Raw genomic sequence first — 57671 nt, 5'->3', positions numbered from 1 at the left:
GGCGGGGGCGCAGGTAGGTGTTGCCGTTCGCGTCCTTCTCGACCACGAACTCGTCCTGCAGGTCCTGGTACCACTGCTTCGTCTGCTCGCTGGGCTGGTCCTGGCCCCGGAGGTCGCGGGGACTGCGCACGGCGGGCCCGTAGAACCGCATGGCGAAGTCGTCGAAGCGCCGGAACAGGCTGCGCCGGGGCTCGTCGTCGGCGTGCTGGTGCTTGCGCATGGTGTCCTTCCGGGTGGCGGGCCGGGCCGTCTCTTCCCATGATCTCCCGCCGGACCGCGGAAGGCGAACCCGGAACGGTGCGGGAGGAGCCACAGCCGGCGGTACGGGGCGACGACGGCCCACGGGGCGACCGGGTGGGCGGCCTGTCAGGAGAACGCCCGGACGTATTGACGATCATCGATGCTGGTGGCACTCTTCCACATAGACGGACGTCGATACCAAGGAGCGTTCGTCGCACCCGGAAGGAACCCGTCATGTCCAGAGTCCAGCTCGCCCTGCGTGTGGCCGATCTCGAGCGCTCCATCGAGTTCTACTCCACCCTGTTCCGCACGGCCCCGGCCAAACGGCGCCCGGGCTACGCCAACTTCGCCATCGCGGAGCCGCCGCTGAAGCTCGTGCTGCTGGAGGGCGAGCCCGGTGACGACACCCGCATGGACCACCTCGGCGTGGAGGTGGAGAGCACCGAGATCGTCGAGGCGGCCGCGCAGCGCCTGGCCGACGCCGGCCTGGCCACCCGCCCTGAGGAGCAGACCACCTGCTGCTACGCCGTCCAGGACAAGGTCTGGGTGACCGGACCGGGCCGGGAGCCGTGGGAGGTCTACACCGTCACCGCCGACGCCCGGCCCAACCTTGAGGGCAGGACCGGCCGGGAGCTCTCCGAGGTGGGCGGCGACGGCTCGTGCTGCACCTCCGACCCTCGGCCGGAGCCCGTCAGCCCGTGACGGCCCCGCCGCGGTCGGCGACTCCTGCGGGAGCCGCCGACCGCGGCGGACGCAGGGCCGCCCTCGCCGCACGGCCGGAGCGGTGACCGGGACAGTGGCCGAGGCGGTGGCCGGGACAGCCCCGTGAACCCGGCCGTCCGGTGACGTCACGAAAGGGAACGCCGCTGGTGACCGCCTGGTTGCAGGAGTAAACTGGCTCCCTCAGCTGTTGCGCCTCGGCGCCGGGACGTCGTTCCCGGTGCCACCGGTTCCCCGGAGGCGCACCGCGTCCCGGGGGACGTCTCCCGGTCGGCCGGGGGCCGACCGAGGACTCCGGCACGCGCCACCGGCGCCCGTGCCGACGATCCGTCTCATGATCTCGGGGACCCGCCATGAAACACCCACTCCTCTCGCGCGTGCTCACCGGCGCGTCGGCCACCGTGCTGGCGACCGCCGGGCTCGCCGTGGGCGCACCCGCCCACGCCGCGACCGCGCAGCCCGTGTTCTCCTACGCCCAGGGCTGGCGCACCGACCAGCACGTGCGCGAACTCGCGGACGTCAACGGCGACGGCCGCGCCGACGTGGTCGGCTTCGGCAGCGCCGGCGTCCAGGTCGCCTTCGGCCGGGCCGACGGCACCTTCGGCACGCCGCGCATGAGCGTGCGCGACTTCGGCACCGCGCAGGGCTGGTCCGGCGCACGGCACGTGCGCACGCTCGCGGACGTCGACGGCGACCGCCGGGACGACATCGTGGGCTTCGGCGACGCCGGCGTCCACGTGGCCTACTCCCAGGGCGACGGCAGCTTCACCGCGCCGCAGCTCAAGGTCCGCGACTTCGGCTGGAACCAGGGCTGGCGCGTCGACCGGCACCCGCGCGAGCTCGCCGACCTCAACGGCAACCTGACCGCCGACATCGTGGGCTTCGGGCACTCGGGCGTCACCGTCTCCCACGGACTGTCCAACCGGACGTTCACCGGGACCGGCAAGCGCATCGACAGCTACGGCTGGGACCGCGGCTGGCGGGTCGACAAGAACCCGCGGATGCTCGCGGACGTCGACGGCAACAGCACCGCCGACATCGTGGGTTTCGGGGACGCCGGCACGTACGTCTCCTACTTCTCGGCGCTCGGGGACACGTTCACCCAGCCCGCGCTGGAGATCCGCAACTTCGGCTACGCCCAGGGCTGGCGCGTGGGCCAGCACCCGCGGATGCTGGCCGACGTCAATGTCAACCCCGCCGGCAACGCCGCGGCGGACATCATCGGCTTCGGCTACTCCGGGGTCTCCGTCGCGCATTCGCTGAACGGAGGGAACTACACCGGCGTGGCACTGCGGGTGAACGACTTCGGCCAGGCCCAGGGGTGGCGGGGCGACCGGCACCTGCGGACCCACGCGGACATCAACGTCGACGGCATCCAGGACCTGGTGGGCTTCGGCAACGCCGGGGTCTACGTTGCCCACGGCCGGGCGGACGGCACCTTCGGCCCGGTGTACCTGAAGGTCGCCGCCTTCGGCTACGACCAGGGGTGGACGGAGGACCGGTATCCGCGCCTGCTCGGTGACGTCAACGGCGACGGTCGTGACGACGTCGTCGGCTTCGGGCACTCGGCCACGTACGTGCAGCTCTCGTGAGCCCGCCGGCCGCGATCCGTCGCGGCCGGGCCACGGCGCCGCCCCCGTCCGCACGGACGGGGGCGGCGCCGTGCTACGTCACGGGCTTCGGCTCCGCGCCGCGCTCGTGCACGTAGGCGGCCATGGTGATCACGGTGACGAGCTGCACGGCGACCACCACGAAGGTCCAGCCGCCCTCCGCGACGACGTAGACGGCGGCGGAGACGGCGAGCCCCAGCGGCAGGACGCGCGACACGGCGAGCGCGCGGCCGGACTCGCCGGGGGCCCCCGGCGGGTCGGGGCCGGGGCCGTGCCCGGCGGCCGGCTCCGGGGGCTCCGGGGCGGGCGCGGCGGCGGGCTCGGTCCGTCGGCGTCGCGCGGTGTGGACGGTGCTGACCAGCACCGCCACGTAGAGGGCCGCGACGAGACCGGTGACGAACAGCATGACGGTGCCGTCGTCGTCGCCGACGCACAGCCCCACGACGAGACCGAGGGCCACCGGCAGGAGCCAGAGCCCCAGCAGCAGCCTGTCGCGCACGGTCAGCACGAGGCCTCCCCCCGTTCGACGATCCCCGTGACCGCATCCTCGCACCCGGCGACCTCGCGTGTCTGACCCCTCATCCGGGGATGGCGCGGCCGGGGCCGCCGGGCACGGGGAGCACGGTCCCGCGCCCGGGACGGCCCTCCGCCCCGGGGTGCGTCCCGGACGGTGCTGTGACCTCCGGCGTCACACACGCGGGGGTCGCCGCCCTCTGCGGCGCGCCGTGCGGTGCCGGACGGGCACCGGACGTAGAACAGGAGGGTGCCTCGCGCGATCCCCCGACGCGTGCCCTCCCCCAGGCGCACTTCCTCTCGTCCCCCCAGGAGCACCATGCGCAACACCCTCTTCCCCTCGTCCGCCCCGGGGGCGGACCCTGCGTCCCGCCGCGGTGTCGCCGCGGGCAGGTGGATCGTGGCGGGGCCGCTGCACCTCGTCCTGGCGATCGGGCTGGTGGCGGGCTGCGCGTCCAGCACCGCGTCCACCGACCCGGCCGCCGGCCCCGTCCCGGGGACGGTGACGACGGTGCCCGCCGCCCCCTCCCCGAGCGCCGAGCCCGGCAGCACGCCCTCGCCGACGGCCTCGAGGACCCCGGGGACGGTCACCACGGTCACCCCGTCGCCGAGCTCCGCCCCGGAGCCGTCGGAGACCCCCGTCCGGGCCGTCGCCCCGCCCTCGGGGGCGTTCCTCGCCCTGGAGGACCTGCCGGTCGCCGCCGCCGGGACGATGTCCGACTACGACCGCGACGCCCTGTTCGGCGGGTGGATCGACGCCGACGGCGACTGCGAGGACTCCCGCAACGAGGTCCTGGCCCGGGACCTGACCGGCATCACCACCGCCGACGGGTGCAGGGTCGACACCGGTACCCTCGCCGACCCGTACACGGGGGCGTCCATCGACTTCGTCCGCGGGGTCGCGACCTCCGCCGACGTCCAGGTGGACCACGTGGTCTCGCTCGGCAACGCCTGGGTCACCGGGGTGCGCCGGCTCTCCCAGGCCGACCGCGTGGCCCTCGCCAACGACCCGCTGAACCTGCTGGCGGTCGACGGCCCGGCCAACGGCTCGAAGTCCGACCAGGACGCCTCGCGGTGGCTGCCCCCGAACCGGGCCTTCGCCTGCGAGATGGTGGCCGTCCAGATCGCGGTGAAGACCCGCTACGGCCTGTGGGTCACCGCCCCGGAGAAGACCGCCATGGCCGAGGTGCTCACCGGCTGCCCCGACCAGCAGCTGCCCGGCAGTACGCCGTTCGGCGACATCCCCGGAGGCGCCGGGGCCGCTCCGGCCCCCGCCGAGGAGGCCCCGGCCGGTCAGGCTCCCGTGCCCGCGGACGTGCACTACGCCAACTGCGGCGCCGCCCGGGAGGCCGGCGCCGCACCGCTGCTGCGGGGGGAGCCCGGCTACCGGGAGGCCATGGACGGCGACTCCGACGGCGTCGCGTGCGAGTAGGACGACAGCGGGACGGGGATCGGACGACGGACGCCACCCGCTGCGCCACCGCCCCCACCGCCCCCGCGGCCGCCGCCGGCCGGCGCCGAGGACGCGCGGCCGCGCTCAGCCCTGCCAGGCGGTCCGACCACCGGCGCGGCGGGCGAACTCCGCGGCGCGGCGGTGCGGCAGCGCGTCCCACAGGGACCCCGCCGCCATGCCCACGAACCACAGGCACGGGAACCACCAGCGCCCGCCGCCCAGGTGCAGATAGCACGACACGACGAGGACGAGGGTCAGCGCGATGTTGAGGAACATCAGCGTCATCTGGTGCGGCACAGCGGCCCCCTTCACAGTTCTGCGGCATGCCCTCCGCATCGTGGCACGGCCCGCCCCTCCCCGTCTGACCCCTCTTGGGTGGGCAACTCTCCGGCGGGCCACCCCGGTTCGCCGCCCGGCCCGCCTACAGTGGGAACCCCGCCCCCCAGCGAAGCAGAGGCACCCCATGAGCACGAAGGCCGTCGTCACCAGTCTGTTCCTCGCGTCCGGTCTCGCCCTGGCCGGCTGCGCCGGCGACCCCCAGGTCCAGGAGGACACCCCCGCCGCCCGGACCTCGCCCTCCCCCTCGGGCACGGCCCCGGAGACGACGCCGGAGGCGACCTCCGAGTCGACCCCCGAGCCCACGGAGCCCCCGGCGTCCGCGGAGCCCGCGGAGCAGCCCGACGACGCCGACGAGGAGCCGGGCGAGGAGTCCCCGGCGCAGCCCGCGCCCGCGGAACCCGTCCTCGCCGACGCGTGGTCCGCGTTCTCCACGACGCCCGAAGGACAGCCGTACGCCGGGACCGTGTCCGGGATCGAGCAGCAGGCGGCCCCGGGCGGCGGTCTCGTGCACCGGCTCACCGCGGACACGAACGACCGCGCCGTGGCCGTCGAGATCTGCCGGGCCTACCAGGCCGCGATGAGCACCGGCCAGGACCGGATCGACGTCGTCGACACCGTCGGGCAGCTCCTCGCCTTCGCCCCGGGCGGCCCCGGCACCTGCCAGGTGCAGGTCAGCACGGACGTCGGGGCCGTGCCCTTCCCGGCGAAGTTCAGCTACGAGGAGGCACTGGCCGCGTGGCGGAGCGGGGTGCCCTACTACGACGCCTTCTGCATCAACTACGACCCGGTGACGGAGGCCGGCGCCGCCCAGTGCACGGGCATCGAGAACGGCACCGTGGACAGCGTGACCGGGGAGTACATCGGCGGGTGATCGGCACCCGCACGGGACGCCGGGGCATCGACGGCGCCCCGTACGGGGCGTACCCTGCCCATCATGGGGGACACTGTGCAGCGGGCGGTCTTCACCACCCGTGACCCGGCCCAGGCCCTGGCCAAGCTGGACGAGGTCTACGCCCTGCGTGACGTGCAGTGGATCACGGGCGGGGACTTTTCCATGTCCCTCACCTCGACCGGCGCAGGACCGGTGAACTACGGGCGGCTGCGGCTGGGCGGCTCCTCCGTCCTGGGCACCACCGGGTGCGCCGAGGTGGTGCGGATCGGCCATGTGCTGGACGGCGTGCTGAGCACCACCAGCGGCCCCGACCGTTTCCCACGCCGGGGCCCGTTCCTGTTCCCTCAGCTCCCGTGCACCAGCTACTGGGCGGACCTCGACATGTTCAGCGTCTCCGTGGACGGCGCCGCGGTGGTGGAGCAGGCCAGGCAGCTGCTGGGGGCGGACTCCTTCCGGCTGCAGTTCACCGGCACCCGCCCCGTCAGCCCGGTCATGGCCCGGTACTGGTCGAGCACCGTGGCCCACCTGCGGCGCGACCTGCTGCCCAACACCCAGGTGATGAGCAGTCCCCTCGTCCGGAGCGAGATGACCCGGTTCCTGATCACGGCGCTGCTGCACACCTTCCCGAACACCTTCCTCCAGGGTCCGCCGGTGCTCGATGTTCCCGCTCCCCGCCCGGCGGCGCTGCGCCGGGCCGTCTCGTTCGTCGACGCCCACCTGAGCGAGGACATCGGGCTGCCGGAGATCGCCGCGGCCGCGAGGCTGAGCCCTCGCGGGGTGCAGGCGGCGTTCCGCCGCGAGCTGCACACCACCCCGACCGCCTATCTGCGCTCCGCCCGGCTCGAGGCCGTCCACCGTGATCTGCTGGCCGCCGACCCGACCACCGGGACAACGGTGGAGGCGGTCGCCGCCCGGTGGGGCTTCACCCACCGCGGACGGTTCGCCACCGCCTACCGGGACAGCTTCGGTCAGGCCCCGTCCACCACCCTGCACTCATGACGGCGTCGCGCCCGAGGAGGAACTGACGTGACGGAGCCGCTGCCCATCCGCCTGCGCGTGGCGACCACCGACCCCGAGGTCGCCAACGACAGGCTCCGGCAGACCTACGCGGGGGCAGAGATCCGCACGCCCCGCGACGACCCCGCGTTCGCCTACCGCCAGGACGTGGACGGGGACGCCGAGCTGAGCCTGGGTCGGTTCCACTTTAGGGGCCGTGGCCGGGTGAATCTGGTTCTGGAGGACACGCTCACGGTGGTCCGACGCCGCACGGGCGCCCACCGCTGGGAGGTCGACGGCCGTCGCGGCACCGGCCTGATGGTCATCCAGCCGCACGAGGACTACCGGGCCGAGCTGGAGTTCCTGGAGGTCGACTCGCTGAACCTGCACCTGCCCGCCCTGCAGGACACCGCCCGGGCCGTCCACGGCGACCTGGATCTCGAGGTCGCCTTTGACCATCCCCGGCCCGCGTCAGCCGCGCGCGCGAAGTACTGGGCCGACACCTACGAGCACGTCCACGAGGCCCTCACGGATCCCGCGATCGCCACCGTCCCCCTGCTGCGGGCGGATCTGCGGCGCCGCATGTCGGTGGCCACCCTGGAGGCGTTCTGCCTCTCCGGTGACCCGAGCACCCGGCGGACCTCGGTCGCCGCCCGGCAGACCGCCCACCGGAAGGCCGTGGAGTTCATGCACGCGTCCCTGTCGCTGCCGATCACGGTCGAGGACGTCGTCCGCCACGTGGGCCTGAGCACGGTCGAACTCACCGAGGTGTTCCGCTCCCGGACGGGGATGACCCCCGCGGACCACCTGCGCGGTCTGCGACTGGCGGCCGCCCACCAGGACCTGGTGCGCGGTGCCCCGGCTGATGGTGAGACGGTGCGCGCGATCGCCCTGCGCTGGGGCTTCCTCCACGCCGGGGACTTCGCCCGCCGTCACCGGCAGGCCTACGGGGAGAACCCGGCGCGCACCCTGCACGGATAGGCTCGGCGCGAGCCCGACGGCCCCCGGCTCCGGCGGCTGCTCAGCTCCCGCAGCGTGTCGTGCAGGCCCCGAAGCCGTCCGGTGGCCGGCGCCTCAGGTCCCGCAGTAGGTCGTGTAGGCGCCGAAGTCCTCCGGGGGGCCGGCGGCGTAGCGCTCCAGGCCCGGACGCTCCTCGTAGGGGGCGGTCACCGCCTCCAGGAGCCGTCCCAGCGGGTCGAGGTCGCCGTCCACGGCGGCGGCGAGGGCCTCCTCCACGAGGTGGTTGCGGGGGATGTGCACGGGATTGACGCGGTCCATCGCCTCGGGGTCCGGCCCCACGGCGAGCCAGCGCTCGGCCCAGGCGTCGAACGCCGGCAGGTCGAGGACCAGGTCGCGCGCGGCGGTCGCGCCGGTGCGGGCGGTCCCGGCCAGGGCGCGGAAGAACGAGGTCCAGTCGACGCGGTTCTGCTGGAGCAGCACGAGCAGGTCGTCGACCAGGAACGAGGCGACCTCGTCGTCGAGGTCCTCGGGCAGGCCGAGCTTCGACCGGATCCCGGCGGACCAGGCCGCGCTGTACTGCGGCGCGAATGCCCCGAGCGCCCCCTCCGCCAGGGACACCGCCCGGTCCTGGTCCTCGTCGAGCATCGGCAGCAGGGCCTCGGCGAGCCGGGCGAGGTTCCACTGCGCGGCGACCGGCTGGTTCCGGTAGGAGTAGCGCCCGCCGTGGTCGATCGAGCTGTAGACCGCGGCCGGGTCGAAGGCGTCCAGGAACGCGCACGGCCCGTAGTCGATGGTTTCCCCCGAGATGGTCGTGTTGTCGGTGTTCATCACCCCGTGCACGAACCCCAGGAGCATCCACCGGGCCACGAGCGAGGCCTGGGCGGCGACGACCGCCTCGAACAGCGCGAGGTACGGGTGCTCGGCGGCGGCGGCGCCGGGGTGGTGGCGGCTGATGGCGTGGTCGGCGAGCCGGCGCAGGAGGTCGGGGTCGCCCGTGGCGCGGGCGTACTGGAAGGTGCCCACGCGCAGGTGGCTGCTCGCCACCCGGGCGAGCACGGCCCCCGGCAGCAGGGTCTCGCGGCGCACCTGCCGTCCTGTGGCCACCACGGCCAGGGACCGGGTGGTGGGGACGCCCAGGGCGTGCATCGCCTCGCTGACGATGTACTCGCGCAGCATGGGCCCGATCGCCGCGAGACCGTCGCCGCCGCGCGCGAAAGGCGTCCGCCCGGAGCCCTTGAGGTGCAGGTCCCGCCGGCGGCCGCCGGCGTCCACGATCTCGCCCAGCAGCAGGGCGCGCCCGTCGCCGAGGCGCGGGGAGAACGAGCCGAACTGGTGCCCGGAGTAGGCCTGCGCCACCGGTGTCGCCCCGGGCGGCACGAGGTTGCCGACCAGCAGGCGTGCGCCCTCCGGGCCGCGGAGCCACTCCGGGTCCAGCCCCAGGTCGGCGGCCAGGGGCTCGTTGAGGACCAGCAGCCGGGGCTCGGCGACGTCGTCGGCCCGCCAGGGCACGGACAGCTCCCCCAGCTCCTGGGCGAAGCGGCTCTCGAAGGTGACGGTGGACAGGGCTGCGGTGCTCACGATGTCCACGCTACCCCGCGAACCCGGCGCCGCCGAGGGGTCGGCGGGATCAGGAGTGCTCGGCGGTCCGCAGCACGGCCACGAGGAAGTCGCTGTCCTCCCGGAACGGGCGCAGGTCCCAGGTGGAGAGCAGCACGTCGGGCACGAGACCGGCCCGCTCGGCGTCCTGCAGGAACTCCGCGAACGGGTAGCCGCGGCCGGCGCCGAAGCCCACGGCCGCCCGGCCGTCGGCGGCCAGGTGAAGGCGGAAGCGGCGCAGCACCTCGAGGCGCGTGCTGGGGGCCAGGAAGGCCATCACGTTGCCGGCGCACACCACGGCATCGAAGGGCTCCGGGACGCCCCGGGCGGGCAGGTCCAGCTCGGCCAGGTCCCCCACGAGCCACCGGGGACCCGGGTGGTCCTCCCGGGCGGCGGAGACCAGCGCGGGGTCGACGTCGACCCCGACGACGGTGTGCCCGCGGCGGTGCAGGTGGCCGCCCAGCCGGCCGGGACCGCACCCGGCGTCGAGGATCCGGGAGCCGGGCGGGACCATGGCCTCGACCAGCCGCGCCTCCCCCACGACGTCCTCACCGGCGGCCGCCATGGCCCGGAACCGTTCGACGTACCACGACGAGTGCCCGGGATCCGCGCGCACCTTCTGCATCCACATGCTCTGCTCGACCACACGGCCAGGGTACCGCCCGCCGGTCGGGTGCCCGTGCGACGGCGCTGCGCTGCGCGCCGGCTCGTTCAGTCCGCGACGACGGCCTCGACGTCGACCGGTTCGCTGATGAGTCCGTGCTCCCGCATCTGCTCCTCGGTGAACTCCAGGGACTCGACGTCGATCTCGGACTTCCACTGCGGGAGGGTCATGGACCCGGCGACCTCGGGCGTCACACGGGCCAGCTCGGGCAGCGCGGCGCGGAACGCGTCCGGGTCCTCCGCCACGGACGCGGCGGTGGCCTCCAGTCCGTTCCGGAAGGCCTCGATGACCTCGGGGTTCTGCTCGCGGTACTCCTGGGTGGCCAGGAAGGACCCGACCATCAGGCCGGAGCGGGCCTCCACGTACGGCCACAGGACGGGCCGGGCCCCGGACTCCGCGCCGATGGTGACGAACGGCTCGATCTCCCACGCCGCGTCGATCTGTCCCCGCTCGAGAGCGGGGATCATGTCGGGGAAGCCGATCTCCACGAACTCGACGCCGGCCGGATCCACCCCGTGCTCCTCCAGCGCGGCGGAGATGGTGACGTCGCCGATGTTCTCGAGGGTGTTGACCGCGATGGTGCTGCCAGCCAGGTCCGCCGGATCGCGGATGTCGCTGTTCTCCGCGACGAGCACGGCCGAGAAGTCCTCCCCCTCGGTCTCGGAGCCGAAGGTGCCCGGAGCCACCATGGTGATGGGCAGGCCCTTCTCCACGGCCAGCAGGGCGCTGACCGTGTTGGAGCCGGCCAGCTGCAGCCCGCCGCTCATCAGTCCGGGCACGGCCGCCGCCCCGCCGGCGCTGACGTCGACGGTGACGTCGAGTCCCTGCTCCTCGAAGAAGCCCTGCTGCACGCCGTAGTTCAGGTATGCGGAGGGAACGCCGGCGGTCTCGGCGACGTTGACGGCGACGGGTGCGGCCGGGTCCAGCCCCTCGGCCTCCGGGGACTCGGTCCCGGCCCCGCATCCGGCCAGCAGCAGGGCTGCGGCGGCCGCGCTGACGAGTGGCGTGCGCTTCATCGTGGACTCCTTCGTCGTGTGGTCGTGCGGTGCATCGCGGTGGTGACGTGCCCGGTGTCCGGGGCGTACGGGGCGCGCGGGGCGCTCAGCCGGTCCGGTCCGGGCCGTCCGCGGCCCGGAGCTCGTCGAGGCTGTAGCCGGCGATCTGCTGGTACCGGCGGGAGATCGCGGCGATCTCCTCCGCACTGATGACGTCCTCGATCCGGTCGAAGGGCCGGTCCCCGGTGCGCTCCCACACCTCGCGGATGATGGTGTCCGGCGGGGACGTCCGGTTGGCCAGGACCACGGCCGACGTCCGGGGCAGCCGCTCGGCCTCGTAGTCGGCGAGCGCCTGCAGCGGGCCGGTGCCGGCGGCCAGCAGCTCGGCGAGCCGGTGCGCGTCGAGGACGGCCTGGCCGGCGCCGTTGGACCCGCGCGGCACCATGGGGTGGGCCGCGTCGCCGAGCAGGGTCACCCGGCCGAAGGTCCAGCGCGGGAGCGGGTCCTGGTCCACCATCGGGTACTCGAGCACGGTCTCGGCGCCCGTGATGAGCGCGGGGACGTCCAGCCAGTCGAACGTCCAGTCCTGGAAGACGCCCAGGAAGTCCTCCAGGCGGCCCTCCCGCGTCCAGTCGCGGCGAGCCCGCTGCGGGGCCTCGAGCTCCGCGACCCAGTTGACGAGCTGATTGCCGTCGTAGTCGACGTCGCGGATGGGGTAGACCACCATCTTGCCGCTGGCGAGCCAGCCGATCCGCGCCATGCTCGCCCCCGTGAGGAAGGGCGGCGCCACGGTCGTGCCGCGCCACATCGTGACCCCGGAGTACCGCGGCTCGCCCTCGTCCGGGTAGAACTGCCGGCGCACCGCGGAGTGGACGCCGTCACAGGCGACGACGACCTCCGCGCGGACGTCAGGCAGCTCGGCGCCGTCGCTGGTCCGGGTGAAGCGGGCGACGGCGCCGGCGCCGTCCTGGTCCACGGACTCGCACCGGTGGTCGGTGACCACCGCGTCCTCGCCCAGTCGCTCGCGCACGGCGTCGAAGAGCACCTGCTGCAGGTCTCCGCGGTGGATCGAGAACTGGGGGCTGTCGTACCCGGCGTGACGCCCCGCCGGCTCGGCGTGGATGAACTGCCCGAACCGGTTGTAGAAGACCGCCTCCCGGGTGGTCACCCCGACGGCCGCGAGCGCGGGTTCGAGGCCGAGGCGGCCGAGCACGGCCGTGGCGTGCGGGAGCAGGTTGATCCCCACACCGAGCGGCCGGAGCTCCGGGGCTGCTTCGTAGACGCGGCACGGGATGCCCACCCGGTGCAGCTCAAGGGCCAGGACCAGACCCCCGACACCGGCGCCGACGACCGTCACCCGGGGTGCCGGGCCCTGCCAGGGCCCGGCGGCCGCCGGGCCCTGCTCCGCTCGTGTCATGTTCTGCTCTCCCTGCCCGCACCGGGCGCCGCCGCCCGGTGTCCTGGGGAGTAACGCTAGGCAGGTGTTGCGCAGAGAAGGATCGTTCCGTCAGTCTTTCTTCCATGCAGAACAAACCGGAGCTGCCGCCGTACGCCATCGAGTCCGTCTCGAACGCCCTGCGGCTGCTGCTGATGCTCCGCGACCGCGACTCCCTCCGGGTCACGGACGCCGCCGCGGAGCTGGGCGTGGCCCGCTCCACGGCCCACCGGCTCCTCATGACCCTGGCCCACGAAGGATTCGTCCAGCAGGAGCGCAACTCCCGCGCCTACCGGCCGGGGCCGCAGCTGCTCGAGTTCGCGCTCTCCTCCGCCAGCATCCCGGAGCTGCGCCAGGTCGCGCACCCGCTCCTGGAGACACTCTGCGCCGCCCTCGAGGAGACCGTGAACCTCATGGCCCTCGAGGGGCCGAGCGTACGGTTCGTCGACAGCGTGGAGTGCGACCGTCCCGTGCGGGTCAGCGGACGGACCGGCGCCCTGCTCCCGGTGCACGCCACGGCCGGCGGCAAGGTCCTCCTGGCCGCGGCGGACCCGGCGGCGGCTCAGGCCCTGCTCGAAGCCGGCCTCCCCCGCATGACCGGGCGCACCACCACGAGCCCCCGGATCCTGCGCGAGGAGCTGGCGGACATCCGGCGGTCCGGCTACGCGCTCAATCTCGGCGAGAGCCTCGACGGCCTGCACGCGGCGGCCGTTCCCGTCACCGACGCCGCGGGCAGGGCCCTGGCGGCGCTGGCCGTGAGCGTCCCGGCCGATCGGGGCGGCCTCTCGGGTCTGCGGCGCCACGTACCCGCACTGCAGGAGACGGCGGGCCAGATCAGCGGACTGCTCTGACCGGCGGTGACCGGGCCCGTCCACTTCCCTCCGTTTTCAGGCTACAGCGCGGCGGGGGGCTTGCGGCAAGACCCCGGTCGCGCCGCAGAATGCTCGGGCCGGGAGCGGCACCTGCGGACGGAGGGGCAGCAGATGGACGAGCACGAGGTGGTGGTCGTCGGCGGCGGGCCGACGGGTCTGATGCTGGCGGGAGAGCTGGCGCTGGCGGGGGTCGACGTCGTCGTCCTCGAGCGGAGGACCGGTCACGAGCTCGTCGGCTCGCGCGCGGGCGGGCTGCACGCGCGGACCATCGAGGTCCTCGACCAGCGCGGCGTCGCCGACCGGTTCCTCGCTGAGGGCACGACCGCCCAGGTCGCCGGGTTCGCCGGCACCCCCCTGGACATCAGCGACTTCCCCACCCGACACCCCTACGGTCTCGCGCTGTGGCAGAACCACATCGAGCGGCTCCTGGCCGGCTGGATCGGCGAGCTGGGGGTGCCGGTCCGCTACGGGCACGAGGTGACGGGCGTGGCCCAGGACGGCACGGGCGTCGACGTCGAGCGGCCCGACGGCCGGCCGCTGCGGGCGCAGTACGTCGTCGGGTGCGACGGAGGGCGGAGCCGGGTCCGGAAGGCGGCGGGCATCGGGTTCCCCGGGTGGGACCCGACGACGAGCAGTCTGCTCGCCGAGGTGGAGCTGACCGAGGAGCCGGAGTGGGGCATCCACCAGGACGCCGTCGGCAAGCACGCCTTCCGCCGGCCCCAGGACGGAGGGCCGGCGGGGGTCATGGTGACCGAGCGCCGCGTGGGGCCCGGCCGTGAGCCCACCCTGCGCGATCTCCGCGCGGCGCTCGTCGCGGTGTACGGGACGGACTACGGGGTGCACAGCCCCACCTGGATCACGCGGTTCACCGACACGACCCGGCAGGCGGCGTCCTACCGGAACGGGCGCGTCCTGCTGGCCGGCGACGCCGCGCACGTGCACGCCCCGGACGGTGGGCAGGGCCTCAACACCGGGGTGCAGGACGCGGTGAACCTGGGCTGGAAGCTGGCCCAGGTCGTCGGAGGGACCTCATCGGAGGATCTCCTGGACAGCTACCACGCCGAACGCCACCCGGTGGCCGCCCGCGTGCTGCGCCTCACCATGGCGCAGGTCGCGCTGCGCCGCCCCGACGACCGCGTCCGGGCCGTGGGCGGGACGGTCGCCGAGCTCCTGGCCATGGACGAGCCGCGCCGGCGGTACGCGGCGACGATGTCCGGCCTGGACATCCACTACGACCTCGGCGCGGGACACCCGCTGCTCGGGCGGCGCGTGCCGGATCTCGACCTCCGCACGGCCGGCGGCCCGGCGCGGGTCTTCGCCCTCCTGCACGCGGCACGTCCGGTGCTGCTCGAGCTCGGCACGCCCGGCGGTGTCGACATCGGGCGCTGGGCGGACCGCGTGCGACTGGTCACCGCCGCGCACCACGGCCGCTGGGAGCTTCCGGTGCTCGGGCCGGTCACCCCGCCCACCGCGGTGCTGATCCGGCCGGACGGGCACGTGGCCTGGGTGGGCGAGGGCGACACGTCAGGGCTCGAGGCCGCGCTCACCACTTGGTGCGGTCCGCCGGCGGGGGCCCGTGCCGTCAGCGCAGATCGAACCGGTCGAGCTCCATGACCTTGACCCACGCGGCGACGAAGTCGCGCACGAACTTCTCCTGTGCGTCGTCGCCGGCGTAGACCTCCGAGATCGCCCGCAGCTGGGAGTGCGAGCCGAAGACCAGGTCGGCGGCGGTGGCCGTCCACCTGAGCTCGTCAGTGGCGAGATCGCGGATCTCGAAGACGTCCTCCGAGGACTCCGCCGCCCTCCACTGCGTGCCGGCCGCGAGGAGATTGACGAAGAAGTCGTTGGTCAGCGCCTCCTTCCGGTCGGTGAGGACGCCGTGCTCCGACTGCCCGTGGTTCGTCCCCAGGCTCCGCATGCCGCCGACCAGGACCGTCATCTCGGGGGCGGTGAGGTTGAGCATGTACGCGCGGTCGAGCAGCAGCGTCTCGGGTGAGAGCCGCGCGTCGGACTGCACGAAGTTCCGGAAGCCGTCGGCCTGCGGCTCCAGCACGGCGAAGGACTCGACGTCGGTCTGCTCCTGCGCGGCGTCCGTGCGCCCGGGCCGGAACGGGACCTGGGCCGGGTGGCCGGCGTTCCGGGCCGCGCGCTCGACGGCCGCGCAGCCGCCGAGCACGATCAGGTCGGCCAGCGAGATCCTCGTGCCGTCGGACCGACCGCCGTTGAAGTCCTTCCGGACCTGCTCGAGGACGCGCAGCACCTCGGCCAGCCGCTCCGGCTCGTTCACCTCCCAGCCGCGCTGCGGCTCGAGCCGGATGCGGGCGCCGTTGGCCCCGCCCCGGTTGTCGGTGCCCCGGAAGCTCGCCGCGGAGGCCCACGCGGTGGAGGCCAGCTGCGCCACGGTCAGCCCCGAGCCGAGGAGGGTCTCCTTCAGGGCGGCGACATCGTCGTCCCCGACGAGCTCGTGGTCGACCGCCGGGACCGGGTCCTGCCACAGCTGCGGCTCCGGGACCCACGGCCCCAGGAAGCGCGTGACCGGGCCCATGTCGCGGTGCAGAAGCTTGTACCAGGCCTTGGCGAACGCCTCCGCGAACTCGTCCGGGTGCTCGTGGAACCGCCGCGAGATCTTCTCGTACACCGGGTCCGCCCGGAGCGCGAGATCGGTCGTCAGCATCGTCGGCCGGTGCTTCCGCCCCGGGTCGAAGGCGTCCGGGACAGTCTCGGTCGCGTCCTCGGCGACCCACTGGTGGGCCCCGGCGGGGCTCTCGGTCAGCTCCCACTCGTGGCCGAACAGGTTGCCGAAGAAGCCGTTGCCCCACTGGGTCGGGGTGCTGGTCCAGGTCACCTCCAGACCGCTGGTGATCGTGTCCGGCCCCTTGCCCGTCCCGTAGCTGCTCCTCCAGCCCAGGCCCTGCCCCGTGACCGGACATGCCTCGGGCTCGGGGCCCACGTGATCGGCGGGCCCGGCTCCGTGGGTCTTCCCGAAGGAGTGCCCGCCGGCGATCAGCGCGACCGTCTCCTCGTCGTTCATCGCCATGCGGCCGAACGTGTCGCGGATGTCCCGGGCCGACGCGAGCGGGTCGGGGTTTCCGCCGGGGCCCTCGGGGTTGACGTAGATCAGCCCCATCTGGACCGCGGCCAGCGGGCCCGAGAGCTCGCGGTCACCGGCGTAGCGCTCGTCGCCGAGCCAGGCGTCCTCCGGGCCCCAGAACATCTCCTCGGGCTCCCACACGTCCTCGCGCCCGAAGCCGAAGCCGAACGTCCGGAAGCCCATCGACTCGAGTGCGACGTTCCCGGCGAGCACCAGCAGGTCGGCCCACGAGATCTTCCGGCCGTACTTCTGCTTGACCGGCCACAGCAGGCGCCGGGCCTTGTCCAGGTTGGCGTTGTCCGGCCAGCTGTTGAGCGGGGCGAACCGCTGGGCGCCCTCCCCGGCACCCCCGCGGCCGTCCGCGATCCGGTAGGTGCCGGCCGAGTGCCAGCTCATCCGGATGAACAGCCCTCCGTAGTGCCCGAAGTCGGCTGGCCACCAGTCCTGCGAGGTGGTCATGAGCTCGACGAGGTCGCGCTTGAGCTCCTCGACGTCGAGCGTCGCGAACTCCTTCGCGTAGTCGAAGTCGGGGCCCAGCGGGTCGGTCGTGGTCGAGTGCTTCCGCAGGACGTTCAGGTCCAGCTGGTTGGGCCACCAGTCCTGGACCGTCCGCGGCTGACCGGTCTTGGGGGTGGGCGCATCGATCGCCGGGTTCTCGCTCTCGCTGCCGTGCACGGGAGCATCAGGCGCCTGGGACATGGGTCTTCCTTCCAGGATGGCGGTACCGGTCCGGGGCCGGCGGCGGGCGGGTGGGGTGCTGGGCCAAGGAGCGCCGCTCGGGTGACCGAGCCGGTCTCGCCCCGGCTACCAGCACATGATGGCGGTGTCCCCGGACTGTCCTGCCCATGCGAGCCTGACGCGGACGACGTACCGCCTCTCCCGGAAGAGCTTCGCCGACAGGGTGGAGTTGCGGTCCTCCCCGCTGTCGTCGTCGCCGGCGAGGAAGCGCAGCTCTCCGTCGACCTCCTCGAAGAGCACCAGGGTGGTGTCCGCCGTCCCGAAGGTGGCGATCTGGTGCTTCCGCGACAGGTCGGGGGTGATCTCGAAGTCCGCCTGCTGCCCCGGGACCAGGGTCAGGGGCGTGGACCGGAATGGCTCGAGCGTCGGGAGGACGTCCGGCAGGACTGGGTAGAACTTCCGCGCCCAGTCCTGGTCCTTGGCTGACAGGCCGCCCGGAGGGCTGATGCCAGGTTGGTAGCGGGCGGGTTCCTTGATGAGGCCTCCGGGGAAGGAGTACTGCATCACCGAGTCGGGGTCCCAGGTCGAGCCCTCCACCTCGTCCTGGCCCAGTTTGCGCAGGACGTTGTGGTGCGTGGTCTCCGGGGACCAGTGGTTCGGTGCCCCGGCGAAGAACGCGTAGACCTTCGCCTCGTCCCAGACGATCCCGGCGAACGGGTTCTGGTGCTCATGGGGCAGGCCCATCGTGTGGCCGATCTCGTGCAGCGCCGTGGTCCGCCCGTACTCGTCGGTCAGGTCCCAGCCGAAGTTCATGGTCGCGTCCTGGGTGCCGATCGTCAGGACGTCCCTGCCCAGGTAGGACCACGACCCGTCGGCCTGGTCGAAGGAGATCCTGACCTCGGCCTCCCCCGGCTCGTCCACCTCCTGGAATCCGAGGCCGATCTCCAGGTCCTTCCACTCCCGGAAGGCGCTGCGCACCGCCTGGCGCTGAGGCTCGGGGCCCTCCCGGAACGCGTAGCGGAGCACTGTCCCGTTGACCCACTTTTGGGCCATCACCCGGACGAGGCGCTGTCTGATGCCCACCAGCCCCTCCGGGAGGGGACGCACGATGCGCGGCTTGGCAGCACAGTAGGGACGAACTGAGGAATTCATCGTTCTCGGCTCCTGGACAAGCGCCTGTCGTGTGATCTCGAATCCCGCACGTCCCGTTCGGGGTGGCAGGAGGACCCCCGGCAACCGTTCTCCAGCGCTTTCTTGCGGCGTACGGAGAATACCGGCGGAGTGATGTGCATCGACATAATCACGGGTGGGTCGCTCGTCATAGCAGACGGACGTTCCTGTGCTGCGGCTGTGACCATGTGACGCCGAGATGAAGAATTCCGGTGCACGGGTTCGTGCCCTGGTCAGGGCGTGTTTCGGTGTGCTGACGGGAATGCCGGGAATTTCCTCCGACCGCTGATTGTCGTCCGGCGATTTCTTTCCCGTCACACGGGGCCCGATATCGGACAGCCGTTCCGTGCCCGCACGGCATTTGCTGTACTGACCTCGGGGATCGAACCTGCCGAAGGGGCGTGGACAGCATGGAACGGTATGCCGACCTGGTGCTGGAGGGCGGGGGCGTCAAGGGCATCGCCCTGGTCGGGTCCATCGAGGTCCTCGAGGAGCACGGCTACCGCTTCAAACGGGTCGCCGGCACCTCCGCCGGAGCGATCGTCGGGGCCCTGGTCGCCGCCGGCGCACCGGCGACGAAGCTGGTGGACATCATCGGCTCCGTCCAGTACCCGGACTTCCGCGACGGCTCCCGCCTCACGCGCTACACCGCGGGCAAGGCCGCAGGGATCCTCGCCCGCAACGGCATCTACCTCGGCGAGCACCTCCGATCCTGGTTGCAGTCCCAGCTCGACGAGTACGGGGTGCGGACCTTCGCCGACCTGCCCTACACCGACGACGAACGGCCCCCCGCCCCGGAGCGGTCCTACCGGCTGGTGGTCACCGCCTCGGACATCAGCAGGGGCCGGTTGCGCTACCTCCCCTGGGACTACGACGACTTCGGCCGCGACCGGGGCGCCCAGCACGTGGTCGAGGCGGTCCGGGCCTCGATGTCCATCCCGTTCTTCTACCGGCCCGTCCGCTGGGACACCGCCGACGGAAAGAAGGCCTGGCTGGTCGACGGTGGCATGCTCTCCAACTTCCCGATCGCCGCCTTCGACGCCCCGCCGGGCACCGTTCCGAGGTGGCCCACGCTGGGCATCAAGCTCTCGGCCCATCCGGACGCGGTCCAGGGCACGGGGTACCCGATCAAGGGGCCGGTGAGCATGAGCCGGGCCATGCTCAAGACCATGACCGGCTTCTACGACCAGATGCACATCGAGTCCCCCGACGCCCAGGCCCGCACGATCTTCGTCGACACCGGCACCATCCGAGCCACCGACTTCAACCTCACCGACGACGACCGGGACTTCCTCTACCGCAGCGGCCGGGCGGCCGCCGAGAAGTTCCTCGACGGCTCGCCCACCCGACCGCCGTGGGACTTCGACGCCTACATCGCCGCCCACCGCTGAGGCGTGCCAGGGCCTGCCGATGCGGTCGAGCCAGAGTGCTGGCCCCGTCCCGCCCGCCGACCGGAAGCCCGGGCTCACCGGGCCGGCCGTGGGACTCGTTCATCCGGAGGACGGGGAGGCAGTGACGCCGTCCGCGGCGTCCTCCGCCGCAACCTGGGCGTACGACGCCGAGACCCGGCGGTAGACCGGGGTCAGGAAGGCCAGCAGCGCGGCGGCGACCATGACGATGCCGGCCACCAGGAACACCAGGGCGATGCCGCGCGAGGTGCCCTCGCCGAGCAGCGGGGCCAGCTGGACGCTGCCCTCCGCGGACCGCGCGTACGGGATGATCCAGAACTGGGCGATCGGTGCGATGAGGAACGCGGTGACCGGCGCCGCCGCGGACTCGAACGCCATGGCGAAGCCGAAGACACGCCCCTGTCGCTCCAGCGGCACGACCCGCTGGATGACCGTCTGTTCCGCCGCCTCCACGAAGGGGAAGAGCACCATGTATAGCCAGATGCCCAGGACGTACAGCCAGGCCCACTCCCGCACGGTGAACACCGCGCCGAGCACGCCCATCGCCATCACCGCGAACAACATGGTGCGCAACGGATTGGACCCCAGCCCGAACTTGCCGATCAGCGCCCCGCCCACGATGAAGCCGGTGGCGCCGAGCGCGAAGACCGCGCCCCAGATCTCCACGGGGAACATCTCCAGACCGTACGGGTCCATCAGGGCCATGTAGACGCCGCCGATGAAGTTGTTGAACGTCGAGAACAGGATCAGCGCGAACAGCCCGGACACGGCCAGCACGGCGGCGAACGCCCCCCGCAAGTCGAAGCTGCCGTGGGCGTCCGTGGCCGCGGCGCGCACCTCCTCGGGCATGCGCAGGGTCAGCAGGTGCCCGAAGGCCACGGCCGTGAGGGCCACGGCGACCACGACCGTCCAGCCCATGCCCAGCAGTCCGACCGACAGCCCGGAGAGCACCGAGGTCACGATGAACATCAGGCCCTGCACCATGCCCACCAGGCCGTTGGCGTTGGCGCGCCGGTCCGGTTCGATGAGGATCGTGACCGTGGTGGACAGGGCAATGTTGCGCATGTTCTCGACCACCGCCCCGATCAGGACGACCAGGGCGAAGACCCAGATCCACGGGCGGGTCAGGTCCGCCATCGAGGCCGCCGGGGCGAGGAGGAACAGGATGCCCGCCAGCACGAACATCACCAGGGTGAAGGCTGCGGCGAAGCGCATCACGGCGAGCTTGCGGTAGCGGTCCACGAAGGTGCCGAAGCTGATGCTGGAGAGCGCGATGAGCAGCATGTAGGCGCCGCCGACCACCCCGGTGGCGATCACGTTGCGCGTCTCCAGGTACACCCAGAACGTCAGGGCGAACCACAGGTAGCTGGTCGTGATGTTGGCGAGGGCGGTGTTCACCAGGATCCCGGCGAAGGTGCGGGACCGCTGCGCCGGGCTGCGCACCGAGGTGTCCACGGCCTCGGGATCGACCAGCGTCGGCCCCTCGGCGGCATCGATCGGAGCGGACGTGGCGGTCGCGTCCGCGGGAAGTGCCGCACGGCCTGCGGGTGCCGAGGCGGCCCGGGACCGGCCCGGTTCCTGCTCGTTCATGCGGCTCAGTCTAGTGACGGGCGCGGACAGGCTAACGGCTCGGAGCCGACGGCAGAACACCGCCGTGACCGCCCGGCGACCCTCCACCCCTGGGTCCGGCCGAGCACGCCGCACCGGACGATCCCCCGCCGAACAAACCCGCCGTTCCGAGGCCGACGAGCCCGCGCTTCGTGCTGAGGACGCACGAGGATTCCCGCTCGCGCGTGCGCGCGCCGTCATCCGGGGGGCAACGGGTTGACCCCCGGATCCCGTGGCGAAAAACTGGGCACCACGGATGTCGTCGGAGCACACCGGAGGACCACATCATGGGCATCATCCAGGTCGACCTCTTCCTCACCCTCGACGGCGTCTACCAGGCTCCGGGCGGGCCCGACGAGGACCGTGCGGGCGGCTTCGATCTCGGCGGCTGGCAGGGGGCGTACTTCGACGACGAATCGGGCGCGACGATCGGCGCCGGGATCGAGCGCATCGACGCGCTGCTGCTCGGTCGCCGGACCTACGACATCTTCGCCGGCTACTGGCCGGACCACGGCGACGCTGACCCGATCGCCGCGAAGTTCAACACGGTGCCGAAGTTCGTCGTGTCCCGCACGCTGACCGACCCGTCGTGGGAGGGAACCACGGTGCTGACGGAGGTCGCTGCCGAGGTGCGCGCCCTCATGGACCGGTTCGACGAGATCCACGTCATCGGCAGCGGCGACCTCGTGCGCACGCTGCTGAGGGAGGACCTCGTCGACCGGCTGAACCTGCTCCTCTATCCGCTGGTGCTGGGCTCGGGCAAGCGCGTCTTCGGCGACGGCACCGTCCCGGCCGCCTTCACCCTGGCGCAGCCGCCGCGGGCGTTCCCGAAGGGAGCGGTTTCGCTCGTCTACGAGCGGGCCGGCGACCCGGTCACCGGCGTGGACGTCTCCCAGCCGGCGCAGGAAACGACTCCGTGACGCCCTGATCTCCGTATCTCTCTCACCTGCAACCGGGCCTCCGGGTGACCGGTGCCGCCGCCGCGTCGATCACGTGGAGGAAGACATCCAGAGGGATCCGCTATAATGCGGCCGTCCGAACCCGCGAAGAAGGGCCTGGGATGGACGAGCTGGAGGCACGGCGGTACCGGGTGCCGTTGCGGCTGCAGGGTGTGGAAGGCAGGATGGCGACCTTCGTGGTGCCGTCGGAGTTCGCAGAGCACATTGCCTCGGCCACGCCGGCGAAGAACGCATGGACCCGCGATTTCAACACCGGTCTCGTCGGCGGGGTCCGCATCGATCGATCCACCACGCCTCCGACGGTTGTCAGCTATCTCACCCGGCCCTTGAAGCAGGTCGACGTTGCCGGCGAAGGATGGGTGGCGCTGCTCCGGCGTGACACGCGACCCCGTGCCAAGAGGCCCTACCAGTTGGTCTCCGTGACTCGCAGCATCGGTCAGGGCAAGGTCAAGAGCTGGGACGGCGGCCCGGCGCCGGTTCCGGTCCACATTGCCCCGCCCGTGGCCCTGGACGACCGGATCTGATGTTCTGGTGCCACGGGCGCACCACCCAGGAGATCCGGTGGAGGGGGGACGGCGATGCCGAACGAGGAGGTCTTCGTACCTTACGGCCCTACTCACTGGGCTGCTCTGGGCGTCTGCGTCCTCGGGGCTGTGCTCGTGGTGATGCTGGGCCGCCGCCTTCGGGATTCCGCGGCCGAGGTGGTTTTTTCTCGGGCTTTCGCCGCGGTGCTGACCACGTACACGGTGACGATGCTCGTCTACCGGTCGGTGCCGGACAATTTCGACGTCCACATCTCTCTGCCGGTCCATCTCTCGGACCTCGCGTGGATGGTCGCTGTCATCGCCCTGTGGACACGGGCCCGCTGGGCGACGGCGCTCACCTACTACTGGGGACTGACTCTCAACCCGCAGGCCATCCTCACCCCTGCACTCGACTCGCCGGACTTCCCCCACATCGACTTCATCGACCTCTGGGTCCAGCACATCCTGGTCCTCTGGGCCACCCTGTACCTGATCTGGGGACGCGGCGGCCGCATCGCCTGGGGCAGCTACCGCCTGGCCATGATCGTCACCGTCACGTGGGCCATGGCTGCCTTCGGACTCAACAACTGGCTGGGGACCAATTACGGCTTCCTCAACGGCAAGCCGGACAACCCCTCGATCCTCGATCTGTTCGGGCCTTGGCCGTGGTACCTGCTGGTGGAGTTCCTCGTCATCGCCGTGGCCTGGGCGCTCATCACCTGGCCGTGGACGAGCCGGAGGCCGAGCGCGGCCGAGACCCGGGTCGGTGCGGAAGGCTGAGGCAGCACGGCCACAGGCCATCGAGTCCGGCCCACCGGCGCACCAACAAGTGGCCAGCCCCTCGGGGACGGCCCGGCGCAGTGGTGTGTGGGTTCTCGCCCATAGCGAGAAGTGCGAGTTGCTCGTCGCCGGTGAAGTGACGCCGACGAGCGTCGCAGTGCCCATCCTTCACCCCTGCCGAATGGCAGGCCTGTGTTCCGTTCCCGCCCCCCCCATCGCGAAGCCTCGCCGTGTCCGTCTGCGGGACCCCTCGGACCGGATGCGCCCGTCGGGTTCCACAAGTGTCGCAACGAACGCTGTAGCGGGCCCAGAAGTCGAGTTCACTGTTCGTCAGGACGGCCGCGGCCCGCAGGGAGTCCTCCTCGGGGACAGAGCCGTGCCCCCAGGATCCGTGCGGGAAGATCGCTTCGGCGCTCCAGGGCCCGGGAATTGTCCCAAAGATCGCGGCACAGCCCTGCGTGATCGACGCCGTCCTGGCCATGGGACCCCACGACGGGGCGTGGACCGCAGTGGATCCGGTGTGGCTCGCAACAGTCAGGCGTACGCTACGGGACCTCGTGTCGCTGATCGAGAAGGGGAAGCGCCACTTCGTCCACCCGGATGGTGAGGACGTTCGCGGTGAACTCACCGAAATGGACGTGGCAGCGTGAAGCAGACAGCCTTCGACGCGTCCCGCTCCCATGAGCAGGCCGCGCTCTATCTGCAATAGCACCTCGACCACATCGCCATGCAAAGGAGACTGAAACACGGGTAGGTGACGTTGATGATGGAAGCGTCTTCATCATCGGCGCGTGTGACTCTGTAGGCAATTGACAGCCAGCAGCGCTTGTCATCCAGTTGATCCGCCCGCGGGCCGGTGTCGAGGGTACCAGCTCCTACGGCGCCGGCCTGGCCCGGTACCTCATGAGCCAAGGGGTCGAGATCCGCGAGGTCGTCCGGCCCCGACGGGCCCGACGCCGGCACGGGAAGTCCGATCCGATCGATGCCTACGCCGCCGCTGCGCAGGCTCTGGCCCAATCGGATACCCTGCCGATGACCAAGACAGGGGAGGGGGTCATCGAGCAGATCCGTGTGCTGCTGGGCGTGCGGCGCAGCGCGATCAAGGCCCGCGTCGCGGTGATCCGCCGAATCCAAGTCCATGCTGATCACCGCGCTCGAGGCGATCAGGACCCGCGGGGAGGGGCTGAACGGGCGCTTCCTGGTCAAGGCCTTGGCCTCCACCCGTCCGGGGCCAGCCACCGGAGCGGTGACCACAGCCACCGGTCACGCCCTGCGTCGACTCGCACGCCGGCACCAGTACCTCACCGTCGAGATCACCGAGCTCGAGGACGATCTGCGTGTCCTCGTCGGCCGTGCAGCGCTGGCGATGATCGCGAGAAGGGGATACGGAGTGATCACCACCGCGACCCTGTTGGTCACCGCCGGGGCCAACCCCGAGCGGCTGTAACGCGGAAGGCACTTTCGCCGCGCTGTGCGGGGCCTCACCGATCCCGGCGTCGTCGGGGAAAACGAACCGGTACCGCCTCAACCGCGGCGGGGACCGGCAAGCGAACGGACTCCGCACCAGATCGCCCTGGTGCGCCTGTCCAACGACGAACACACGAGGGGCTGTGCGGGGCGATTGCGTGCCAACGGGAAGTCGATGAAGGACGTCCTGCGGTGCCTCAAACGTGTGATCGCTCGGGAGGCATTCCACCTCATCGTCCACCCCGAACCGGTGCCTGCGACCGAGGACCTTCGAGACCTCCGGCACCAGCGAGCAGCCCCCCTGACCCAGGCTGCGATGAGCATCGGAGCAGAACCAACCCGGCTGAGCCAACTCGAACGCGGCAAACGCCCCAACGCGGAACTAGCCACCGCCTACCGGGCCTGGCTCACCGCCGCTTGACACGCATAGGAGCATCATGTGTCACCTATCGGTGCGGCCATCCTAATTCACTTTGCGTTTGTTCATTATGCCACCGCAGGTACTGATCCAAAAGGTATTGATTCAAAGCGGGTAAGTGAAAAATCACAGTCACAGAGCCAACCGGACTGTCAGCCGCCTCTTATCAATGGCTACAGTTACATCATGGATCGGATTGTTCCCGCCGGCGGACCTCGCGGTGTTCCTCGTCGCCCGTAGGGCTGCGCCCACGGAGATGTACGCCCACACGGAGCATTCGTCGCCTGTGGACGACGAATTCTCAGTGGTCGGCGACGCGCCGATACGGATTCTGGTGCGAGCATTCGTTGACGTCCAGGATGACCCGAGCCGGCGACCCAGAGGGGAACGCCCTGTTGCGGGGGTCGCTGTGACTCATTCGACGCGGTGCGTGGGCCGATTGTCGAGGAGGGTTTGCAGAGCTTTGCAACGCGTCCTAGGGGCCCTTGGTGCCGGATATTCCACAATACGTCCCGTGACCGGTCGTTTCATCACTGCTCCTGATTTCGCAAAAGCAACAAAGCCACCGCGATACGCGCTTTCCTCTTCCCCGATGCGGGTCGCTTCGGGGACTTATTGACACATCCGGAAGGGGACGCCTGCAATGACGCATATTCCCACGGACAGGCTCCGCAAGGTCCTGAGGAACTCTTCTCGCCTCCCCATTCCCCTGGGCATAGTCGCCGCGATGACTCTGACAGGGGCAGTCGCTCCCGCCCCATCCCCCTCGGACACGCTCTACAGCCGCACGGAAGGGACCAAGGCCGCGCTCGTACGGATCGAACTCCGTGCGGTCGCCGAGATCGCCCACGTTGACCACACCACCGGTGAGGTAGAGATCGACCGCGGCCGGTCCACCGTGCCCCTGGGGTCCGCCACCGGTGTGATGACCTCCGCGGACGGTATCGTGGCCACGACCTGGGAGAACCTTGACGTGGACGAGGACGCAGTGGCCGTGTATGCCGGAAACGAGCTCTTCGCCACAGAGATGCGTGTGCCGATCCTCGGAAACGACGGAGATCCGGCTCGCCGGGGCTACACGACTGATCCCTACTGGGCACCGCACCTGCAGCACTGCTATGACCAGGTGACGCACTGCATCCTCTTCCACGTCCCGCAATACCACGTGCGCACCTATACCGCCGAGTCCGGTGGCGTGAATGCCGAGCTGCTCAACGCCCCGTCCGATCCCGGAGACGTGGCGCTACTGCGGATCAGCGGCGGTGGCGGAGCTCCTACCGCCCAGCTCGCCGCGTCCGACGCGGTGCCCGACGCGGACACTGCGCTCCTCGGCTTTACCGAAAGGCCGACGACCGAGGCCGGCCCGGCGGAGATCCCGTCGTCGGTGGACACGGCGGCCGGCCGCATTGAATCACCGGATGAACTGGCCCCGCCGTTGGACGCCGGCGTCTCCGGAGGCCCGGTGGTCGATCGGACGACCGGTCAGATCATCGGTCTTGCAGGGCCTCTCGAGCAGGACGGATCGGCGACGTTCGTGCCGGCCGCGGACATCCAAGCAGCGATGGAGGAGGAGGGCGTAGAGGCGTCGTCATCGAAATTCGATGCCGTGTTCCGTAGGGGCATCGACCACCTCTCGGCCGGTAATCCGGACGGATCAGTAAGCGCTCTCGAGGAGGCCCTGACGTACTACGAATCCGCCCTTGCCAAAGGTCACCTCGATCAGGCCCGCGCCATAGCGGACGAGCAGGCGATCAGTGATCCGGATGGGGGCACTGCGGACAGGAGCCCGCAGGGTTCACTGCGAGCCGCTTTCCTGCCCGTCCTCGCCGGAATCCTGCTCCTCGCGGGCATCGCCGTCGCCACCGTCATGCGTCGCCGGGGCCGGTCCCGGTCGGGCCCGGCCGGCGGCAACAGCGCCTCAGCCACCGGAAATCCCCCAGGCCGCTCCGGGCCAGGCCCCACCGGCGGCAACAGCGCCTCAGCCACCGGAAATCCCCCAGGCCGCTCCGGGCCAGGCCCCACCGGCGGCAACAGCGCCTCAGCCACCGGAAATCCCCCAGGCCGCTCCGGGCCAGGCCCCACCGGCGGCAACAGCGCCTCAGCCACCGGAAATCCCCCAGGCCGCTCCGGGCCAGGCCCCACCGGCGGCAACAGCGCCTCAGCCACCGGAAATCGCCGGGCATCTGCCTCTGCCGTGGCGGCGTCGTCGGTGATCCAGGCCTCGAAGGACCAGCCCAGCGGCAACGAGGAGATGCCTGCGCGGTCGGCAGCGGCAGGGATGGAGCGTGAGCAGACAGGTGGCCGAGCACCGCATAGTCGCGAGCGGTCGGAGTCGACCACCTGGACGCGGTCCGCTGAGTACCATGTGCCGGGCGAGCCGCACTCCCCCGCGCCTTCAGGGGAAGCACCATCGGCTCCGGATGCGGATGTGCAGGCGACCCCGACGTCGAATGGCAAGGAGGGACACGCAGCGGGCCACGTACCACCCCGCGCCGGCGGCGGATTCACCCCGGGGTTCTGCACCCAGTGCGGCCGGTCGTTGTCACAGGGAGCTCGCTTCTGTGCCTACTGCGGTCATCCGGTTGGCTGAGCCGTGGAGCGCCGGCAGGACTACCTTGATCCCGAGACCGAGATCGCCGGTTACCGGATCCAGTCGCTGATTGCCCGCGGCGGCATGGGCGTCGTCTACCGGGCGTTCGACATCCAGCTTAACCGCCCCGTCGCCCTCAAGCTCCTCGCCCCTGAGCTTTCGGCCAACGAGAAGTTCCGACAGCGGTTCATCCGCGAATCAAAGCTTGCCGCCTCCGTCGACCATCCCAATATCTTGCCGATCTACGGCGCTGGAGAGTGGTCGGGACTGCTGTACATTGCCATGCGCTACGTGCGCGGCACAGATTTGAAAGCGGAGATCGACGTCCGAGGCCCGCTGTCGCTCACCGAGGCGTTGCGAATCCTCACAGAAGTCGCCGATGCCCTTGATGCCGCGCACGCGGCCGGACTCGTCCATCGAGACGTCAAGCCCGGCAACGTCCTGCTCTCCGAGGATCGGGTGGACGGTCACCGGCACGTCTACCTCACCGACTTCGGCCTCACCAAGCGCACCACTTCCGCCACTGGTGTCACGACGGCAGGTCACTTCCTCGGCACCCTGGACTACGTCGCACCCGAGCAAATTCGTGGTGAGGATGTCGATGGTCGGGTGGATGTGTATGCCTTGGCGTGTCTGGCGTACACGCTGTTCACCGGCCACCCGCCGTTCGAGCACGACGACGATTCCGCGCAGCTGTGGGCGCACGTGGCCGAGGAGCCACCACGCCTGTCCAGGGAACGACCAGACATCCCCATCAGCGTCGAACTCGCCATCGTCGCCGGCATGGCCAAACAACGCGACGACCGACCACCCACGTGCGGTGCGCTCGTGGCGATGATGTCCGACGACGCGTTCACCGGCGGTCCACCGCCGTGGGCGTTCCCAACGGACGATGCGGACAGCGAGATCGGACCTGTTGCCGCCCTACCGGACGATGAGGGCACCGACGACGCCTCCGCCGCTGCACGTTTCTTCCGCGCCTCAGGACGGCATACCGACCCCTCGCGTGCCGCTGGCCCTGCCCATCGACGCACCGGGTCCGGTCGCTGGGAAGAGGCCCCTCGGCGGAGACGTGCCAGGTGGCTGGTGGCACTGAGTGCTGTGGTCGTCCTCCTCTGCGCCGCCGGCCTGCTGTTCTCGCCGATGCTCCCGTGGAACAAGCCTGTGCCATTCCGAGCTGAAGGCGTCCCCTTCACACTCAATGTCCCTCACAACTGGGGGCACCGCACCAGCGGGACAGGTGACAGCACCGTCAGCGTGTTGTCCGAGTACGACCTCACAGCACTTTTCGCCGATCAACCGGGCGCTCCGGCTCTTGCCGCGGAGCAGGTCGCCGAGGATCCATCCAGCGTGGTCGGGGTCGCCGTCTACCACGGTGGAGCGGGCCGGAGCGGTCAATCTGCATCTGCCAACCTCGTCACTGCCGAGGCACTTCTGCCCGGCGGTGACGCGACACTCAGGGACCAGGGCGAGGCCACCGTGGGGAATGTCAAGGGACAGCGCATGGAAGGGACGATCCCCCTGTCAGACACCGCCACGCTGCAGGTCCGAGTTTTCGTCGTGGAGACCGACCCGGTCGGGTTTCTCGTGTTCTTCGCCCCCGTGAAGTTGTTCGACGAACACCGAGAAATCTTCGACGAGGTCGCCGACTCCCTGCGCCGGAAGGAATGAATGACATGCTCTGCCCGGCCATCTGCCGCCGCCGTTCCCCCGGGCGGCGCTGAGCATGCATCGGAGCAAGCGCATGTCCAGTGTCCACCCGATAGAGGAGAATCCGATGGCCAGGGACACCAGGCGGACGTCGAACTCGAGGGGGAGCAGATCGGCCCCGATCAGATCCGCCACTCGTACGGTGACAGCAATGATGCGGCTGACCGACGATCACAGCGCAACGGCGCCACGGTCACGGGGGGACCGAGCATTGGGCGGTCGGGAGCGCGTCCCTTGGAGGAACTCGTGCAGTCATGCTGACACCGCGGACGCCCCCGACCGTTCTCCGGCGATGTGCTGCTAAGCAGGGCCCGGAGTGACAAGATTCGGTGTGGCAGCACGCCGGGGGCAGTGACACGGCGGACAAACCCGCGCAATCGGTGCGCCCAAGACCATTCATGAGCCAGGCGATCCAGTGTGCCTACCGCAGCACTTGCGGACACCTTCTGCCGTCAGCGGACCTCCGTGACGGAAGTTTATGACCTCCTGCACGGCTCTGCTCCCCAGCAGATCGAGAAACGCGTTGTCTGTGGCATGTGTTTCCGACGTCGGCTCGGTGGGTGATATCAGATCCGGCTCCTTTCGAAGAGCATCCGCCAGTCCCGGCCAGCGAGTCTCGATGATCGTCCACAGGGCCAGGGTGTCAGGGTCCACGACATGACCTTCGAGAATAGTGACTGTTTGTAGCATCGAATACGTATTGATAAAGCGTTTTGTCGTGCGAGGATTGAAGCTCAGAAGGGCGGAGAACCGCTCGAGGCTGTGCTCGATCCCTTTTTGCACCTCCGGTTCGGTCAACCTGTCGACAACCTTCTCCACGAGATGGGGCCGCACCTCGAGCGGAGTGCTCTTGTATATGGTTGTGATTTCGGCAGAGGAGGTGGTCGTGTCCAGGTAATGGCTGACGGTCCTCACCGCCTTGGCGATCTCAGCCGTCCGCGGAGAATCCTGAACCTTTCCCCGCAACAATGCTTGGAGGTACTTCTTCCCATAGGACGGGTCCACGCTCGGCATTGACACGCGAAGCTGGAACAGTTTGTCGGTGAAGAGGTATCCCAGTGGGCGGCCGGGCTCGGCAACGCTTCCACTGAAGTCTTCGAAGACCTTTTCATAACTCTTCCGTATCCAGGCGCCGTCCGCGGCGACGATCAAGTAGACCGATGGATGCCGACGTCCTGTTCTGTCGGAGGAAAAGGGTACCTCGGACCGCAACGGGTCTCTCACCAGGGTCTGCACCGCTTCCAGCAGGTCCACGACGTACGAATGTTTGCAGCGATCGAGATCGTCGATGAAAAAGACAATTGGCCTTCTGGTGCGTCGCATGATCCACGAGAAGTGCTCGGACACGTTCTGCATGGGATTTCCGTCCGACTGCTCGAACAGTCGGGCCCCACGAGCGGAGTCCCAGAGAAGAAAGCGGCTCGCCAGGAGGGAACCGAGCCACAGAGTCGTTCCGGCAGCCACCAGGACGCTGACCGCCTTGCCCATTTCCGCAATGTCCTGCAAGTTGAGTCTGGGCCGATCGAACAAGTTGTAGATGGCAACACTCATCGCGAAGAGGAAAACCAATGCGAGCGCATATGGTGCGCCGCTGGTGCGCGTGCGATGCGCGACCTCGAGAAGTCGCACTCCTATTCTTTTCCACCAGGGAGTGTGCTCGACGTACGCGTTCCTCAGGCTGGTGAGCAGTGACCACCACGGGGGGCCGATGCCTTCCTCCCTCCATGCGTTGAACGGAACAGTCAACCATGCCTGCTCCAGCTCCTTGCGCACCAGGCTGATCAGGGTGCTCTTCCCGCTGCCCCAAGGACCGTCGATCTGGATCAGGAAGGAGGTCTCCGACCTTCCCGCGTGCACGGCCCTCAACTTCTTCACTATTGCCCTCGCCAGGGCTTGTCGATTCAACAGGTCTATTGACGAGGGTGCGTCCGGCACGAAGCCGACATGATCCGCAAGGCCTTCGGCATCCTGAAGATCTTCGACGAGGGCGGGCGTCTCGGTGCCGGCAACCGCGTGAGGTTCGAAAAGTGGAGGATCATTGTGCGTTCGATCGAGAATTGTATCGATCTGATCTTTCACTCGGCGGTCCAGATCGCTCCGCTCGGAAAAAGTCGTGAGCAGCCTCCGAGCCTCCTTGCTGTTCTCAAGATCGCCCGACAGACTTCGTATCGTGTTCACGAGGTCAACCTGCTGCTCGTAGGACAGTCGCGGTTGGCGTATTCTGTGCCCCAATTCCAGGAGATAGCTGATTGGCGCCTCCGGAGGTGAGGGCAGAGGTGTTGGGAGCGGCGGAGCGGGGGGCAACTCGGAGAGAGCTTTGTCCAGTTGGATCAGCGCCAGCGGATTGTTGGTCAGATCCAGGATCTGCAGTCCGGCAAACTCCGAGGGCAGGTCCATGACCTCCATTTCGGCCACCATCACGGGGACGATAGGTTTGCCAAGTCTTTGCGCATACCAACGTTCACGAGCAGCGGCATCCGACGAGACCAGATGCGGCGAAAGAGCCACAACCATCGCGTCACACTCACGAATGCTTCGCAGGATTTCACCCCACCGAGGCACATCGGCCGAAATCTCTTCGCCGTTCCACACGTCATGGCCTATGAGCGCAATTCCTTTGAGCAGGGGTTGGAGTGTCTCACCGTCATTGCGGGAGGTCGACAGGTAAAGACGCCGCTGCTTTTCTTGTGGTCGAGAGGCGTTTTGCTCGTTGCCCATGATTCCCCCACTGGTCGGTGGGAGAATCCTAGAGCGATGTGGTGCCACTGCATAGAGGGGACGCTCGGCACGTGACTGAGTGAGGGACCAGTTCATGCACATCGACACACGCCCCCGTACGCCTGGCCGACGAGGACTCGTGCTCTTCACCGTGACAGCCGGAAGGCTCAGGAGTCGATGGTGCTTCGTTCCTCGGTGTTCGTACCATGGCCCTGGAGCCTTTCCGTGAGTCGTTGCATTGACAAACCCAAGCTTTACGAGGGCGAAGGTATGGTTGTTCGTGTCGGACGCAGGGCTGGGGCAATCGCGCCTCCAGGAATAGGATCCGATGATCATGATCGATGCTCACGAATAACAGTGAGGGGTCCGCGGCGGCCGAGACCATCCGGACAGATTCGGGTGAGCTCCAGGACGAGACAGATCTGATACTGCAGTCGCGGCGGGACCGCCCTGATTTCCTCTGACTCTCGGGGTCTGTGGTCTTCAATCGGTTTCGAGACCGTGATTGACGGTCTTGCACTCGCCCTGCGTGAGGCGACCGGGACGGCGTAGCCGGAGCCCGCGATGGGGACTTCTCGATGTAGATCACCATCGCCGGCCGCAGATCCTCCCGGACGCGCCATCGCTGCCGGTCCAGGATGTTTTTCCGGAGCAGGGCGAAAACGATGCCATGGCGGCGGCGTCCCCGCGGGGCCCGGCCCAGCGACTCCCCAAGGTCGAAGTGGACGATTTCGTGCACGGCCTTGGGCCCGAACCTGGGCGTATTCAACCGGTCGTCGCAACACCTAAAGGATGAGGTGGTCGATGGGTGTCATCGAGAGGCAGGAGCGGGTCCGGGCCTATCGCGGCCGGATCGTCTCCCCGGGCCGGCCGACGGTCGCCTGGCGCGAGGACCGGGTGCGGTTCTGGGCGTCGATCGCGGCAGGCGCCAAGACCTCGGAGGCCGGTGTGGAGGCAGGAGTCTCCGAACCGGTGGCGCGCCGGTGGTTCCGGCATGCTGGCGGGGTGAATCCGCAATTGGCCCCGACGGTCTCGCGGGAGCTGCGACGGAATGCTTCGACGCGCACGTACCGGTTGGAGTACAGGGCCTCGACCGCGCAGTGGCATTCCGAGCGTCGGGCTCGCCGGCCCAAGGTCGCCAAACTGGTGACTCATGACCGGCTACGGGACTACGTGCAGGACCGGCTCCATGGCGCCGTCTACACCGTCGAGGGCGAGATCGTTGGCCCTGCGGGGTCGGTGTGGGATGGGAAGAACAAGCCCCATCGCGGGGACCGGGCCTGGGTGAGCGGATGGAGCCCGCAGCAGAGCGCCAAGCGGCTGCCGATCGACTTCCCCGAGGACACTTCGATGCGAATCCGTGCCGAGGCGATCTATCAGGCGCTCTACATCGAGGGCCGTGGCGGTCTGGAACGCCGGCTGTCCTGGTGCCTGCGACGGGGCCGGACCAAGCGGGTGCCCCGGGCGCGCACCCGTCAGCAGACCTGGGCGCACGTGACCGAGGAGACCTTGCTGTCGAAGCGTCCTGAGGAGGTCGAGGACCGCAAGGTGCCCGGCCATTGGGAGCGGCCCTCATCATCGGCCTGAAGCGCTCAGCGGTGGCCACCCTCATCGAGCGCACCACCCGCTATGCCATGCTGGTCCACCTGCCACGCCAAGAAGGCTATGGGCTGATCCCGCCGAAGAAGAACGAACCAGCACTGGCCGGCTACGGTGCCCTGACCATGGAAGACGCCCTCGCGGCGGCCTTCACGCCACTGCCAGACGGGCTGCACCGATCGCTGACGTGGGACCGCGGCAAGGAGCTTTCCGCCCATGCGCTCTTTACAGAGCAGACCGCGGTGCCCGTCTACTTCGCCGACGCCAAGAGTCCATGGCAGCGCGGCAGCAACGAGCACCTCAACGGGCTGCTGCGCCAGTACCTCCCCAAGGGCACCGACCTCTCGCGCTGGAGCGCTGCGGACATCGCCGCCGTGGCACACACCATCAACAGCAGGCCCCGGGGAATCCTCGACTGGCGGACCCCGGCCGAGGCCTTCGAAGAACAGCTACGCTCGACTCAACAGCACACTGTTGCGACGACCGGTTGAATACGCCCAATTTCCAGCCCGGAAGTTCGTGCACGAGCTCGCCCACCATAGCCTCGTGGGATCCATGGGGCGGGTCGGGGCGTGCGCGGACAACGCCGCTATGGAGTCGTCTTTCGCCCTGCTCCAGAGAACGTCTTGGACCGGCAGCGCTGGCGTAGCCGGGAGGATCTGCGGCTGGCGATCGTGACCTGGATCGAGAAGTCCTACCACCGTCGACGCCGGCAACGCCGTCTCGGTCGCCTCACTCCGGTCGAGTTTGAGACCATCAATCACGGCTTCAAAGCCGCCTGAAAACCATCAACCCCGAGACTCAGGGAAAGTCGGGGCAGTCCCGTCGTCGATCGATTCGGGGGTGCGGATTTCCCGCCATCAGGGGACGCTATCGGGGAAACCACATAGCTCGGATAATCAGTTCCCCAACAGTCAGACACGCCTTTAAAGGCGATCGTCAGCTAGAACATTGTGGTTCTGTGCCGCACTCCATACCTTTAGAGCTATTTGGACTTCTGTGCGGCTTTTCGAGTTAATCTTCATCTGAGCCTTTACACAGGAAGAACTATTCGTGCATTGCGCTCGAATTAATACACTTCTGAAAGTTATTTAGACTCCACCGACACTTGGGTTCAACCCGTCAATTACCCGATCCCGGCGATCGGGTCATCAAATCGCCGGGACCGGGTAAGGCTAAGGGGTCAGCTTGACCGCGCTATCACAACATTTGAGCAATGCTCAGATCGGACGGCCGATCGGCTCACATAGGGCCACATTGCTCAGATAGGTCGGGATTTCACACGGGATCAGAAGTCCCAGTCCTCGTCCTCCGTGTTCACGGCCTTGCCGATGACGTAGGAGGAGCCCGAGCCGGAGAAGAAGTCGTGGTTCTCGTCGGCGTTCGGGGACAGCGCGGAGAGGATGGCCGGGGACACGGCCGTCATCTCCTTGGGGAACAGCGCCTCGAAGCCCAGGTTGTTCAGGGCCTTGTTGGCGTTGTAGTGCAGGAACTTCTTGACGTCCTCGGTCCAGCCCACGGCGTCGTAGAGGGACTCCGTGTAGAGCACCTCGTTCTCGTAGAGCTCCTCAAGCAGCTCGTAGGTGTAGAGCTTCAGCTCGTCCTGGCGCTCCTGCGGCTCCTGGGCCAGGGCCCGCTGGAACTTGTAGCCGATGTAGTACCCGTGCACGGCCTCGTCGCGGATGATGAGGCGCACGAGGTCGGCGGTGTTCGTCAGCTTCGCCCGGGAGGACCAGTACATCGGCAGGTAGAACCCGGAGTAGAAGAGGAAGGACTCGAGCAGGGTCGAGGCCACTTTCTTTTTCAGCGGGTCGTCACCCCGGTAGTACTTGATGACGATCTCGGCCTTCTTCTGCAGGTACGGGTTCTCCTTCGCCCAGCGGAAGACCTCGTCGATCTCCTTCATCGAGGACAGTGTCGAGAAGATCGAGGAGTAGGACTTCGCGTGCACCGATTCCATGAAGGCGATGTTGGTGTACACGGCCTCCTCGTGCAGGGTCGTGGCGTCCCGGATTAGGGACACGGCCCCGACCGTGGCCTGGATGGTGTCCAGCAGCGTGAGCCCGGTGAAGACGCGCATGGTGAGCTGCTGCTCGTCCGCGGTCAGCGTCTTCCAGGAGGGGACGTCGTTGGACAGCGGGATCTTCTCCGGCAGCCAGAAGTTGGCGGTCAGGCGGTCCCAGACCTCGGAGTCCTTGTCGTCGCCGACGCGGTTCCAGTTGATGGCCTCGGCGCGGAGCATGTCCAGCGCCGTCTGCTCGACGTTCTCGCTCTTCTCGAGAGTCATGGTCTGTGTCTTCCTCGAAGTCTTCCTCGAAAGGGGTGGACCCCCGCGCGCGTCCTGCGGACGCGCGCGGGGAGTTGTGGGGTGGTCGCCGGGGCTCCGGCGGTCAGAGCATGCAGGAGACGCAGCCCTCGACCTCGGTCCCCTCCAGCGCCAGCTGGCGGATGCGGGAGTAGTACATCGTCTTGATGCCCTTGCGCCACGCGTAGATCTGCGCCCGGTTGATGTCCCGGGTGGTGGCCGTGTCCTTGAAGAACAGGGTCAGCGACAGGCCCTGGTCCACGTGCTGGGTGGCCGCGGCGTAGGTGTCGATGATTTTCTCGTAGCCGATCTCGTACGCGTCCTGGAAGTACTCCAGGTTCTCGTTGTTCATGAAGGGCGCCGGGTAGTACACGCGGCCCAGCTTGCCCTCCTTGCGGATCTCGATCTTCGAGGCGATCGGGTGGATCGAGGACGTCGAGTTGTTGATGTAGGAGATCGACCCGGTCGGCGGCACGGCCTGCAGGTTCTGGTTGTACATCCCGTGTTCCATGACCGAGGCCTTGAGCTGCTCCCAGTCCGCCCGGGTGGGGATGTGCACGCCCGCCTCGGCGAACAGCTCCCGCACCCGCCCGGTGGCCGGGACCCAGTCGCGGTCGGTGTACTTGGTGAAGTACTCCCCCGACGCGTACTGGGACCGCTCGAAGCCGGCGAACACCGCCTTGCGCTCCCTCGCGATCTCGTTCGACGCGCGGACCGCGTGGTACGTGACCGTGTAGAAGTAGATGTTCGTGAAGTCGAGGCCCTCCTCGGAGCCGTAGTGGATGTGCTCCTTGGCGAGGTAGCCGTGCAGGTTCATCTGCCCGAGGCCCACGGCGTGGGACATCTGGTTGCCGCGCTCGATCGAGGGCACCGAGGTGATGTCGGACATGTCCGACACCGCGGTCAGCCCGCGGATCGCGGTCTCCACGGACTGCCCGAAGTCCGGGGACTGCATGGTCAGCGCGATGTTGAGGGAGCCGAGGTTGCAGGAGATGTCCTTGCCGACCTCGTCGTAGTTCAGGTCCTCGTGGTACGTGGACGGCTCGGAGACCTGGAGGATCTCGGAGCAGAGGTTGGACATGATGATCTTGCCGTCGATCGGGTTGGCCCGGTTCACCGTGTCCTCGAACATGACGTACGGGTAGCCGGACTCGAACTGGACCTCGGCGAGGGTCTGGAAGAACTCGCGGGCGTTGATCTTCTTCTTGGTGATCCGGCCGTCCGCGACCATCTCGTGGTACTTCTCGGACACGTTGACGTCGGAGAACGGCATGCCGTAGACCCGCTCCACGTCATACGGGGAGAACAGGTACATGTCCTGGTTCTTCTTGGCCAGCTCGAACGTGATGTCCGGGATGACCACGCCCAGGGACAGGGTCTTGATCCGGATCTTCTCGTCCGCGTTCTCCCGCTTGGTGTCCAGGAAGCTGTAGATGTCCGGGTGGTGGGCGTGCAGGTACACCGCGCCCGCGCCCTGGCGAGCGCCCAGCTGGTTGGCGTAGGAGAACGAGTCCTCCAGCAGCTTCATGATGGGGATGATGCCCGAGGACTGGTTCTCGATCTTCTTGATCGGGGCCCCGGCCTCGCGGACGTTGGTCAGCGCGAACGCCACGCCGCCGCCGCGCTTGGACAGCTGCAGGGCGGAGTTGATCGACCGCCCGATGGACTCCATGTTGTCCTCGATGCGGAGCAGGAAGCAGGAGACGAGCTCGCCGCGCTGCTGCTTGCCCGCGTTGAGGAACGTGGGGGTCGCCGGCTGGAAGCGCCCGGAGATGATCTCGTCGACCAGCTGCGTGGCGAGCAGCTCGTTGCCGTCGGCGAGGTAGAGGGAGACCATGACCACGCGGTCCTCGAAGCGCTCGAGGTAGCGCTGGCCGTCGAAGGTCTTCAGCGTGTAGGACGTGTAGAACTTGAACGCGCCCAGGAAGGTCTCGAAGCGGAACTTCTGGGAGTACGCGCGCTTGGAGAGCTCCTTGATGAACTCCATGCTGTACTTCGCCAGGACCTCGGGCTCGTAGTACTGGTGCGAGACCAGGTAGTCGAGCTTCTCCTCGAGGTCGTGGAAGAAGACGGTGTTGTTGTTCACGTGCTGCAGGAAGTACTGCCGGGCGGCCTGCCGGTCGGCGTCGAACTGGATGTGGCCGTCGGCGTCGTAGAGGTTCAGCAGGGCGTTGAGCTCGTGGTAGCCCAGGCCTCGGTACTTCTCGGGGACGCGCGTGTCCTCGTGGCCGGGCTCTACGCTCACGCCCGGAGCTGCGGAAATTGTCGCCAAAACTGTTCCAATCCTTGATTTACCTGGAGGACATCCTCGGGGGTGCCCATGAGTTCGAACTTGTAGAGGACGGGGACGCCGCACTTGGCCGCGATCTTGTCCGCGGCCAGGCAGAACGCCGACCCGAAGTTGGTGTTGCCCGCGCCGATGACGCCGCGCAGGAACCGCCGATTGGTCTCCTTGTTGAGGAACTTCACGACCTGCGGCGGGACGGCCCCGCTGCCGTTGGGCCGCCCGTACGTCGGGGCGGCCAGCACGAAGGGCTCGGTGATCTCGGGGGGCTCCTCCCCGGTCAGAAGAGGAAGGCGCAGCACGCGGGCGTCGAGCTTCTCGACGAAGCGGTGCGTGTTGTTGGAGACCGAGGAGAAGTAGACCACCAGTGGGGCGTGGCTGTCCGGTGCCGCGGCGGTGTCGCCGTGGTCCTGCTGAGCGGTCCCGGGACGGGTGCCGGGGTGGTGCGTGCTCATTGCTTCCGCGCTCCGAAATGGGGTCGGTGGTGGATGGACCGGGGCGCCGCGGGGAAGCGGGCGGCGCTCCAGCCTCAGGCCGAGAGGAGGACGGCCAGGGAGGTGATCTTGTCCGGGCGGTAGCCGGACCAGTGCTCGGTCGCCGTCTCGACGACCGGGACCTGCTGGTAGCCGAGGGCCAGGACGTGGGCCAGGGCGGCCTCGTCCTCGGTGACGTCGACGACGTTGTACTCGATGCCCTTCTTGCTCAGGGCCCGGTAGGTGGCATTGCACTGGACGCAGGCCGGCTTGCTGTACACGGTCACGGACATCGCTGTTTCCCCTTGGTCGATCGGGTGGTTTGTGGGGGAGATCCGGGACTTCCGCAGGGTCTGCGGCGGTGAAGGGGTCTCTCCGGGTGGCTGATTTCAATACTACATCTAGTGCCAGGAAGGGGAAGCGACCCCTAGATGCAGTGGTGGAGGTTGTCCACAGCTCCTCTCTCGCTATCCCCAGGACCACCGCCGGCCATCCACAGGGGGTCTCCGCGGGGGGTCGCGGAATCCCGCCGCCTGGGTCCCGTTGTGCACAGGCTGTGCGCACCGCGCGGCCCCCGGCCGGTGGACAGGATTAATTTTCGGACACGGCGTGTCGGGTCCGGCGGCGGGGCCGGCGCAGCCCGACCGCCGCGGCCGCCAGGCGGGCCCGCAGACCCCGGTAGGGCGGGTAGGCGACCCGCAGCGTATCGGGGGCGAGCGGCTTGTCCAGGACCGCGCGCGCGTGGGAGAACGTGGTGAACGAGAACTTCCCGTGGTAGGCGCCGGTGCCGCTCTCCCCCACGCCGCCGAACGGCAGCTCGGGGCTGGTCAGGTGCAGCAGCGGGGCGTTGAAGGACAGTCCGCCAGAGGACGTGCGCCGGCGGAACAGCTCCTTCACCGACCGCTCCTCGGAGAACACGTAGAGGGCCAGCGGCTTGTCCCCGGCGGTGATCAGCTCGACGGCGTGCTCCGCGGAGGCGACCGGGACCAGGGGCAGGACGGGACCGAAGAGCTCCTCAGCCATGAGCGGGCCGTCCGGGGCGGAGCGCACCACCGTGGGCGCGAGGTAGCGCTCCCCCGGCTCGGCCGTCCCGCCGCAGACGACGTCGTGGGCGGGGACCTGCTCCAGGAGCCCCACCAGCCGGTCGAGGTGGCGCCCGGTGACAATCCGCCCGTAGGAGTCGCTGCGGGACGGGTCCTCGCCGTAATGCTCCTCCACGGCCCGCAGGAGCTCCGGTTCGAGGGCGGCGAGCGTCTCCGGGGTGCCGAGCACGTGGTCCGGGGCCACGCAGGTCTGGCCGGCGTTGAGGAACTTCCCCCACACGATCCGCCGGGCGGCGGTGCGCAGGTCGGTCGAGCCGTCCACCCAGACCGGGGACTTCCCGCCCAGCTCGAGGGTCACCGGGGTCAGGTGCCGGGCCGCGGCGGCCATCACGATCCGGGCCACCGTCCCGTTGCCGGTGTAGAAGACGTGGTCGAAGCGGTGCTCGAGCAGCCGCGTGGTCTCCGGTACGCCGCCCTCGACCACGCGCACGCAGTCCCCCAGGTAGCGCTCGAGCAGCTCGGCCAGCACCCCGGAGACGGTCGCGGAGACCTCGGAGGGCTTGACGACGACGGTGTTGCCGGCGGCGAGCGCTCCCGCCAGCGGGCTCAGGACGAGCTGGACGGGATAGTTCCACGGCGCCATCACGAGCACGGTCCCGAGCGGCTGGTGCTCCACGCGGGAGCTGGCCGGGGCGAGGCTCAGCGGGACGGGGACGCGGGCCGGGGTCATCCAGCGGCCGAGCTCCTTGCGGATGCCGGCGATCTCCTCGAGGGTGAAGCCGAGCTCGGTCAGCCACGCCTCCGCCGGGGGCTTGCCGAGGTCGGTGGCCAGCGCCTCCTCGAGCACCGTCCGGTTCTCCCGCACGAGGTCCTCGAGCCGGTGCAGCCGGTCCAGCCGGGTCGCGAGGTCGACGTCGGGCACGAAGGCCGCCCGGGCACCGGCGACGGCGGCGTCCACGGCCGGGAAGTCCGCCGAGGTGTCTGCCGGTGCGGGGGCGGGGAGGGTGCTGCGGGTCCTGGTCATGGGTCCAGGGTAGGGCCCGGCTCGGACGCCACAGCCCGCCGGGTCCCGACGGACGGTCCGGGGCGGGCCGCCGGCCGGAACAGGCCCTCGGTCCGAGCAGGCTCGTAGCCGAAGCGGGCCGCCGGTCGGGGCGGGCGGCCGGTCAGAGCAGGCCGTGCTCCGCGAGCTGCCGCGAGATCGAGGCGCCGTCGTTGCCCTCGATCCACAGCGTGCCCTCGGGGATGGTGACCCGCCGCTCCTCGTTGACCAGCGGGGTGCCGGCCAGCACGGCCTCCGCCGGGGACAGGTTGCGGATCACGATGGCGGCCACGTGCTCGGGATAGCGGTGCACGAAGCCGCTGTAGATCTCGGGGTCGTGCTGGCCGTCGTCGCCGATGAGGATCCAGCGCACGTGGGGGAAGTTGCGGGCCAGCCGCTCGAGGTTCTGCACCTTGTGCGCGGCCCCGGCCCGGAACCACCGGTCCGTGGTGGGTCCCCAGTCGGTGAGCAGCAGGGCCCCGGCCGGGTAGGCGTTGCGCGTGAGGAAGCGGCGGAGGGTGGGCGCCACGTTCCACGCCCCCGTGGAGAGGTAGAGGAACGGCGCCTCGTGGTGGCGGTGCAGCAGCCGGTCCATCATGACCGCCATCCCGGGGGTGGGCGTGCGGGCGTGCTCGTTGAGCACGAACGAGTTCCAGGCGGCCAGCATGGGCCGGGGCAGGGCCGTGACCATGACGGTGTCGTCGATGTCGGAGACCACCCCGATGCGCTGCTCGTCGGCCACGATGAACACACGGGACTCGACCGTCTCGGAGCCCTCCGTCTGCATCCACACGGTGTGCTCGCCGGGGGCCAGGGACACCTGCAGGTCGACGTCGACCACCCCGCCCTTGTCGGCCACCAGGTGGAACTCGAACTCGTCGATCCAGATGTTGACGTGGGCGAAGGCGATGGGCACGGAGGTGAACGAGCGCCAGCCGCGGATGGACTCGGCGCTCTGGTCGGTGGACTCGATGAGCCCCCGGGTCTTCAGCAGGGCACGGCCCAGGACCCGCACGTGGTGCTCGGAGCCGTAGCCCTCGAAGGCCACCATGACCGGGATGTCCCCGCGGGCCTCGGCGCGCCGCTGCCGGAACCGGTGGAGCCGCTGCTCGAGGCGGTAGCCGACGTTGATGGCTTCCTCGGTGACCTGGTCGACGGTCTGCTTGAGCTCCGAGCTGCTGGATTTCTTGGCCATGCGCCCAGTCTTCCACAGGGCCCACCGCGGACACGGCGGCGCCCGCGGGGCGGGCCGCGCCGGGGGTCCGGTGCGGCCCGCCCCGCAGGTGGTCGGGGTCCGCGGGCTAGTTCTTGATGTAGCCGTTGGGGTTGAGCACGTACTTGGTGGCCGCCCCGGCGTCGAACTCGGCGTAGCCCTGCGGCGCCTCCTCCAGCGGGATGGCCTTGGCGTTGACGGCCTTGGCGATCTGGATCTTGTCGTGCAGGATCGCCATCATCAGCTGCCGGTTGTACTTCATCACCGGGCACTGCCCCGTGGTGAAGGACAGCGACTTCGCCCATCCCGTGCCGAGGCTGATCGACAGGGACCCCTTCTTCGCTGCCTCGTCCACGGCTCCGGGATCCCCGGTGACGTACAGGCCCGGGATGCCCAGCGCCCCGCCGGCGGCGGTGATGTCCATCAGGGAGTTGAGCACGGTGGCCGGGGCCTCGTGCGAGGCGTCCTTGCCGTGCCCACGGGCCTCGAAGCCGACGGCGTCCACGCCGCAGTCGACCTCCGGGACACCCAGGATCTGCTCGATCTGCTCGGCGGGCGAGCCCTTCGAGACGTCCACGGTCTCACAGCCGAAGCTGCGGGCCTGGGCCAGGCGCTGCTCGTTCATGTCGCCCACGATCACCACCGCGGCCCCCAGCAGGTGCGCCGAGGCCGCCGCGGCCAGGCCCACCGGTCCGGCACCGGCGATGTAGACGGTCGAGCCCACGCCCACCCCGGCCGTGACCACGCCGTGGTAGCCGGTGGGCAGGATGTCGGAGAGCATGGTCAGGTCCATGATCTTCTCCAGGGCCTGGTCCCGGTCCGGGAACTTCAGCAGGTTCCAGTCCGCGTAGGGCACCAGCACGTACTCGGCCTGACCGCCGACCCAGCCGCCCATGTCCACGTAGCCGTAGGCGGAGCCCGGCCGGTCCGGGTTCACGTTGAGGCAGATCCCGGTCTTGCGCTCCTTGCAGTTGCGGCACCGCCCGCAGGAGATGTTGAAGGGGACGGAGACGATGTCCCCGACCTTGATGAACTCGACGTCCGGCCCGCACTCGATGACCTCGCCCGTGATCTCGTGACCGAGGACCAGATCCGTCGGGGCGGTGGTGCGCCCGCGGACCATGTGCTGGTCCGAGCCGCAGATGTTGGTGGCCACGGTCCGGAGGATGACTCCGTGCGGAACCTTCCGGCCGATGTTGGCCGGGTTGATCCCCGGCGCGTCCTTGAGATCGAACTCTGGGTACTCGGTGTCGATGACCTCGACCTTGCCGGGACCCTTGTAGGCGACCGCTCTGTTCCCTGCCATCATGACCTCTTCCGTGGTGGATGTCCGTCACGGGAGTCCACGGCGGGTCAGCACCGTCGACGCCCTTGTCCCCGACGGAACTCCCCACGCTGTGGCCTCGATCTCGCTGTGACCCAGGTCACGGAGGACGGCCGCCGGTGGTGCCGACGCTAACAGGACGCGTCAACGAACGGAAGAGAAGGAAGCTGGGAAAAAGCGAAAGAGCCCGCCCCGCGCGATGCGGAACGGGCTCTCTCGTCCTGGTGGAGCTGAGGGGACTCGAACCCCTGACCCTTTGCATGCCATGCAAATGCGCTACCAGCTGCGCCACAGCCCCAGGTCGTTACCTCGGAGACACTATCACAACCTTCGCGGGCTCCTTCTCAGTCACCCTTTTTCGGTTGTTTCAGCGCCTCGCTGGGCAACGCATTCATAGTAGACAGCCGATCAGGCTCCAGGCAAATCGTCGGTGGCGGGGGCCACGGCGGGCTGGCCGGAGAGCGGTCCGAGGTCCACCACGGGGCTGTCCCGCCACAGCCGCTCGAGGGCGTAGAACGCCCGGTCCTCGTCGTGCTGCACGTGGATCACGACGTCGCCGTAGTCCAGGAGCACCCAGCGCCCCTCGGAGCGGCCCTCGCGGCGGATCGGGCGCAGCTCGAGGCGCTCGACGAGCTTCTCCTCGATCTCGTCGACCACGGCGTTGACGAGCCGCTCGTTGGAGGCGGAGGCGACGAGGAAGGCGTCGGTGATGCCCAGGGCCTCGCTGACGTCGAGGGCCACGATGTCGTGGGCCTGCTTGGCGTCCGCGGCGGCGGCCGCGACCTGGAGGATGGAGAGGGAGAGATCGTTGACAGTCAAGGAGGATCCTTTCCCGGCGAACCGGAGGTCCCGTCCCGTGGGGACGGATGGAGTGGACGAGTCGTGCAGGAACGGGTGGTGCAGGAACGGTCGGTGCGGTGGAGCCGGCGGGGTGCTCAGAGCACGAACAGCACGAGCACGACGGCGAGGGCCGCGAGCACCGCCAGCAGCAGGAACCACCAGGCGACGCTCGTGCGGCGGCGGTACTCCCGGGGCTCCAGCAGCTCGAGCCCCTCGGCGGTGCTGGCCGGCACGGGGGCGGCCGGCGGATCGTCCTCGGCCGCGGGCCACGACGCCGCGGGCCCGGGCGGAACGGCCCCCGGCGGAGCCGCCGGTGGGTCCTCCGCGTGCCCGTGCTCCTCGTGGTCACCGGTCCCGGCGGGCGCGACCGGCGTGGAGCCGTGGTGCTCGGGATCCCTGGGCGCGACGATCTCGATGTGCGTGAGCGCCGCCAGGTCCTCCGGGGCGAGCCGGTTGCTGAACAGGGCCGGGTCGACGTGCACCGGGTCGTGGGACACGTGCCCGTCCGGCCCGTCCGGGCCGCCGCCGGGGAACACGACGGTGATCTGCTCGAACGGATCCCGCGGGTCCTCCGGCGCCCCCGCGGGACGCAGGGCCGGAGCGGGCTGCCCCGGGACGAGCTGTGCGGAGCCGGGCGCCGGGGCCTCCGGAGCCACCACCGGCTCGCGGACCGCGGTGCCCGCGCCCGGGTCTGCCTGCGCGGCACCGGCCTGGGCGGCGAGCTCCGCGAACCGGCGCTGCTTCTCGAGCAGCTCGGGGTCCGCGGGGCCGGCGCCGGCCTCCTCGAGCTCACGGGCGCGCTCGGCCAGCTCGCGCTGCAGGCGGGCCAGCCGCCGCGGCCCGAGGGGCTTGACGGGACGGACCGGCACGCCGTCCCCACCGAGGTCGATGATGGGGGCCGGTCCGGAGGGCGCCGGCAGCGGCGCCGGGGTCCGGTCGGGGTCCGGTGCGGCGCCGTCCCGCACCTCCTCCTCGCCGGCCATCAGGGTGCCTTCGCCGAGACGCCGCGGGCGCCGACGTGGTCCGTCGTCGTCCCGTCCTCGGGTCCGAGGTAGAGGCCGTACTTGTTGATGTACTGCACCACGCCGTCGGGCACCAGGTACCAGACGGGCTTGTGCTCGGCCACGCGGGCGCGGCAGTCCGTGGAGGAGATCGCCATCGCAGGCACCTCGAGCAGGTTCACGCCGCGGGAGCCCACGGGCGCGGCCAGATCGTGGCCCGGCCGGGTGACCCCGACGAAGTGCGCGAGCTGCCAGAGCTCCTCGGCGCCCTTCCACGTCAGGATCTCCGCCATGACGTCCGCGCCCGTGATGAAGAACAGGTCCGCCTCCGGGCGCTGCCGCTTCAGGTCCCGCAGGGTGTCGACCGTGAACGTGGGGCCGTCGCGCTCGATGTCCACCCGGCTGACCGTGAACCGCGGGTTGGAGGCCGTGGCGATCACCGTCATGAGGTAGCGGTGCTCCGCGGGGCTCACCGCCCCGGCGGCCTTCTGCCAGGGGTGCCCGGTCGGGACGAACACAACCTCGTCGAGGTCGAACTCCCCCGCCACCTCGGAGGCGGCCACGAGGTGGCCGTGGTGGATGGGGTCGAACGTCCCGCCCATGACGCCGAGCCGGGTGCGGCCCGGCCGCCGGGGCGGGACGGCCGTGCCCGTCAGGGGCAGGTCCCGGGTCCGGGCGGCGGTGTCCTGCGGAGCGGTCGTCACGACGGTGGGGTTCCCCGGCTCAGCCGTGCCGCTTGGCCGCGTACTCGTCGAGCATGGCTCGCTCGTCCGCGGGCAGGTCGGCGGGGTCCTGGTGCTGTCCGACCTCCGGGCTGAGGCCCCGGTTCGCGAAGGAGAGCGTCACCACCATGAGGCCGATCAGCACGACGAACACGGAGGCGCCCCAGACCCACGGGGGAACTCCGGCCTCGGCGGCGGCGTGCCCGCCCTCGGCGGCTGCGAGGACGGTGGTGACGGTCTGCTGGAACATGGGGATCCCTTCTGTCGCCGACGTGGCGGCGGGTGGTCGGTGGACGGCCCTGCCGCCTCGGCCGGCTGGCCCGGACGGCTCTCATCGTACTGAATCCGCGGCGGGCCCGCCGCGTCCGGGGCTCAGGCGCGGACGTGCCCGTCGCCCTGGACGATCCACTTCGTGGTGGTCAGCTCCTCCAGGCCCATGGGTCCGCGCGCGTGCATCTTCTGGGTGGAGATGCCGATCTCGGCGCCGAGACCCAGCTGGCCGCCGTCGGTGAAGCGGGTGGAGGCGTTGACCATGACCGCGGCGGCGTCGATCTCGGCGACGAACCGCTCGGCGGAGGCGAGGTCGTTGGTCACGATCGCCTCGGTGTGCCGGGTGGACCACCGGTCGATGTGCTGGAGCGCCTCGTCCAGGGAGTCCACCACCTTCACGGCCAGGTCCATGGACAGGTACTCGGTGTCCCAGTCCTCGTCGGTGGCGCGCAGGTGGTGGCTGCCGGCCGGCAGCAGGGCCTCGGCCCGCTCGTCCACGTGCAGCGTGACGCCGGCCCGGTCGAGGGCCGCGAGCACCGCGGCCCCGTGCTCGAAGCCGCGGTGCAGCAGGAGGGTCTCCGTGGTGTTGCACGTGCTCGTGCGGTGGGTCTTGGAGTTGACGACCACGTCCACGGCCATCTTCTTCGACGCCGAGTGGTCGACGAAGAGGTGGACGTTGCCCTCGCCGGTCTCGATGACGGGGACCTTGGCGTTCTGCACGACGGACTGGATCAGACCGTGCCCGCCGCGCGGGATGAGGACGTCGACCTTCCCGCGGGCCGCCATGAGCGCGTTCGCGCCCTCGCGGCCGTACTCGTCGACGCTCTGGACGCAGTCCACGGGCAGCTTCACGTCGGCCAGGGAGTCCCGGATGATGCCCACGAGGGCCCGGTTGGACTCCTCCGCGGCCGAGCCGCCGCGCAGCAGCACCGCGTTGCCGGACTTCAAGGCGATCCCGGCGATGTCCACGGTCACGTTGGGGCGGGCCTCGTATATGGCGCCGACCACGCCCATCGGCACGCGCACCTGGCGCATCCGCAGGCCGTTGGGCAGGGTGCTGCCGCGGACGAACCCGCCCACGGGGTCGGGCAGCGCGGCGAGCTCGCGCAGGCTCTCGGCCAGGCCGGTGATCCGCTCGGCGTCCAGCTTGAGCCGGTCCAGGAGGGCCGTGGAGGTCCCGTTCACGCGGCCGCGCTCGAGGTCCTTGGCGTTCGCGGCGAGCACCACGTCCCGCTTGCGCTCGATGCGGTCGGCGATGGCGAGCAGCGCCCGGTCCTTCCAGGCCCGGGTGGCGCGGCCCAGGACGCGGGCGGAGTCCCGGGCGTCGTCGGCCATCGCGGCGACGCCGGCGACGGGGTCCTCCCCGAAGGTGGCGATGACACCGGTGTCGGTCACGACCGCCTTGCCGGTCGTGCGGGTGGCTTCGTCGGTGGTCACGGAATCGTGTGCGGCGGAAGTCATTTCTTCAGTTTAGTCCGTGCGCCGCGGGCGCGCAGGACCACGAGGTTGTCCACGTGCACGAGCTCCCGGCTGTAGTCGTCCCCGAGCTCCTCCGCCAGCACGGAGGTGGACTTGCCGAGCATCGGCGGGATCTCGTCCGAGGAGTAGTTGCTGAGCCCGTGGGCGATCTCCTTGCCCTCCTGGTCCCGCAGCGAGACGGGCTCCCCCGCCTCGAAGGTCCCGGACACGCCGGTGACCCCGGCGGCCAGCAGGGAGTTGCGGTCGCGGATCGCCTCGACGGCGCCCGGGTCCAAGGTCAGGGAGCCCTTGATGTCCGCGAGGTGGGCCAGCCACAGCAGCCGGACGTTGCGCCGCCCGCCGGAGGTCGCGAACCAGGTGCCGACGTCCTCGCCGTCCAGGGCGCGAGTGATGTTCTGCGCCGAGGTGACGAGCGCGGGGATGCCCGAGGCCGCGGCGATCCGGGCCGCCTGGACCTTGGTGACCATGCCGCCGGAGCCGACGCCGGCGCGCCCGACCGACCCGATCTGCACGCCCTCGAGGTCCTTGATGGGGTCGTTCACCACCGGGATCCGCTCCCCGCCCTTGCGGGGGTCCATGGTGTAGAGGGCGTCGACGTCGGAGAGCAGCAGCAGGACGTCGGCTTTGATCAGGTGGGCGATCAGGGCGGCGATCCGGTCGTTGTCGCCGAACTTGATCTCCTGGCTGGACACGGCGTCGTTCTCGTTGACGATGGGCAGCACCCCGAAGTCCAGGAGCCGTTCGATCTGGCGGTGGGTGTTCTTGTAGTGGCTGCGCCGCATCAGGTCCTCGGCGGTGACCAGCACCTGGCCCACCGTGACGCCGTAGCGGGCGAAGGACTCGATGTAGCGGCCCATGAGCAGACCCTGGCCCACGGCGGCGGCCGCCTGCTTGCCGGCCAGGTTCTTCGGCCGCCGGGACAGCCCCAGAGGCGCCAGGCCGGCCGTGATGGCGCCCGAGGACACGAACACGAGCTCGATGCCGCGGGCCTTCGTCTCGCCGAGGGCGTCCACGATCATCCGCACGGCCTGCTCGTCGATCGAGCTCTCGATGGACGTCAGCGAGGACGAGCCGACCTTGACCACCACGCGGTGGGCGCGCGGGATGTCCTCGCGGCGCTCGATGGGGCTGCGCCGGTTCTTGCCGCGGTTCTCGCTGCTGAGCTGGACCGCGGACTTCTCCGCGACCTCCTCGAGCTGCTCGACGTCGATCTCGTTCGTCTGCTCGTTCATCCTGGGCGTCTCCCTCGTCCGGTGGGCGTCGTCGGTGTGTCGGGTCAGTCGGTGTGTCGGGTCGGTCGTCGGGTGGTGGCCGCGGGGCGCCCGGCACGTGCGGTCGCGGTCCGCCCCGCGGGCGGGCTCAGTCGTCGGTGCCGGCCGGGGCCTCGCCGCGCCGGGCGTCGACCGACTCGGTCCACACCCCGGCGGAGCGCTCGGCCTCGAGCTCGGCGCGGGCGGCGGCCTTGGCGTCCTTGCGGTCCTGGTACTGCTGGCGCTTCTGCTCGCGGGTGGGACGGTCGATGTCGGCGAAGCGCAGGTCGGTGCCGCGGGGCCCGGCCAGCAGCTCGGCGCCGCCGACCATCGTGGGCTCCCAGTCGAAGACCACGCCGTCGTCCTCGGGACCGATGAGCACGGCGTCGCCGGGCCGGGCGCCCTGCTTGAACAGCTCCGTCTCGACACCGAGCTTCGCGAGCCGGTCGGCGAGGTAGCCGACGGCCTCCTCGTTGTTGAAGTCGGTCTGCAGGATCCACCGGTCGGGCTTGTCGCCGCGCACATGCCACAGCGGCTCGAGGTTGCGCTCCTCCCGGGTGATGGTGAACTCCGGCCCGCGCACCCCCTTGGGGCGCAGCACGACCCGCGGGGCCTCCGCCGGTGCGGGGCGGGCCGCCCGGGCCTCCTGCACGACCTCGCCCATGGCGAAGGTCAGCGCCCGCAGCCCCTCGTGGGAGGCGGTGGAGATCTCGAACACGCGGTAGCCGCGGGACTCGAGCTCGGGCCGCACGAACTCGGCGAGCTCCCGGGCCTCGAGGACGTCGATCTTGTTCAGCACCACGAGCCGGGGCCGATCGTTGAGCGGCACCGCCTGGCCGCCGTCGAGGTCGCCGTCGACGGCGTAGCCGGCGAGCTCCGCCTCGATCGTCTCGAGATCGGAGACCGGGTCCCGCCCGGGCTCGAGGGTCGCGCAGTCGAGGACGTGCACGAGGGCGGCGCAGCGCTCGACGTGGCGGAGGAACTCCAGCCCCAGGCCTTTGCCCTCGGAGGCGCCGGGGATCAGGCCGGGGACGTCCGCCACGGTGTAGCGCACGTCCCCGGCCTCCACCACGCCGAGGTTCGGGACGAGCGTGGTGAACGGGTAGTCGGCGATCTTGGGGCGGGCGGCGCTGATCGCGGCGATCAGGCTGGACTTGCCGGCGGAGGGGTAGCCGACCAAAGCGATGTCTGCGATGGACTTCAGCTCCAGGACCACGTCCCGGGCCGAGCCCGGCGTGCCGAGGAGCGCGAAGCCGGGGGCCTTGCGCTTGACCGAGGCCAGCGCGGCGTTGCCCAGTCCGCCCTGCCCGCCGGGGGCGGCCACGAACTCGGAGCCCTGGCCCACGAGGTCGGCCAGGACGTTGCCGTCCTGGTCCTTGACCACGGTGCCGTCGGGGACGGACAGCACGAGGTCCTCGCCCTTGTGCCCGTGGCGGAGGTCGCCCTTGCCGGGTCCGCCGTTGGGAGCGGACTGGTGCGGGGCGTGGTGGTAGTTCAGCAGCGTGGTGGTCTGGCCGTCCACGCGGAGCACAACGCTGCCGCCGTCCCCCCCGTTGCCGCCGTCCGGCCCGCCGAGCGGCTTGAACTTCTCGCGGCGGATGGACACGCAGCCGTGCCCGCCGGAGCCGCCGGAGACGTGCAGGACGACGCGGTCGACGAAACTGGCCACGGGGAACTCCTCTGGTTCAAGAACGGACGGGCCACGTTAAGACTGTAGAGGGCGGGCGCTGGACGCACCCACCCTCTACAGACCAAACATGGGTGGTGCGGGTTGTGACCCGCACCGGGGCCGGCAGCGCCGGCCCTGTGGACTACTCTGCGGCAGCCTGGATGTTGACGACCTTGCGGCCCCGGCGGGTGCCGAACTCGACCTGACCGGCGGCCAGGGCGAACAGGGTGTCGTCGCCACCGCGGCCGACGTTGAGGCCGGGGTGGAAGTGCGTGCCGCGCTGCCGGACGAGGATCTCGCCGGCGTTGACGGTCTGGCCGCCGAAGCGCTTCACGCCGAGGTACTGCGCGTTGGAGTCGCGACCGTTGCGAGTGGAGCTCGCGCCCTTCTTGTGTGCCATGAGGTGTGCCTACCTTCGGGTCTTTACTGGCTGGTGGAGTCTGGACGGGGACCGGGCCGGTCAGGCGTCGATGCCGGTCACCTTCACGGTGGTCAGCTCGGCACGGAAGCCCTGGCGCTTCTTGTAGCCGGTCTTGTTCTTGAACTTTTGGATGGAGATCTTGGGACCGCGGAGGTTCTCGACGATCTCGGCCGTGACCTTGACGCTCGCCAGGGTCTGGGCATCCGAGGTGATCTTGTCCCCGTCGACCAGCAGCAGGGCAGGGAGCTCGATGGTGCTGCCTGCTCCGCCGGCGACGCGGTCAAGGGTAACGAGGTCTCCGACGGAAACCTTTTCCTGGCGGCCGCCAGCGCGGACAATCGCGTACACCACTTGGGAACTCACTTCTCTCGACGTCATGTGTAAACAGTGTGGGTCGAGCGCATACCTGTCAGGACCAACGACGTTGAGACGAGCTGACGGTGACCGGCCCGTGGGACTAGGCCGAGGTCAGCGCAGGTTCGCCGCAATTCAGGAACTGCACCCGCATGTGCCGCCAGGTGGGGTGTCGAGTTTTTACACGCGCGCACCGGCAGGGCACCGAAGATCAAGACTACTCGATCCGGTCAGCGCCCGCCAACCGGCGCTCCGCCACCGGCGCGGCGAAGAAGTCCCGCTCGAGCGCGCAGGCCTCCAGGAACACCTCCCGCATCCTCGCCCGGACGTCCGCCGGGGCCGCCCGGGCGGCGTCGTCGAGCAGCCGGCGGGCCGTGCGGGTGGCCTCCTGGAACCCCTCGTCCGCGTACGTGGCCAGCCAGTCCGCGTAGGGGTGCCCGTCGGCCCCGTCGGCCGCGGCGAGCTCGTTCAGGTGCCGGCCCACGTCCGCGTAGACCCAGTAGCACGGCAGCACGGCGGCCAGGCCCACCGGGTAGGGCTCGGCGGCGGTGGCCGCGAGCAGGAACGTGGTGTAGCGCCGCGTCACCTCGCCTAGGCCGTCCCGGGCACCGCCGGCCCCGGCGCCGCCGTCCCCGGCGTGCCGCAGCCGGGCCCGGTGCAGCTGCGCCTCGGTCTCGGTGCAGGACACAGCGCCGGCGGCGAAGAACAGCCGTTGCTCCTCGTCGGGCGCCCTGGCGGCCAGCAGGGCCAGCGCCCGGCTGTAGCCGTCGAGGTACTGCAGGTCCTGGTCGAGGTAGGCGAGGAAGCGGTCCGGCTCCAGCCGGCCGTCGCCGAGGAGGCGGACGAACTCGAGCTCCTCGATCTCCCGCCGCACGGCCGCGGAGGCCTCCCACAGCTCGTCGCTGAACCGCTCCGGCGCCGTGCCCCAGCTCTCGAGGGCGTCCTGGACGTGGTGGAAGTGGTGGACGGGCCCGCTGCCGTGGCCCACCTCGAGGTCCCCGGCGGCCTCCAGGGCCCCGCGCAGCCAGTCCCGGGCGATCCGCAGGCTCCGGGGCCAGTCCCCGTGCCGGGCCTGGAGGGTGGCCAGGGCCGAGGAGAGGGAGCACCCGGTGCCGTGGGAGTTCTCGGTGGGCACGCGGGCGCCGTCGAACGCCACGAGGGGCTCGGGGGCGTCCGGGCCCACGAGGGCGTCGGGCGTCCGGTCCCCCGTGAGGTGCCCGCCCTTGACGAGCACCAGGGTGCCGTGGGCGCGGGCCACGCGGTGGCCCTGCGCGAGGGCCTCGTCCCACGACGCCGCCGTGTCCTCCCCGGCGAGTACGGCGAGCTCCTGCAGGTTCGGGGTGATCAGGTCGGCGAGGCCGAGCATCGAGCGCAGGGCGTCCTCGGCCTCGCGCTCCAGCAGGCGGCCCCCGGAGGTCGCGACCATGACGGGGTCCAGGACCACGACCGGCGGCCGATGGGTCCCGAGCCACCGGGTGACGGCCTCGATGACCGGCACGGACCCGAGCATCCCGATCTTGACGGCGTCGATCTCGACGTCCTCGGCGACCGCGTCCAGCTGTGCCGAGAGGAACTCGACCGGCGGGACGTGGATGTCGCGCACGCCCACGGTGTTCTGGACGACGACGGCGGTGACGGCGCTCATCCCGTAGCCGCCCATCGCGGCGATCGACTTGAGGTCCGCGTGCTGGCCGGCCCCGCCCGTGGGGTCGGTGCCGGCGATGGCCAGGACGCGGGGCACGCGGGCGGTCACGGGGCCACCCCCCCGGCGGGCACGGCGGTGAAGGCCCGCAGGTAGCGGGCGGCCGCGGCCGCGGGGTCCGGGTCGGCGCAGATCCCGGAGACCACGGCCAGCCCCGCGGCGCCGGCGGCGCGCAGGCCGGGGGCGTCCTCGACCCGCACCCCGCCGATGGCCAGGCAGGGCAGGGCCGTGCGGGCCGCGGCGCGGGCGAAGCCCTCGACGCCCAGCGGCTCAGGGTGGTCGGGCTTGGTGCGGGTCGCCCGCACCGCCCCGACGCCCAGGTAGTCGACCGTCCCGGCCGGCAGTGCGGCGGCAGTATCGAGCTCCTCCGCCGTGGCGGCGCTGAGGCCGAGCACGGCGTGCGGGCCGCAGATCTCCCGGGCGAGCGCCACGGGCAGGTCCGACTGGCCCACGTGCACGCCGGCCACGGGGGCGCCGGCCGCGCGGGCGGCGAGGTACACGTCGGCGCGGTCGTCCACGAGCACGGGCACCTGCCGGCCCACGCGCTCGGCCACGGCCGTCAGCAGGGCGACGAGCTCACGGACCGGGGCGTCCTTCTCCCGCACCTGGACCATGGTGGCTCCCCCGCACACGGCGGCCGCCACGACGTCCGGGACCGTCCGGGGGGCGCTCAGGGCGGTGTCCGTCACCAGGTGCAGGGCCAGGGCCGCGGGGTCGAGGCGCGGGCTCATCGGGCGCCCTCCTCGCGCACGAGCTCCGCCCGGGCGGCGATCCCCTCCGGGGTGACGGCATGCAACCGGTCCAGCAGCGCCACGGCGAAGGAGCCGGGCCCGGCGGAGTCGGCGGCCGCGTCCTCGGCCGCGAGGGTGTACACCGTGGTGGCGGCCACCGCCGCGGCGGCCGGGTCCGTGCGCACGGCGGTGAACGCGGCCATGAGGGCGCCCAGGGCGCACCCGCCGCCGGTGATGCGGGTCAGCAGGGGCGTGCCGTGCGGCACCCGGACCACGGTGCCGTCCGGGGAGCGCACGAGGTCCACGGGCCCGGACACGGCCACCGCCGAGCCGGCCCGCTCGGCGAGCGCGGCGGCGGCGTGCCGGGCCGCGTCGACGCCGTGGGTCGCGTCCGTGCCGCGGCCGCCGGCGCCGCCGGCGAGGGCCATGACCTCGGAGGCGTTGCCGCGCACGATCGCCGGCTCGAACCCGAGCAGGTCGCGGGCCAGCGCCGTGCGCACGGGCAGGGCACCCACCGCGACCGGGTCCAGGACCCAGGCCCGGCCCGCGCGGCGCCGGGCCCCGACGGCCTCGTAGGCGGCGCCGCGCTGCTCGGCGGTGGGTGTGCCGGTGTTGACGAGGAGGCCGTCGGCGAGCTCCGCGAAGACCCCGCCCTCGCCCTGGATGTCGGTCATCGCCGGGGAGGCGCCCACGGCGAGCAGCACGTTGGCGGTGAAGTTGGTGACCACGGCGTTGGTGATGCACTGCACCAGAGGCGCCGCGGCGCGCAGGTCCTCCAGGGCCGCGGCGGCGTCCTCGGCGAGCACGGGGTCCGGCGGCACCGGCCTCCCGGGTCCTGGTGTGCGGGCGGACGGGGGTACGGCATCGCGCATCTGCGACATCCCTTCGCTAGTACTGGCTAGATCAGGTTCGACGGGTGTGTTCTCAGCCGCTCGTGCGGCACCCCGTGTCTGGTGTCCTGCCAGTCTAGTCGTCGTGCGGGAGCCGGGGACGCGGACGGGCCAGGTCCGAGGGGGCGGGGGGCCGTCGAATCAGAAGAAGCCGTTGCCGTGCGGCATCCGCTCCGGCACGGGCTGGACGACCCCCCAGTGCTCGAGGATCCGCCCGTCCGCCACCCACCAGAGGTCGTAGCAGCCGGCCGGGACCGGGTCACCGGCCCCCTCGCCGCCGAGCTCGAGCAGGGCCTCGGTGACGGTGAGGACGAGGTCGCCCTCGCCGAGCACACGGTGCAGGGTGTGCCGGGCGAGGCGGGCGTCCGGGCCGGGGCCGTGCTCCACGTAGCGCGGGTCGCGGGCCAGCTCCTCGAGGGAGTCCCGGTCCGCGCCGATGAGCCGTTCGTGCACCCACTCGGTGAGTAGCGCCTTGTTGACGGCGGTGTGCTCGTAACCAGTGATCTCCGTGGGTCCGTCGATCCGGTGCCTGCCGGCGGCTCCTCCGGGCAGCGGGGCCAGCGCGTCCCAGTGCTCGGCGATCCGCCCGTCCTGCACGCGGAAGACGTCCACCGCCACCACCGGGTCCGGGCCGAAGCCGTGGTACACGCAGTGGACCGCGACCATGTCCCCGTCCTCGAGCATCCGCAGGGGCTCGAACCGGAAATCTGGGGGCAGCTGCTGGAACATGCCCCGGAGTCCCTCGCGGCCGTCGGGCGCCAGCGCGGAGTGCTGCCGGTAGTCCGGGGCCCAGTGCCGGTCGACGGCCGTGAGGTCCCGATCGCCGAAGAGCTCGGTGCCGGCGGTGAGTACGATCTGCTTGCTGCTCATGGCCATCCCCTCGGCGCTGCGGGCCGCGGATCCGACGGATCGGCCCGGTCGGGCGGCCCGCGTGTCGTGCGACCACGCTACCCGGGCCGAGCACGGTCCGACAGGGACGCGGAGCGTATGACGGCGGAGGACCCCGACCGTGCCGGTCGGGGTCCTCCGTGGTGCTGCTCGGCGGGGCGGGTCAGCCCCGGTCGGCGGGCCGGCCGCTGGTGAGGTCCTCGGCCTTGACGCCGACGCCGACGACGGTCGGCGCCCGGCGGGAGGGGTCCTCCGGGGCGCGCTGGGCGACGGTCTTCGCCTCGTGCCGGGCGCCCTCCGCGGCGGCCGCCTGGCCGGCGGTCACCTCGGCCTCGCCGGTCCGCGCCGCCGGGGCCGAGGCCCGCCGGGAGCGCCGCCGGGGCCGCACGGGCTCGACGCCCGCCTGCTCCGCGACAACCGCCGCGGCCGGGGCGGGCGCCTGCCGCTCCGTGCGCTCCTGTGCCACGGGCTCCTGGGCCGAGGCCTCCGCCGCAGCAGCGGTCCTCTCCGCGGCGTCATCCGCACCGGTGATCGTCTCGGCGGCGGCCTCCGGGGCGGCGGAGCCGGCGTCCGGCCCCCTCTGCCCGACGACCTCCGCGAGGGAGTCCAGGCTCAGCGGCCGGGCCTCGGCGGGCTCGACGACCACGGCGTGGCCCTGCGGCAGGTCGATGACCTCGCCGTTGATGGTCAGGCGCGAGCCCTGCTCGCCCGGCGCCCCCTCGGCGGGGATCTGCTCCGGGGCGGCCGGGGCGGTGTCCTCCCCCTCCTCCGGCTGCTGCTCGGCGGCGGTGTCCCCGCCCTGGCCGCGGCCGCGGCTGCGCTTGCCGCGGCGCTTCTTCCGGGAGCGCCCCGAGCCCTCGGGCCGGGACTCCGCCGGCTGGGCGGCCTCCTCGGCGCGCTCCGGCTCGTCCGCGGCCGCCTCCTCGTGGTGGGTGGCGGCGGCGATCGTCGCGAACGCCGTCCGCGCGGCCTCGGCCTTGGCCTTCTCCGCGGGATCGGCCTCGGCGGAGCGCTGCTCCGTCCGGGCGGGCTGCTGCTCGCTGCGGCCCCCGCGGCCGCGCTTGCGCTCCGTGCGGTTCGGCCGCTGGTCGCGGGACTCGCCCGTGGCGCCGCCGGAGCGGCCCTCGAGCGGGTGGTCATGGACCACCACGCCGCGGCCGGCGCAGTGCTCGCACGGCTCGGAGAACACCTCCAGCAGGCCGGTGCCCATGCGCTTGCGGGTCATCTGCACGAGGCCCAGCGAGGTCACCTCCGCCACCTGGTGCTTGGTGCGGTCCCGGCCCAGGCACTCCACCAGCCTGCGCAGCACGAGGTCCCGGTTGGACTCGAGGACCATGTCGATGAAGTCGATCACGATGATCCCGCCGATGTCCCGCAGCCGCAGCTGCCGGACGATCTCCTCGGCCGCCTCCAGGTTGTTCTTGGTGACGGTCTCCTCGAGGTTGCCCCCGGAGCCGGTGAACTTGCCGGTGTTCACGTCGACCACCGTCATCGCCTCGGTGCGGTCGATGACGAGCGAGCCGCCCGAGGGCAGGAAGACCTTGCGCTCGAGTGCCTTCTGGATCTGTTCCTCCACGCGGTAGTTCACGAACAGGTCCTCGTCCTCGTCCCACTTCTTGAGCCGGTCGAGCAGGTCCGGTGCGACGTAGGTCACGTACGCCTCGATGTTGTCCCACGCCTCGTCGCCCTGGACGACCATGGTGGTGAAGTCCTCGTTGAAGACGTCGCGCACCGTCTTGATCGTGAGGTCCGGCTCCGCGTAGA

Annotated in this window: 49 protein-coding genes, 1 tRNA gene, 3 pseudogenes and 1 riboswitch (2 of these 54 cut by a window edge); of the genes and pseudogenes, 20 read left to right on the top strand and 33 right to left on the bottom strand. The window is 70.5% G+C overall.

Annotated elements, in window-relative coordinates:
• A protein-coding gene (locus RF647_RS05265; protein ID WP_368810804.1) for a hypothetical protein crosses the window boundary here: on the bottom strand, window positions 1–220 show its 5' portion. It extends 8 nt beyond the left edge of the window; 220 of the gene's 228 nt are visible here — the first part of the coding sequence; it begins with the start codon at window positions 218–220; its stop codon lies beyond the left edge, outside the window.
• Between the two features lie 254 nt (window positions 221–474).
• Here RF647_RS05265 and RF647_RS05260 point away from each other — a divergent pair, with 254 nt between their 5' ends.
• The gene (locus RF647_RS05260) at window positions 475–942 is read left to right on the top strand and encodes an ArsI/CadI family heavy metal resistance metalloenzyme (RefSeq protein WP_368810803.1); all 468 of its coding nucleotides are present in this window, start codon (window positions 475–477) and stop codon (window positions 940–942) included.
• A gap of 371 nt (window positions 943–1313) precedes the next feature.
• A complete protein-coding gene (locus tag RF647_RS05255) occupies window positions 1314–2552 on the top strand; it encodes an FG-GAP repeat domain-containing protein (protein WP_368810802.1) in 1239 nt (412 codons plus the stop codon).
• A gap of 73 nt (window positions 2553–2625) precedes the next feature.
• On the opposite strand, the gene RF647_RS05250 is transcribed toward RF647_RS05255, so the two are convergent.
• On the bottom strand, window positions 2626–3078 hold the full coding sequence (locus RF647_RS05250; RefSeq protein ID WP_368810801.1) for a hypothetical protein: 453 nt from the start codon (window positions 3076–3078) through the stop codon (window positions 2626–2628).
• Window positions 3079–3402: 324 nt separating this feature from the next.
• On the opposite strand from RF647_RS05250, the gene RF647_RS05245 reads away from it, so the two are divergent.
• The gene (locus tag RF647_RS05245; protein WP_368810800.1) at window positions 3403–4515 is read left to right on the top strand and encodes an excalibur calcium-binding domain-containing protein; all 1113 of its coding nucleotides are present in this window, start codon (window positions 3403–3405) and stop codon (window positions 4513–4515) included.
• Between the two features lie 105 nt (window positions 4516–4620).
• On the opposite strand, the gene RF647_RS05240 is transcribed toward RF647_RS05245, so the two are convergent.
• Entirely contained in the window at window positions 4621–4833 is a 213-nt protein-coding gene (locus tag RF647_RS05240; protein ID WP_095650504.1) for a hypothetical protein, read from the bottom strand.
• A gap of 166 nt (window positions 4834–4999) precedes the next feature.
• On the opposite strand from RF647_RS05240, the gene RF647_RS05235 reads away from it, so the two are divergent.
• The 3 genes from RF647_RS05235 to RF647_RS05225 all read left to right on the top strand — a co-directional run bounded on the left by RF647_RS05235 (window position 5000) and on the right by RF647_RS05225 (window position 7744).
• Complete coding sequence (locus RF647_RS05235; RefSeq protein WP_368810799.1) at window positions 5000–5746, top strand: hypothetical protein; 747 nt, start codon at window positions 5000–5002, stop codon at window positions 5744–5746.
• Window positions 5747–5809: 63 nt separating this feature from the next.
• Entirely contained in the window at window positions 5810–6766 is a 957-nt protein-coding gene (locus tag RF647_RS05230; protein ID WP_368810798.1) for a helix-turn-helix transcriptional regulator, read from the top strand.
• Window positions 6767–6793: 27 nt separating this feature from the next.
• Window positions 6794–7744: a helix-turn-helix transcriptional regulator gene (locus RF647_RS05225; protein ID WP_368810797.1), complete on the top strand. Its 951-nt coding sequence runs from the start codon at window positions 6794–6796 to the stop codon at window positions 7742–7744.
• A gap of 93 nt (window positions 7745–7837) precedes the next feature.
• Here the strand turns inward: RF647_RS05225 and RF647_RS05220 are convergent, their stop codons facing one another.
• From RF647_RS05220 to RF647_RS05205, 4 genes are all read right to left on the bottom strand, one after another.
• Complete coding sequence (locus RF647_RS05220) at window positions 7838–9301, bottom strand: YdiU family protein (protein WP_368810796.1); 1464 nt, start codon at window positions 9299–9301, stop codon at window positions 7838–7840.
• A 49-nt stretch (window positions 9302–9350) separates the two neighbouring features.
• Window positions 9351–9965, bottom strand: a complete 615-nt coding sequence (locus RF647_RS05215) for a class I SAM-dependent methyltransferase (protein WP_368810795.1) — start codon at window positions 9963–9965, stop codon at window positions 9351–9353.
• A gap of 65 nt (window positions 9966–10030) precedes the next feature.
• Entirely contained in the window at window positions 10031–10999 is a 969-nt protein-coding gene (locus RF647_RS05210; RefSeq protein ID WP_368810794.1) for an ABC transporter substrate-binding protein, read from the bottom strand.
• A gap of 85 nt (window positions 11000–11084) precedes the next feature.
• A complete protein-coding gene (locus tag RF647_RS05205; protein WP_368810793.1) occupies window positions 11085–12395 on the bottom strand; it encodes a flavin-dependent oxidoreductase in 1311 nt (436 codons plus the stop codon).
• A 104-nt stretch (window positions 12396–12499) separates the two neighbouring features.
• Here RF647_RS05205 and RF647_RS05200 point away from each other — a divergent pair, with 104 nt between their 5' ends.
• Window positions 12500–13264 (top strand): IclR family transcriptional regulator, encoded by a 765-nt coding sequence (locus RF647_RS05200; protein ID WP_368810792.1) that lies wholly within the window; start codon window positions 12500–12502, stop codon window positions 13262–13264.
• Between the two features lie 132 nt (window positions 13265–13396).
• Window positions 13397–14899, top strand: a complete 1503-nt coding sequence (locus RF647_RS05195) for an FAD-dependent monooxygenase (protein ID WP_368810791.1) — start codon at window positions 13397–13399, stop codon at window positions 14897–14899.
• On the opposite strand, the gene katG is transcribed toward RF647_RS05195, so the two are convergent.
• Together katG and RF647_RS05185 are read right to left on the bottom strand one after the other, a co-directional pair.
• On the bottom strand, window positions 14868–17075 hold the full coding sequence (katG, locus tag RF647_RS05190) for a catalase/peroxidase HPI (protein ID WP_368810790.1): 2208 nt from the start codon (window positions 17073–17075) through the stop codon (window positions 14868–14870). The two genes, RF647_RS05195 and katG, sit on opposite strands and share 32 nt — an antisense overlap.
• A gap of 105 nt (window positions 17076–17180) precedes the next feature.
• Window positions 17181–18137 carry a M12 family metallopeptidase gene (locus tag RF647_RS05185; RefSeq protein ID WP_368810789.1) on the bottom strand — a complete coding sequence of 319 codons (957 nt, stop codon included), beginning with the start codon at window positions 18135–18137 and terminating at the stop codon, window positions 17181–17183.
• A gap of 497 nt (window positions 18138–18634) precedes the next feature.
• Between RF647_RS05185 and RF647_RS05180 the strand changes: the two genes are divergently transcribed.
• Window positions 18635–19615 (top strand): patatin-like phospholipase family protein, encoded by a 981-nt coding sequence (locus RF647_RS05180; protein WP_368810788.1) that lies wholly within the window; start codon window positions 18635–18637, stop codon window positions 19613–19615.
• A gap of 99 nt (window positions 19616–19714) precedes the next feature.
• Here RF647_RS05180 and RF647_RS05175 read toward each other — a convergent pair whose 3' ends face one another.
• Window positions 19715–21223 (bottom strand): MFS transporter, encoded by a 1509-nt coding sequence (locus RF647_RS05175; RefSeq protein WP_368810787.1) that lies wholly within the window; start codon window positions 21221–21223, stop codon window positions 19715–19717.
• Window positions 21224–21528: 305 nt separating this feature from the next.
• Between RF647_RS05175 and RF647_RS05170 the strand changes: the two genes are divergently transcribed.
• The 9 genes and pseudogenes from RF647_RS05170 (at window position 21529) to RF647_RS05130 (ending at window position 29650) form a co-directional block, all read left to right on the top strand.
• Window positions 21529–22161, top strand: coding sequence for a dihydrofolate reductase family protein (locus tag RF647_RS05170; RefSeq protein ID WP_368810786.1), 633 nt, complete (start codon window positions 21529–21531; stop codon window positions 22159–22161).
• 140 nt (window positions 22162–22301) lie between these two features.
• Window positions 22302–22724: a hypothetical protein gene (locus RF647_RS05165; protein ID WP_368810785.1), complete on the top strand. Its 423-nt coding sequence runs from the start codon at window positions 22302–22304 to the stop codon at window positions 22722–22724.
• 54 nt (window positions 22725–22778) lie between these two features.
• The gene (locus RF647_RS05160) at window positions 22779–23504 is read left to right on the top strand and encodes a TIGR02206 family membrane protein (RefSeq protein ID WP_368810784.1); all 726 of its coding nucleotides are present in this window, start codon (window positions 22779–22781) and stop codon (window positions 23502–23504) included.
• 458 nt (window positions 23505–23962) lie between these two features.
• Window positions 23963–24154, top strand: coding sequence for a hypothetical protein (locus RF647_RS05155; RefSeq protein WP_368810783.1), 192 nt, complete (start codon window positions 23963–23965; stop codon window positions 24152–24154).
• A 253-nt stretch (window positions 24155–24407) separates the two neighbouring features.
• A pseudogene (locus tag RF647_RS05150) lies at window positions 24408–24584 on the top strand (IS110 family transposase); the annotation flags it as partial.
• 58 nt (window positions 24585–24642) lie between these two features.
• Complete coding sequence (locus RF647_RS05145; protein WP_368810782.1) at window positions 24643–24951, top strand: hypothetical protein; 309 nt, start codon at window positions 24643–24645, stop codon at window positions 24949–24951.
• Between the two features lie 22 nt (window positions 24952–24973).
• The gene (locus RF647_RS05140; protein WP_368811119.1) at window positions 24974–25150 is read left to right on the top strand and encodes a hypothetical protein; all 177 of its coding nucleotides are present in this window, start codon (window positions 24974–24976) and stop codon (window positions 25148–25150) included.
• Window positions 25151–26116: 966 nt separating this feature from the next.
• The gene (locus RF647_RS05135; protein WP_368810781.1) at window positions 26117–27979 is read left to right on the top strand and encodes a zinc-ribbon domain-containing protein; all 1863 of its coding nucleotides are present in this window, start codon (window positions 26117–26119) and stop codon (window positions 27977–27979) included.
• 3 nt (window positions 27980–27982) lie between these two features.
• A complete protein-coding gene (locus RF647_RS05130) occupies window positions 27983–29650 on the top strand; it encodes a serine/threonine-protein kinase (protein WP_368810780.1) in 1668 nt (555 codons plus the stop codon).
• Window positions 29651–30085: 435 nt separating this feature from the next.
• On the opposite strand, the gene RF647_RS05125 is transcribed toward RF647_RS05130, so the two are convergent.
• Complete coding sequence (locus RF647_RS05125; RefSeq protein WP_368810779.1) at window positions 30086–32407, bottom strand: P-loop NTPase fold protein; 2322 nt, start codon at window positions 32405–32407, stop codon at window positions 30086–30088.
• Window positions 32408–33211: 804 nt separating this feature from the next.
• On the opposite strand from RF647_RS05125, the pseudogene RF647_RS05120 reads away from it, so the two are divergent.
• Both RF647_RS05120 and RF647_RS05115 read left to right on the top strand, forming a co-directional pair.
• Window positions 33212–34497, top strand: a pseudogene (locus tag RF647_RS05120) (IS30 family transposase).
• A gap of 4 nt (window positions 34498–34501) precedes the next feature.
• Window positions 34502–34788 (top strand): annotated as a pseudogene (locus RF647_RS05115) (integrase core domain-containing protein); the annotation flags it as partial.
• 506 nt (window positions 34789–35294) lie between these two features.
• On the opposite strand, the gene nrdF reads toward RF647_RS05115, so the two are convergent.
• From nrdF to RF647_RS05005, 22 genes are all read right to left on the bottom strand, one after another.
• Window positions 35295–36293, bottom strand: a complete 999-nt coding sequence (gene nrdF / locus RF647_RS05110) for a class 1b ribonucleoside-diphosphate reductase subunit beta (protein ID WP_368810778.1) — start codon at window positions 36291–36293, stop codon at window positions 35295–35297.
• Window positions 36294–36396: 103 nt separating this feature from the next.
• Window positions 36397–38556 (bottom strand): class 1b ribonucleoside-diphosphate reductase subunit alpha, encoded by a 2160-nt coding sequence (gene nrdE, locus RF647_RS05105; RefSeq protein ID WP_368810777.1) that lies wholly within the window; start codon window positions 38554–38556, stop codon window positions 36397–36399.
• Window positions 38553–39050, bottom strand: coding sequence for a class Ib ribonucleoside-diphosphate reductase assembly flavoprotein NrdI (gene nrdI / locus RF647_RS05100; RefSeq protein ID WP_368810776.1), 498 nt, complete (start codon window positions 39048–39050; stop codon window positions 38553–38555). Before nrdI ends, nrdE begins: the two co-directional genes overlap by 4 nt.
• A gap of 74 nt (window positions 39051–39124) precedes the next feature.
• The gene (nrdH, locus tag RF647_RS05095) at window positions 39125–39361 is read right to left on the bottom strand and encodes a glutaredoxin-like protein NrdH (RefSeq protein ID WP_109267973.1); all 237 of its coding nucleotides are present in this window, start codon (window positions 39359–39361) and stop codon (window positions 39125–39127) included.
• Between the two features lie 298 nt (window positions 39362–39659).
• On the bottom strand, window positions 39660–41135 hold the full coding sequence (locus tag RF647_RS05090) for an aldehyde dehydrogenase family protein (RefSeq protein WP_368810775.1): 1476 nt from the start codon (window positions 41133–41135) through the stop codon (window positions 39660–39662).
• Between the two features lie 142 nt (window positions 41136–41277).
• Entirely contained in the window at window positions 41278–42348 is a 1071-nt protein-coding gene (locus RF647_RS05085) for an App1 family protein (RefSeq protein WP_368810774.1), read from the bottom strand.
• A 106-nt stretch (window positions 42349–42454) separates the two neighbouring features.
• A complete protein-coding gene (gene fdhA, locus RF647_RS05080; RefSeq protein WP_031283632.1) occupies window positions 42455–43672 on the bottom strand; it encodes a formaldehyde dehydrogenase, glutathione-independent in 1218 nt (405 codons plus the stop codon).
• A gap of 240 nt (window positions 43673–43912) precedes the next feature.
• Window positions 43913–43988, bottom strand: a tRNA-Ala gene (locus RF647_RS05075).
• Window positions 43989–44098: 110 nt separating this feature from the next.
• Window positions 44099–44509, bottom strand: a complete 411-nt coding sequence (gene rsfS / locus RF647_RS05070; RefSeq protein ID WP_368810773.1) for a ribosome silencing factor — start codon at window positions 44507–44509, stop codon at window positions 44099–44101.
• Between the two features lie 116 nt (window positions 44510–44625).
• The gene (locus RF647_RS05065; protein ID WP_368810772.1) at window positions 44626–45513 is read right to left on the bottom strand and encodes a hypothetical protein; all 888 of its coding nucleotides are present in this window, start codon (window positions 45511–45513) and stop codon (window positions 44626–44628) included.
• Complete coding sequence (gene nadD, locus RF647_RS05060) at window positions 45513–46187, bottom strand: nicotinate-nucleotide adenylyltransferase (protein WP_368811118.1); 675 nt, start codon at window positions 46185–46187, stop codon at window positions 45513–45515. Before nadD ends, RF647_RS05065 begins: the two co-directional genes overlap by 1 nt.
• A 67-nt stretch (window positions 46188–46254) precedes the next feature.
• A complete protein-coding gene (locus RF647_RS05055) occupies window positions 46255–46503 on the bottom strand; it encodes a hypothetical protein (protein WP_017834605.1) in 249 nt (82 codons plus the stop codon).
• Between the two features lie 122 nt (window positions 46504–46625).
• Entirely contained in the window at window positions 46626–47984 is a 1359-nt protein-coding gene (locus tag RF647_RS05050) for a glutamate-5-semialdehyde dehydrogenase (protein WP_368810771.1), read from the bottom strand.
• Window positions 47981–49234 (bottom strand): glutamate 5-kinase, encoded by a 1254-nt coding sequence (gene proB, locus RF647_RS05045; RefSeq protein ID WP_035930013.1) that lies wholly within the window; start codon window positions 49232–49234, stop codon window positions 47981–47983. The genes RF647_RS05050 and proB overlap by 4 nt, the downstream gene beginning before the upstream one ends.
• 127 nt (window positions 49235–49361) lie before the next feature.
• Window positions 49362–50921, bottom strand: a complete 1560-nt coding sequence (gene obgE, locus RF647_RS05040; RefSeq protein ID WP_017834602.1) for a GTPase ObgE — start codon at window positions 50919–50921, stop codon at window positions 49362–49364.
• A 142-nt stretch (window positions 50922–51063) separates the two neighbouring features.
• On the bottom strand, window positions 51064–51321 hold the full coding sequence (gene rpmA, locus RF647_RS05035; protein WP_017834601.1) for a 50S ribosomal protein L27: 258 nt from the start codon (window positions 51319–51321) through the stop codon (window positions 51064–51066).
• Between the two features lie 60 nt (window positions 51322–51381).
• On the bottom strand, window positions 51382–51693 hold the full coding sequence (rplU, locus tag RF647_RS05030; protein WP_017834600.1) for a 50S ribosomal protein L21: 312 nt from the start codon (window positions 51691–51693) through the stop codon (window positions 51382–51384).
• 220 nt (window positions 51694–51913) lie between these two features.
• Window positions 51914–53449: a bifunctional hydroxymethylpyrimidine kinase/phosphomethylpyrimidine kinase gene (locus tag RF647_RS05025; RefSeq protein WP_368810770.1), complete on the bottom strand. Its 1536-nt coding sequence runs from the start codon at window positions 53447–53449 to the stop codon at window positions 51914–51916.
• Complete coding sequence (gene thiE, locus RF647_RS05020) at window positions 53446–54129, bottom strand: thiamine phosphate synthase (protein ID WP_368810769.1); 684 nt, start codon at window positions 54127–54129, stop codon at window positions 53446–53448. The genes RF647_RS05025 and thiE overlap by 4 nt, the downstream gene beginning before the upstream one ends.
• Window positions 54126–54950, bottom strand: coding sequence for a hydroxyethylthiazole kinase (thiM, locus tag RF647_RS05015; RefSeq protein WP_368810768.1), 825 nt, complete (start codon window positions 54948–54950; stop codon window positions 54126–54128). Before thiM ends, thiE begins: the two co-directional genes overlap by 4 nt.
• Window positions 54951–54992: 42 nt before the next feature.
• A riboswitch (TPP riboswitch) is annotated at window positions 54993–55086 on the bottom strand.
• Between the two features lie 74 nt (window positions 55087–55160).
• A complete protein-coding gene (locus RF647_RS05010) occupies window positions 55161–55889 on the bottom strand; it encodes a nuclear transport factor 2 family protein (protein ID WP_368810767.1) in 729 nt (242 codons plus the stop codon).
• A 181-nt stretch (window positions 55890–56070) separates the two neighbouring features.
• Window positions 56071–57671: the final stretch of an Rne/Rng family ribonuclease gene (locus tag RF647_RS05005; protein ID WP_368810766.1), read on the bottom strand. Its footprint extends 1717 nt past the window's final position; 1601 of the gene's 3318 nt are visible here — the last part of the coding sequence; its start codon lies off the right edge, out of view; the stop codon is at window positions 56071–56073.

The organism is Kocuria sp. CPCC 205263, assembly GCF_040981075.1.
Taxonomy (GTDB): domain Bacteria; phylum Actinomycetota; class Actinomycetes; order Actinomycetales; family Micrococcaceae; genus Kocuria; species Kocuria rosea.
Note: the sequence above shows the minus strand (reverse complement) of the source record. Positions and strands in the feature narration are given on the sequence as shown.

Bases quoted from the DNA above. Each gene is read 5' to 3' on its own strand.
- RF647_RS05235 (WP_368810799.1), top strand. From the start codon at position 5,000: ATGAGCACGAAGGCCGTCGTCACCAGTCTGTTCCTCGCGTCCGGTCTC.
- nrdI (WP_368810776.1), bottom strand. From the start codon at position 39,050: ATGAGCACGCACCACCCCGGCACCCGTCCCGGGACCGCTCAGCAGGAC.
- RF647_RS05125 (WP_368810779.1), bottom strand. From the start codon at position 32,407: ATGGGCAACGAGCAAAACGCCTCTCGACCACAAGAAAAGCAGCGGCGT.
- RF647_RS05230 (WP_368810798.1), top strand. From the start codon at position 5,810: ATGGGGGACACTGTGCAGCGGGCGGTCTTCACCACCCGTGACCCGGCC.
- RF647_RS05065 (WP_368810772.1), bottom strand. From the start codon at position 45,513: ATGGCCGGCGAGGAGGAGGTGCGGGACGGCGCCGCACCGGACCCCGAC.
- RF647_RS05165 (WP_368810785.1), top strand. From the start codon at position 22,302: ATGGACGAGCTGGAGGCACGGCGGTACCGGGTGCCGTTGCGGCTGCAG.
- RF647_RS05200 (WP_368810792.1), top strand. From the start codon at position 12,500: ATGCAGAACAAACCGGAGCTGCCGCCGTACGCCATCGAGTCCGTCTCG.
- RF647_RS05145 (WP_368810782.1), top strand. From the start codon at position 24,643: ATGCTGATCACCGCGCTCGAGGCGATCAGGACCCGCGGGGAGGGGCTG.
- RF647_RS05210 (WP_368810794.1), bottom strand. From the start codon at position 10,999: ATGAAGCGCACGCCACTCGTCAGCGCGGCCGCCGCAGCCCTGCTGCTG.
- RF647_RS05245 (WP_368810800.1), top strand. From the start codon at position 3,403: ATGCGCAACACCCTCTTCCCCTCGTCCGCCCCGGGGGCGGACCCTGCG.
- thiE (WP_368810769.1), bottom strand. From the start codon at position 54,129: ATGAGCCCGCGCCTCGACCCCGCGGCCCTGGCCCTGCACCTGGTGACG.
- RF647_RS05055 (WP_017834605.1), bottom strand. From the start codon at position 46,503: ATGTTCCAGCAGACCGTCACCACCGTCCTCGCAGCCGCCGAGGGCGGG.
- RF647_RS05010 (WP_368810767.1), bottom strand. From the start codon at position 55,889: ATGAGCAGCAAGCAGATCGTACTCACCGCCGGCACCGAGCTCTTCGGC.
- RF647_RS05135 (WP_368810781.1), top strand. From the start codon at position 26,117: ATGACTCTGACAGGGGCAGTCGCTCCCGCCCCATCCCCCTCGGACACG.
- fdhA (WP_031283632.1), bottom strand. From the start codon at position 43,672: ATGGCAGGGAACAGAGCGGTCGCCTACAAGGGTCCCGGCAAGGTCGAG.
- RF647_RS05205 (WP_368810793.1), bottom strand. From the start codon at position 12,395: ATGACACGAGCGGAGCAGGGCCCGGCGGCCGCCGGGCCCTGGCAGGGC.
- katG (WP_368810790.1), bottom strand. From the start codon at position 17,075: ATGTCCCAGGCGCCTGATGCTCCCGTGCACGGCAGCGAGAGCGAGAAC.
- RF647_RS05175 (WP_368810787.1), bottom strand. From the start codon at position 21,223: ATGAACGAGCAGGAACCGGGCCGGTCCCGGGCCGCCTCGGCACCCGCA.
- RF647_RS05050 (WP_368810771.1), bottom strand. From the start codon at position 47,984: ATGACTTCCGCCGCACACGATTCCGTGACCACCGACGAAGCCACCCGC.
- proB (WP_035930013.1), bottom strand. From the start codon at position 49,234: ATGAACGAGCAGACGAACGAGATCGACGTCGAGCAGCTCGAGGAGGTC.
- RF647_RS05160 (WP_368810784.1), top strand. From the start codon at position 22,779: ATGCCGAACGAGGAGGTCTTCGTACCTTACGGCCCTACTCACTGGGCT.
- RF647_RS05195 (WP_368810791.1), top strand. From the start codon at position 13,397: ATGGACGAGCACGAGGTGGTGGTCGTCGGCGGCGGGCCGACGGGTCTG.
- RF647_RS05090 (WP_368810775.1), bottom strand. From the start codon at position 41,135: ATGACCAGGACCCGCAGCACCCTCCCCGCCCCCGCACCGGCAGACACC.
- rpmA (WP_017834601.1), bottom strand. From the start codon at position 51,321: ATGGCACACAAGAAGGGCGCGAGCTCCACTCGCAACGGTCGCGACTCC.
- RF647_RS05085 (WP_368810774.1), bottom strand. From the start codon at position 42,348: ATGGCCAAGAAATCCAGCAGCTCGGAGCTCAAGCAGACCGTCGACCAG.
- RF647_RS05255 (WP_368810802.1), top strand. From the start codon at position 1,314: ATGAAACACCCACTCCTCTCGCGCGTGCTCACCGGCGCGTCGGCCACC.
- RF647_RS05260 (WP_368810803.1), top strand. From the start codon at position 475: ATGTCCAGAGTCCAGCTCGCCCTGCGTGTGGCCGATCTCGAGCGCTCC.
- nrdF (WP_368810778.1), bottom strand. From the start codon at position 36,293: ATGACTCTCGAGAAGAGCGAGAACGTCGAGCAGACGGCGCTGGACATG.
- nrdH (WP_109267973.1), bottom strand. From the start codon at position 39,361: ATGTCCGTGACCGTGTACAGCAAGCCGGCCTGCGTCCAGTGCAATGCC.
- RF647_RS05170 (WP_368810786.1), top strand. From the start codon at position 21,529: ATGGGCATCATCCAGGTCGACCTCTTCCTCACCCTCGACGGCGTCTAC.
- RF647_RS05180 (WP_368810788.1), top strand. From the start codon at position 18,635: ATGGAACGGTATGCCGACCTGGTGCTGGAGGGCGGGGGCGTCAAGGGC.